The following is a 57,008-nucleotide window of genomic DNA, read 5'->3' on the forward strand; positions in this document are numbered from 1 at the left end:
GCGCTACCCGCTGCCAAAGCTCGACAACATCGCCGCTCCGGGCCGCAGCCAGTTCTTCGGCGCCATGGAAAACTGGGGCGCCGTCTTCACCTTCGAATACGGCCTGCTGCTCGACCCGACCATCTCGACGCAGACCGACAAGGAAAACATCTACACCACGCTGTCGCATGAAATTGCGCACCAGTGGTTCGGCGACCTGGTCACCATGCGCTGGTGGGACGACCTGTGGCTCAACGAAGGTTTCGCCTCGTGGATGGAAAGCCGCACCACGGAGCGTTTGCACCCGGAGTGGAACACGGCCCTGTCCAGTGTCGGCGGACGCGAGTCGGCCATGAGCCAGGATGCGCTGCGCACCACGCACCCCGTGGTGCAGCGCATCGCCACCGTGGAGCAGGCCAGCCAGGCGTTCGACGGCATCACCTATCAAAAAGGCGAAGCCGTGATCCGCATGCTCGAAGCGTATGTCGGCGCCGATACGTGGCGCACGGCCGTGCGCAGCTACATGCGCAAGCATGCCTATGGCAATACGGTGTCCGACGACCTGTGGCGCGAAGTCGATGCGGCCGCAGGCAAGCCTGTCAGCGCCATCGCCCATGATTTCACCCTGCAGCCGGGCGTGCCGATGATCACGGTGGGCGAAGCAGTATGCAGAAAAGGCAATACGCGCGTGACCTTGACGCAGACGGAATTTTCCAAGGACCAGCCGCATAAAAAACCGCTGTCGTGGAAAGTGCCGGTCATCGCGTCGACGGTCGGCAATGGCAAGCTGGCCAAGGTGGTTCTCAAGGATGGCAAGGCCACCCTGAACGTGCCCGGTTGCGGCGCCCTGCTCGTGAACGCGGGCCAGAGCGGCTATTACCGCACCGTGTACGCGCCAGCCAACACGCGCGCTCTGGCGGACAGCTTCGCGCGCCTGGCGCCGATCGACCAATTGGGCTTGCTGGCGGACAGCCAGTCGCTGGGCCTGGCCGGTACGCAAAACCTGGCCGACTTCCTGGAACTGGTGAAGGCGACGCCGCTGTCGGCCGATCCGCAGGTGCTGGGCAAGGTGGCCAGCTCACTGGGCAGCCTGTACGAACAGTATGCCGGCGATGCCGTTCGCCAGCAGGCTTTCGGCCGCTTCGCCATGGCGCGCCTGGCGCCGATGATGGCGCAGACGGGCTGGGAAGCGCGCGCGGGCGAGGCGTCCAGCGTGGCAACCCTGCGCGGCCGCCTGATCGCCATCCTCGGCGACATGGGCGAACCGGGCGTGATCGCGGAGGCGCGCCGCCGCTATGCGGCCAGCGAACAGGACCCCACCGCCGTGCCCGCGCCGCTGCGCCGCACCATCCTGGGCGTGGTGGCCCAGCATGCGGACGCCGCCACCTGGGAGCAGCTGCACGCCAAGGCGCGGCAGGAAAAGACGCCGCTGGTCAAGAATCAGCTGTACGACTTGCTGGCCTCGACCGACGATCCCGCACTGGCGCAGCGCGCATTGGCGCTGGCACTGACGGATGAACCGGGCGTGACGAACAGCCCGGCCATGATCTCGCGCGTGTCGCGCTCGCATCCGGAACTGGCCTTCGACTTCGCGCTGGCGCACCTGGAGCAAGTCAATGCGCGCATCGACGCCAGCTCGCGCAGCCGCTACTTCCCGCGTCTGGCCGCCGGCTCGGCGCAGCCTGACATGATCGCCAAGCTGGAAGCGTACGCGCAAGCGAACCTGCCGGCCAGCGCGCGCGGCGACGCCGACAGCTCGGTGGCAGGCATCAAGTACCGCATCAAGCTGCGCGCCGAACGGCTGCCAGCCGTCGATGCGTGGCTGGCGAAACAGGCGGGCTAAGTAATTGGCATCCCGGCGCTGCGGCGCCGGGAACTGATGAAAACGCAGGCAAAAAAAACCGGCTTCGCAAAGTGCGGTAGCCGGTTGAAACGCTGTTTCAGAGCGCAGGGATAAAACGGGAAAACACATGAAAAAGTGGAAATCGTGCCGGTCATTGAGGTGTCCGGCAACCTTGCGCTCGGGGTTTCCGTGCGCCATGTATCCACTATGCCAGCCCTTCTTTGAAACAGGCTTAGGACTTCATTAAATCCCCGCCCGTTTCCCGTATTTCCCCTGCCCCGCCCTGCAATTATTGCTATAAAACAAGTTTTACGTGTCTGGTGCCGATGGTTGAGCTCACCGGCTAAGCTGTTGAGTCATGCCTGCATCCTATCGCTCCCGGAGCGTAGTGATCTGCGCATCGCATGCTGTGTGCCAACAAAAGCATCATAACAGCGTCATATGACCGCCATATGACCTAGCTCTAACATTGCACGCGCGCCGCCGCGCGGATCGCGTACTATGCCCCCATCGCCCTTGCCCCTTCCGCCCCATGTTCATCCAGAACCTTCGCACCGTTTTCCTGCTTGCCTGCGCGGCGCTGGCGTCCTGCACGCCCTTGCCGCCCGCGCCTGCCCCTGCCTCCGCACCGGCTCCCCCTGCCGCCATGCCCGCGCCCGCGTGGCAGCGGCAAGGCGTGCGGCTGCTGCACATCGCGCCCGACGAATCCCTGCTGACCATCACCGTGCGCCGTGGCGGCGCGCTGGCGCGGCTCGGGCATGACCACGTGGTGGCCAGCCGCAGCCTGCAGGGCGTGGTGGCGCCCGCGCCGGGGCGCGCGCAGTTGCGTTTCCGGCTCGACGAGATGAGCGTGGATGAAGCAAGCTTGCGTCAGGCGGCCGGATTGACGACGACGCCGTCGGCCGACGCCATCGCCGGCACGCGCCACAACATGCTGGTGCGCGTGCTCGAGGCGGAACGCTATCCGTGGGTCAGCATCGACGCGCGCCGCACGGGCAACAAGGAGGTGTTCGATGCCGACATCACCCTGCATGGCGTGACGCGCACGGTGCAGCTGCCGGTGCGGGTCGAGCAAGCGGCCGACGGACGCCGCCTGCAGGCCAGCGGCAGCCTGCTGTTGAAACAAAGCGACTTCGGCATCGTGCCGTTCGCCGTCCTGGGCGGCGCCATGGCCGTGCAGGATCAGATGGAACTGGCGTTTCGCATTACCGCCCGGCAAGACGTCAGCGGGCCAGGATCAATCGCAAGCCCAGGCCGATGAAAATGGTACCGGCCACCCGGTCCAGCCACAGGCCGGCGCGCGGGCGGCGGTTGAGCCACAGGCCGACGGCGCCGGAAAAATAGCCGAGCAGGCCGAACAGCACGCACGCCTGCGCCGTGAAGACCAGGCCCAGCTGCGCCGTCTGCCAGCTGGGATTGCCCTGGCCCGCGACGATGAACTGCGGCAGAAACGACAGGAAAAACAGCACGACTTTCGGATTGATACTGTTGGCAAACAGTCCCTTGCCGAACAGGCGCAGCAAGGATTCGCCGGGCAAGGCCGCCGCGCCATCGGCTCTGGCGCCGCCGCGGCTGCGCAAGGCGCCGATGCCCAGCCATACAAGATATAGCCCGCCGGCCGCTTTCAGCGCCGTAAATGCCGTGGGCGAGGCGGCCAGCAGGGCCGACACGCCGATGGTCGCCAGCACCGTGTGCGTGAGGCAGCCAAGGGCGCAGCCCAGGCCGAACGCCATGCCCTGGCGGCGTCCGCGCGACATGCCCACGCCCAGCACCATCAGGTTGTCGGGGCCGGGGCTGGCGGTAATCAAAACGGCGGCGGCCAGGAAGGCCAGGAACTGGTCGGGACTGAGCATGAATATCTCGCGGGCAAAGGCGCCATGATACCGGAGCGGGCGCCAGGCGGGCAGGACATGAAATTGCCCGTGTGTCACCGAGAGTCGATTAAAATGGGCACTCCACAGCAAACGGCGTTGCCGCCATTTTCGCGCGACCATCACCAAGCCCATCGATGCCAGCCCACCCGCTCCCTCCCTGCCACCGCGCTTCCAGCTACCGCGTCAGCGCCTGGCTATGCGGCTGGCTGCTTCTGTTCAGTCTGCTGTTCGGCTTGCTGGGCTTGGCGGGCGCGGCGCAGGCAGATCCATTACCCCTGGGCAAGCAAGGCATCCATCACCTGGGCATGGGTGGTCAACTATTTCTCGCCGACAATGAAGCCGCGCCTGCCGATGCCGCCGCCCTGCCCGCCTGGCTGGCGCGCCAGCGTCCGGCCGACCAGGTCGACCTGTTCGGCGGCGCCTACTGGCTGCATGCGCAGGTGCGCAACGACAGCGCTGAAACCGCCTGGGTCATCGACCCGAACGACACCCTGATCGACCTGGTGGACGTGCACGTGTATGGCCCCGGGCAGCACACGGCACCGCAGACCTTGCTGACGGGCTACCAGCGCCCGCACGAGTATTTGTTGCACTACGGCGGGAACGTGCGGCTGGCGCCGGGTGCCACGTATGACATCCTGATCCGCTTTTCCAGCCCGTATTACGCGCGCGCGCCCATGTTCGGCGTGAAGACGCAGCGCGATTACCGCAAGCTGGTGGGCAAGGAAAACTTCCTGATGGTGGCGTCCATCGGCGCCCTGCTGGCGCTGGGACTGTTCAATTTTTTCATTTTTTCCATCACCCTGGAAAAAGCCTCGGCCTATTACACGCTGTACGTGCTGACGTATGGCCTGGCCTGGGCCATGACTTTCCACGTCTTTGCCGACCTGTTCGACTGGCATATGCTGCAGCTCCACTACGTGCCGTTTTTCCTGCTGCCCGTCTTCAGCACCCTGTTCTACATGCATTTCCTGCGCCTGCGCGACTACTCGCCCCGTCTGCATAGCATCAGCAAGATCAACCTGGTACTGCCCTTGCTACTGCTGCCGAGCTGCTTTTTCGCCCTGTCGTATGCGCACACCCTGGCCACCATCGCCATCAGCATCTGGATGCTGCTGGCGCTCATCTGCGGCATCGTCGTCTGGCGCCGCGGCTACCAGCCGGCGCGCTTCTTCGTGCTGGCCTTTGTCGCCCTGATGCTGCCCGGCTTTCTGATCTTGCCGGCCAACCTGGGCCTGATGCCGGCCATGGTGGCCAACGCCCAGCTGGTGACCCTGCTCGGCGGCACGCTCGACGGCTTGCTGCTGGCCTTTGCCCTGGCCGACCAGATCCGATTGCTGCGCAACAACCTGGAACAGCGCGTGCAGGAACGCACGCTGGCGCTCACCCTCAGCAACGACGCCCTGCTGAAGGCCAAGGAGCATGCGGAAGTGGTCAGCCGCCACCGCATCGATTTTCTGTCGGCCATGAGCCACGACATCCGCACGCCGCTGGCCGGCGTGATCGGCATGCTGAAATTCGCGCTGCGCGACCAATCCGTGCGCGGGCGCACGCAGGAATACCTGCGCATCGGCTTGCACAATGGCGTGTCGCTCTTGACCATCCTCAACGACATCCTCGATTTCTCGAAGATCGACGCGGGCAAGCTGACCCTGGAAACCGTGGACTTCGACCTGCTGGCGCTGATCGGCGACGCGGCCGGGATCGTGCAGGGCCAGGCCGACGCCAAGAGCCTGCTGCTGCGCCGCGAACTGGCGCTGGACCTGCCGCGCTACGTGCGCGCCGACCCCACGCGCCTGCGGCAAATCCTCATCAACCTGCTGGGGAACGCGCTGAAATTCACGGCCAATGGCGAAGTGCTGCTGGAAGTGCGGCGCGCCCGCAGGCCGCCGCGCCACGATGGCCGCAGCGAGATCGAATTCATCATCAGCGATACGGGTCCCGGCATCGACGCGGACACCTTGCCGCGTTTGTTCCAGAAATTCGAGCAGGCCGACCATTCCACCACGCGCCGCTATGGCGGCACGGGCCTGGGCCTGGCCATCTGCAAGGAGCTGGTCGAACTGATGAAAGGCACGATCGGCGTGGAAAGCCGTGTCGGCATCGGCTCGCGCTTCCATTTCACCTTGCCGCTGGAAGACGGCAGCGCGCCGGCGGCCGACGCGCGCCGGCCGGCACGCCACGCGCGCCATGCCTGCCGTCTGCGCATCCTGTGCGCCGAAGACGTGCGCACCAACCAGATCATCATCGGCACCCTGCTGGAAGGCATGGGGCATGAGGTGACCATCGTGGAAAACGGCGAGCAGGCGCTGCGCGCGCTGGGCTCTGGCGCCTACGATTGCGTGCTGATGGATGGCCGCATGCCGGAGATGGATGGCGAACAGGCCGCGCGCCTGATACGCGACGGCGGCAGCGCGCAATTCCCCATTGCCGACGCGCAGATTCCCATCCTGGCACTGACGGCCAACGCCAGCGAACATGACCGGCAGCGCTACCTGGCTTGCGGCATGGACGACTTCCTCAGCAAACCCGTCGACGAAGCGCTGCTGTTTGAAAAAATCGACGCCATCATCGACTTGCTGCTGGCGCGCGGCCACGCGCTGCCGCCTGCCGTACCCACCGAAGACGATACCCTGGCGCGCCAGTTCGGCCTGGACGCCGCCGACGACGAGCCGCCCGCGCCGGCCGATCCCATGACGGCACCCGTGCACATCCTGCCGCTGGCAGGCCTGTCGCAGCAGCACTTGCAGCGCATCGCGCAAGCGTTCCTGACGGAAGCGCCGCGGCGCCTGGACCTGGCCTGCCACGCCGTGCGCGACGGCAACGCCAGCGCGGCCGCGGCCGCCTTCCACGCCCTGAAAGGCAGCGCCGGCTACCTGAGCCGTCCCACCCTGCACGGCCTGTGCCACCAGATGGAAACCCTGGCCTCGAACGGCCAGCTCGATAACGTGGAACAGTTCCTGCCGCAGCTGCGGACGGCGCTGGACGTGGCGCGGCGGGATCTGGAAAATCAGCCGGGCGCTTGAGGCGTCCAGCTCTGCGCTTGCAGCCACGCCAGCAACAGCTGCGGCCACGCGGCCGGTTCGCTGCCCCGCTTGCCCAGGCCCCAGCCATGCCCTCCGCTCTGGAACTGGTGCAGCTCGACGGGCACGCCCGCGCGGCGCTGGGCGGCAGCCATCACTGTACTGTTTTCGGGCGGTGAAATCGGGTCATCGAGCGCCTGCCGATGAAGGTGGGCGGCGTGCGCGCATCGACGTGCAACTCCACCGATAGCGCGTCGCGCGCCGCCTGCGCGGGATGGGCGCCCAGCAGCTCTTTTTTCGCATGCGTCGTGTCGCGGTGCGCGATCAGATACGGTTGCTCGACCTGCGTGATGGAGCCCTGGACGCTGTCGCGCTGCGGCCCCGGCGCCGCGCCACCGGGCGGCGCGCCGGGCCACAGCACAATCGCGCCGGACGGCGCCGCGCCCGCGTGCAGGTGGAGCAGGACTAGACAGAACAGCGCCAGGCGCCGCATGCCTAGAAATCCGTCTCGCCCTGGATCACGGCCGGATAGCCCGTCATGGCGCGCGACGTCTGCATGCCCGCCATCACGGCCGCCTCGACGCAGCCCGCGTTGAGGCCCGTCCTGATCCAGTCGCCCGTGAGGAACAGGTTGCTGAACCCTGACTGGTCGGTGGCCAGCCGGTACTGCGTGCTGCCCACCACCGACATCACGTAGCGCTCGGACGGGTCGACGTTGGCGCGCCAATACTGGCTGTCGAAGCGCGCCGGTCCCGCACTCTCCTTCGCATCGACCAGCCATTGCCACGGAAACGCGCCCGGCGCGCCCGCCTCGGACCACAGCGCGCCGATCTCGCGCTCGAGCTGGTGCAGCGCGCCCTGCTTCGCCTTGGCCGCGCAGCGGGCGGGAAAATCCGTGTCGGTGACGGGCGGGTAGCTGTCGACGGGGAAGGCGCTGCAAAAGTACGAGACGTTTTTCGGCTCCAGCCCGAGCGGCCAATCCTCATGCGCCAGGAGCTGGTCCATCGGCGCCCACGTGTCGTACGGCTCCGTAAAGGCCGACAGCACCGGCTGCTGGCCTTTCGGCTGCGTGGTCCAGCCCATCTGCGCCAGATTCTTGTTGAGCCACACCTGGTAAGCCTGCGTGGCGACGGTTTTCACCTTGTCGGCCGCCAGCTGCAGGGCCGGGCTTTGCGCCAGCAGCTGCGGACACAGGGCCTGCAGCGAACCGATGGAAATGCCGAACACCACCTTGTCGAAATCGACGCCCTTCTTCAATACCGTGGCGGGCAGCGCGCGGCCGAACGCCTGCTGGTACTGCTGCGGCCAGGCGCTCCAGTACGATTCCAGGTTGACTTCCTGCGCCTGCAGCAGCGCCGCCTGGGCCGGTTCGATTTGCGCGTAATCGGGCGCGCTAGGCCAGCAGGCCAGGCCCTTGACGTCCACCAGCGGCGCGTAGCCGGCGGCGGGGTCCTTCAATTGCACCTGCTGCGTGATGCGGATGCTGTCGATGTCGCCCGCGCCCGGCACCAGTTCTTCCACGCGCTGGAAGAACCTGAATTCCACACCGCGCTTGCGCAGCACTTCGTACATCGGCGTAAAGATGGTGTCGCCCATGCCGGCCTGCATCTTGAACATGATGCCCCCCTTGTAGGCCAGGCCGATGCGCGCCATCGAGCGCAAGAGCGTCCCCGCCTCGATGTTCGGCTTGGAAAAATCGCCCCCCTCGTAGGCGAACACCAGATCGTAAAAACCGCGCACGGGCGCCGAATTGACGCTGAACCGCTCGTCGCCGCCATGCTTGCGCAGCCAGGCGCGGAAATCGATGTCGTTGATGACGTCAAAGCCGTTCTTGAACACGCCATCCTCGAACATGCCTTTCATGACCGTGATGCCCAGGTCCAGGCAGGTGAACAGGCGGCGCAATTCGTCGTCGCCGTCGATCAGGGCGCGGTAGCGCAGGCGCAGCCACGCGCGGATGCCGTTCAGGGTGCTGGCCAGCAGCTGGTGGCGGGCCGGGTCGTGGCGCGTGGAATCGGGCGCCAGGTCGGCCACCAATGCCACCAGCGCGCCGACGGACAAGCCCACGTCGAGGCCCAGTTCATCGGCCTGCCCCACCACTTCATCGGCCAGGCGGCGCAGCCAGCCCGGCCACACGCCCTCGCCTTGCGACGCGCTGGCGCGCACGATGCGCGCGTCGGCGTCCGCCACTTGCCGGATCTGGCGTATCCACTGCTCGATCCAGCCCACCATGGCGATGGCCATCTGCCACAGCGTGATGTCTTCGCCGCCCTCGCCCGGCTCGCCCGGCAAGGTGGGAAAGACGATGGACCAGTTGCGCCACTGTCCCCTGACGTCTTCCGACAGGGCCACGTAATCGTGCTGTTTGAAAGCGTCGCGCCAGGTGGCCAGCGGCGCGCCGGGCGGACGCTCCAGGCTCGCATATGCTTCCTTGATCATCTTGAAGGCGTTCGCGTAGAAGCCGAACCAGATGTGCAGGCCGTGCTCCTCGATGCGCTGGCCCGCTTGCGCATTGCGCCCGCTGGCGCCCTTGCCGCCCAGGCGCCAGCCCAGCTGGTAGACGGTGATCGTGTGCCGGTTCTGCCAGCCCGGCTGGTTCGTCAAGTAATACGCGGTGGTCATGGCCGCCACGCCGCCGCCGAGGATGGCGATCTTTTCCGGCGCGATGCGGGAATTGTCGACCAGCTCCTCGCCCGGCATGGCCGTGAAATCGAAATTCACATTGAACGGTAAAATCGCCGTTTGCGGTCCCAGCTGCAAGCCCAGGGTCTGGTTCAGCGGGAAGCTGTCAAACGCGTGCAGGGTGCATTCGTATTCATAACCGAGCAGGCGCGCGCTGTGCAGGCGGTTGATCTCGGCCGGCGCGGCGACCAGGGCCTGGTACACGGCTTTCACGCCCGCGCTGTCGGGGAATTGCTTGAGGAAAATCTGGTCGATGCGCGGGCTGCGCAGCAAGGACAGAATATCGGCCCAGCCGGCCTGGTCCATGTCGAAGAAATCAGGAATGGAGAGGAAAATCTGGAACGCCTGCTCGATGAGTTCCAGGAAACTGTTGACTGGCTTGTGCGGCCCCGTCTGCACGGTGGCGTTGACTTCCAGCAGCGGGTGCAGCGCCAGTTTCGTTTCCGGCGAAAAATGCTGGAAACCTTTGGCGGCCACGGAACAGCGCAGGGGCTCGCTGCCGGCGGCGGGAATTTCGTAGTCGCACAGATATTTCGGATAGCCGAACAGCTCGCGCCCGTTGATCAGGGCCATCGCGTCATCGACGAAAATATGGCATGGGTACCAATAGATATGCGCAAGCTTGCCCGCGTCATCCATCTGTCCCACCATGATCCAGGTGACGATATCGACTTCCGTGATCCAGCCCTTGGCCTGGTCGACGGGGTTGGCGGAGTCCGCATGATTGACGCGTGTAAACGTCAGCATCACATACGGCGACAGGGCTTTCAGCGTCATCTTGCTGCCCGCCACCTGGTTCAGGGTGGTGTTCACGGTGGCCTGCAGCTTGGCCAGGTCGCCCTTGACGAAATAGCCGTACATTTCCGACTGTTTCAGTTGCAGCGGCGAGTGCATCATCACCGAACCGCCCTGATAGATATACGAAGGTCTTGCCAAAGGTATCGCCGTCATTGCCCTGCCCCCAATTAAAGTTTCAGACAAACAAGATTGCTACAGTGTATTTCAGAAAGAGCATTGCATGATATGAAATAAATTAAAGGATTTGCCAAGATGCATAGCTTGGGCTTGCGCACGGCAGCCGGGGCAAGCGCATGCCATCGGGTGTACGATGAAGCCTCTTGAGCGTTCCGAGCACCATGCCATGGCAATGATTACCACCGACTACGTTTCCACTTATTCCGGCAACCGTTTTTATCCCTTGCGCCCGCATATCGACAAGGTCGCCATCGAGGACATCGCCCACGGCCTCGCTTACCAGTGCCGCTTCAATGGACAGACGCAGGTGTTTTACTCGGTCGCCCAGCACAGCCTGATCGTCGCCGAACTGGTGCCGCCCCATTTGCGCCTGGCAGCCCTGCTGCACGACGCGGCCGAAGCCTATCTGGGCGACATGGTGAAACCCTTGAAAGTGTTGCTGCCGGAATTTGCCGTGCTGGAAGACAAGGTCAGCGCCATCATCGCCGCCACGTATGGGCTGGATTTTTCCGATTACGCACCCATCAAGCGGGCCGACCTGATCGCGTTGGCCACGGAAAAGCGCGACCTGATGCCGCACTCGGCCGAACGCTGGGCTTACCTTGACGGCATCGCCCCCTTGCCCGGTATAATCGAAGCCATGGGTCCGGCCGAAGCCAAGCAGCGCTTCCTTCATGCCTTTGCCCAGCTGAGCGGGCTTGGACTTGCCGCATGAATGCTGCGGCCCTGCCTCACGAACGGGCCCCAAGCCCCGGTTTTTGCACGGCTTTTTTAGATATCCACAGCAACTGTGGATAAAGTTGTTGATAAGCCCCTCTTGACAAGCCGCAACACCAGTATTGATGCGGGTTTCAACAATTTGCTGATTTCACAGGCATTTTTTTACCCCAATGAAATCAATGACTTGCAATCACGAATTTGCGCTGGAGCAAAGTTACTTCATCACCATGAAAATATATTTTGCTGTGCATAAGCAATCCTGGCGCCAGGCCGTCTTGCTTGAACAGCATTGTTTTGACAAACCCCGTAGACTGGCATAGTGTGGAGTAGCGAGCACGATCAACGGTGGATAAACGCATGAACATGGATAGCGATAGCGCCGCCAAGGGGGCGGACGAACCGGACTGGCTGGTTGACGAACCGCTGGAACGGGCAAACGCGGCGGCAGAGCCTGCCACCGCGGCGCCATGGCGCGTGCTGATCGTCGATGACGATGTCGACGTGCACGTGGTGACCAAGTTCGCCCTCAGCCAGGCCAGCTTCCAGGGACGCAGGCTGAGCTTTTTGCACGCCTATTCGGGCGCCGAGGCGCTGGCCTTGCTGCGCAGCACATCCGATATCGCCGTGGTGCTGCTCGATGTGATCATGGAAACCCAGGATGCCGGGCTGCAAGTGGCACGCCAGATCCGCGAAGATCTGCACAACAGCGCCGTGCGCATCATCCTGCGCACGGGCCAGCCCGGCCAGGCGCTCGAGCACCGCATCATCATCGACTACGACATCAACGATTTCTGGTGCAAGACCGACCTGACCACGCGCAAGTTGTTTACCACCGTGATCGCCTCGCTGCGCACCTACGCCACCTTGCGCGAAGCGGAGCAGCAAGTCGCCGAACTGGCCGCAGCCCTGGCCCAATGCGGCAACACGCCAGCGGCGCCGGCCGGCGGCACGCCCTGAACACGGCCGCTACTTTCAGTCATAAAACAAGAGCACTGGATAGGCATACAGGCTTGTGGCATGCCCCATTTTGGCCCATCTTGCCGGCCCATCGCATGTGCCGGGCGGCCCCAATTTCCTAAGTGGCGGATTGTTAAGCGCTTTTTCAGATATCCACACGGACTGTGGATATCTTTGTGGATAAGGGCCTATTGACAGCCCTCAAAGCCACAGCCCGTGCGGCTTTCAATAAACTGCTCAATCAAACAGCAAAAATAAAATCCATTAAAATCAAGCACTTGGAAACTCACACATAATCACAGGAAAATTATTTCGCCAATTTCGTTAACCCATCATTTGTGCATAACTGAGCCGTAATGATCAATCCGACAACACCGGGCTAACGCTGCCGGCAACACAGTTGCCATGCGGATACTCAATGCACAGTCTGGCGGCGCTGCTCCGGATGCAGCAGCACGCGCTCGATCAGCTCGGGGGCGACATTGTATGACTTCAGGTATTCCAGCGCGCACAAGGTGCTGAAGGCTGCCTGCACGGCGATGCCCAGATTGACGATATCGCACATCTTCTGATCGACGCGGGCATGCGGCGCCACGGGTTTGACGGGCATGTGCAATGTTTCTTGGGAACTCAGCATGATGAATGACTCCTGCGGAAGGTAGACATGGCGGGACATGGCGGCGGAGAACGGCGCCGGGATGGCAGCGTGGAAGAGTGACAGCGAAAGTATTGCCGAAAAACGCGCGATGTCAATGCCAGGCAGTTATTCCCATGCAGTTTTTTTCTGATACACAAGGCCGCACGCCTAATGCAGATCAAACGCAGCGCCTGTCGCCGGCCTAGTATGGATTGGCTGCCATCACGCGGCGTTGACACTGCATGGACGAGGAGACACGACATGAATACAACACCCGAACCGGCCAAAAATCCCGGCGACATCGCCCCTCCCGGCACCCCCGGCACCGGTGAAAACGTCTGCACGCATTGCCAGGGACGGGGCGCCAGGGCCGATGGCCAGCCCTGCCCCATGTGCGGCGGCACGGGCGTAGTCATCGCCGGCATCGGCGGGGGCTGAGAACACCTCTCAAAACCTACTGCGCGTCGTAATTTGCGGTCTGCGATGCTCACTGCCTCGGCGGCCCCGTACTTCGTACAGTTGCGCTTCTCAAGCCAACGGGGGCGCCGAGCCTTCCTTCCGCTCGCTACGGTTTTGTTAGGTGTTGTAAGCCGCGCCAGCAATTATGTATGGACATAAGCATGGACAAGGCTAAGCAGGCACGGCGATAATCAGCCATGCCCGCACCTTCCACGCTTCCGCCCGACCTGCCCCGTCCGCAACCAGCTTCGCTTGCCGACCTGTTCTTCTCGTTCACCTGGCTGGCCCTGCAAGGCTTTGGCGGCGTGCTGGCCGTGATCCAGCGCGAGATGGTCGAACGCAAGCGCTGGCTGACGCAGGAGGAATTCCTCGAAGACTGGGCCGTCGCGCAAATCATGCCCGGGCCGAATGTCGTCAACTTGTCCCTGATGGTGGGCGGGCGCTATTTCGGCTTGAAGGGCGCGCTGACGGCGCTGGCCGGCATGCTTGCCGCGCCCCTCGTCATCGTGCTCGTGCTGGGCGTGCTGTACACGCGCTTTGGCGATAATCCGCAAATGGCGGGCGCCTTGCGCGGCATGGCGGCCGTCTCGGCCGGCATGATCGCCGCCACAGGCGTGAAACTGGCGACCGCGCTGGCCAAGCATCCGCTGCCCCTGTGGCTGACCTTGTCCATCACCGTGCTCGGTGTGCTGATGGTGGCGATCTTCCGCTGGCCCCTGCTGTACGTCCTGCTGGGCCTGGGCGGCATCGGCTGCCTGCTCACCTATCGAAAGCTGTCACCATGAATCCGCCCTTGCAACTGGTGTTGAGCGCGGGCGACTGGCTGAACCTGTTCGGCCACTACCTGATGCTGTCGCTGATGTCGATCGGCGGCGCCATTTCCACCACCTCCGAAATGCACCGTTTCCTTGTCGAACAGCATGGCTGGCTGACGCAGGCGCAATTCAACGAGTCGATCGCCATCGCCCAGGCCGCGCCCGGTCCGAACGTGCTGTTCGTCGCCCTGATGGGCTGGAACGTGGGCATGAATGCGGGCAGCTACACTGCCGCCTACCTGGGCGTGTTCATCACCATGGTGGGCATCATGCTGCCCAGCACCACCCTCACCTACGTGGCGGCCCAATGGGGCTACCGCAACCGCGACCTGCGCCCCGTGCGCGCCTTCAAGCAAGGCATGGCGCCCATCGTCGTCGCCCTCCTGATTTCCACGGGCATGATACTGGGCGGCGCCAACCATGACATCCGCACGGACTGGCCCCTGTGGAGCCTGTCCATCGTCACCGGCCTCATCATCTGGCGCACGAAGATCCATTTGCTGTGGCTGCTGGCGGCCGGTGCCGTGCTGGGCTGGTTCCAGCTCGTCTGACCTTACACGGCCAGATGCCGCTTCACGTCCTCGCCATCCATCTGTTCCGCCTTGCCGCTGGCGACGACACTGCCGCGCGACAGGACGATGAATTCGTCGGCCAGTTCGCGGGCAAAATCGAAATACTGTTCGCACAGCACGATGGCCATGTCGCCGCGCTGTTTCAACAGGCTGATCACGCGGCCGATATCCTTGATGACGGAGGGCTGGATGCCTTCCGTCGGCTCGTCGAAGATAATCAGCTGCGGCTCGGCCAGCAGGGCGCGGGCGATGGCCAGCTGCTGCTGTTGCCCGCCAGATAAATCTCCGCCGCGCCGCTGCAGCATCTCTTTGAGCACTGGAAACAGTTCATACACGTGGGGATCGATGCGCGACGCTTGTTTGCCCCGCTTCACCGCCATGCCCATCAGCAAGTTTTCCTCGACCGTCAGGCGCGCAAAGATGTCGCGCCCCTGCGGCACGTAAGCGATGCCCAGCTTGGCCCGCGCATGCGGCGTCAGCTTCGTGATGTCGCGTCCCTGGAACACCACTTTGCCCTGCGCCACGGGCAGCACGCCCATCAGACATTTGAGCAAGGTCGTCTTGCCCACGCCGTTCCTGCCCAGCAAGGCCAGGCACTCGCCCTTGCGTGCCGACAGGTTGATGCCGCGCAAGGTGTGCGAGGAGCCATAGTATTGATTCAATTGCTCGACTTCCAGCATATGTGTTCACCTTCCCAGATAGACTTCGATGACGCGCTCGTCGGCTTGCACTTCGTCCATGCGGCCCTGCGCCAGCACGGAACCCTCATGCAGCACGGTAACGATGCCTTGCTGGGCAATTTCCGTCACAAAACCCATGTCGTGTTCGACCACCATGATCGAATGCTTGCCGCGCAATTCATTGAGCAATTCGGCCGTACGCGCCGTTTCCGCATCCGACATGCCGGCCACCGGTTCGTCGAGCAAAATCAGCTGCGGTTCCTGCATCAGCAGCATGCCGATTTCCAGCCACTGCTTTTGCCCGTGCGACAGCAAGCCGGCCGGCCGCGCTTCCTGGCCGTTGAGGCGTATCAAGCGCAAAATCGCTTCGATCTTGCCTGCCTGCTCGGACGTCAGGCGCGCAAACAGGGTGGGCGCCACGCGCTTGTCCATCTTCATCGCCAGTTCCAGGTTATCGAACACCGTGTGCTGCTCGAACACGGTGGGGCGCTGGAACTTGCGGCCGATACCCGCATGGGCGATTTGCGCTTCCGTCATCGTGGCCAGATTCATGGTCTGGCCAAACCAGGCCGTGCCGGACGTAGGCCGGGTCTTGCCCGTGATCACATCCATCATCGTCGTCTTGCCCGCGCCATTCGGACCGATGATGCAGCGCAATTCACCCACAGAAATATCGAGACTGAGCTTGTTGATGGCCTTGAAACCGTCGAACGACACCCTGATGTCTTCCAGATACAAAATCGCGCCATGCGTCGTATCGACGCCCTCGCCTTTCACGCGCGAATAGCTGGCGCCCGTTTCCGCGCTGGCCATGCCGGGCACCATGCGGATGCTCATGCGGCCTCCTCGACCACGACGGCCGTTTTCCTGCGTTTGAGCTTGTTCAACACACCGAGCATGCCTTGCTGCATGAACAGGGTGACGACGATGAACAGCAAGCCCAGCGCGAACAGCCACAGTTCCGGCAAGGCGGCCGTGAACCAGCTTTTCAAGCCGTTGACGGTGAAAGCACCCAGAATCGGACCGATCAGTGTGCCGCGCCCACCGACGGCCACCCACACGACCATCTCGATGGAGTTCGCCGGCGACATTTCGGACGGGTTGATGATGCCCACTTGCGGCACGTACAGGGCGCCGGCGATGCCGCACAGCACGGCCGACAAGGTCCAGACGAACAGCTTGAACCACAGCGGGTTGTAGCCGAGGAACATCAAGCGCGCCTCGCTGTCGCGCACGCCCTGCAGCACCCTGCCCAGTTTCGAGCGGACGATGGCACGCGCGCCGATCAAGGCCGCCAGCAGGAAGGCCAGGGTCAGCAGGAACAGCACGGCACGGGTGGCGGGCGCCGTGATGCTATGGCCGAGGATGGTCTTGAAATCCGTGAAACCGTTGTTGCCGCCAAAGCCGGTGTCATTGCGGAAAAACAAGAGCATGAAGGCATACGTCATCGCCTGCGTGATGATGGAAAAATACACGCCCTTGATGCGCGAGCGGAATGCAAAGTAACCAAAGACAAACGCCAGCACGCCCGGCACCAGCACGACGAGGGCCATGCAGTACCAGAAATGTTCCGTGAAGGCCCAGTACCACGGGTAGGTTTTCCAGTCGAGAAAGACCATGAAATCGGGCAGGCTGCTGCGGTACTGGCCCTGGTCGCCGATGGCGCGCATCAGATACATGCCGTGCGCATACGCGCCCAAGGCAAAGAACACGCCGTGGCCCAGCGACAAAATGCCCGTGTAGCCCCAGACGAGGTCCAGCGCCAGCGCGGCCAGCGCGTAGCACATGAACTTGCCCACCAGCGCCACCGTGTAGGCGGACACATGCAAGGCATGGCCTTCGGCAAACGCCAGATTAAAGATCGGCAACATTGCCGCCAGCAGCGCGCAGGCGACAATCGCCAGCCAGGCGGGCCGCGTGAACAGGCCCTGCTTTATCGGATAAGAGGTAATCATTCGACGCTGCGTCCCTTCATGGCAAACAGGCCCTGCGGCCGGCGCTGGATGAAAATGATGATGAATACCAAAATGGCGATCTTCGCCAGCACGGCGCCCGCCACCGGTTCGAGGAATTTGTTCACTTCGCCCAGGCCCAGCGCGGCGATCACGGTACCGGCCAGCTGGCCCACGCCGCCGAGCACCACCACCATGAAGGAATCGACGATGTAGCTTTGGCCCAGGTCCGGCCCCACGTTGCCCAGCTGCGACAGGGCCACGCCACCGAGCCCGGCAATGCCGGAGCCGAGGCCGAAAGTCAGCATGTCGACCTTGCCCGTGGCCACGCCCACGCAATCGGCCATGCGGCGGTTTTGCGTGACGGCCCGCACGAACAGGCCCAGCCGTGTCTTGTTGAGGATCAGCCACACGGCCACCACGACAAGGACGGCGAAGACGATGATGGCCAGCCGGTTGTACGGCAGCACGAGGCCGCCCAGCACCGTCACGCCGCCCGACATCCAGGCGGGATTGGCCACTTCCACGTTTTGCGCGCCGAAGATCGTACGCACCGTCTGCATGAGGATCAGGCTGATGCCCCAGGTGGCCAGCAGGGTTTCCAGCGGCCGCCCGTACAGCCAGCGGATGACCGTGCGCTCGAGCGCCACGCCCACCAGTCCCGCGACGAGAAAAGCGGCCGGCAGCGCCGCCAGCAGATACGCATCCTGCAGGCCAGGCAGATAGGTGCGGAAGAACAGCTGGCATAAATAGGTCGTGTATGCGCCTATCATCAGCAATTCGCCGTGCGCCATGTTGATGATGCCCATCAAGCCGAAGGTGATGGCCAGCCCCAGCGCGGCCAGCAGCAGCACGCTGCCCAGCGAGATGCCGTAGAACACATTGCCGGCGAATTCCATGCGTGCCACCCGCCCCTTGATCTGGCGCATGGTCTCGATGGCGGCCAGCTGCACGGCTTCGTCGGGCTCGCCTCCCTTCTCGAGCATGGCTTGCAGCACGGGCAGCAAGCGCGCATCGCTGCTGCCCGCCAGGGCCTGCACGGCCTGCTTGCGCGTGGCGGCGTCTGGCGCATGCAGGTTGGCGCTGGCGATCAGCACCTGCAATATCTGCTGGATCTCGCCATCGCTTTCCCGCGCCAGCGCCTTGTGGATCAGGGGAAGCTGCGCCGGATCCACGGATTGCAGCAGCGCCTGCGCGGCGGCCAGGCGGGCGCTGCGCTCCGGCGCCAGCAACTGCAAGCCCGACAAGGCACCCGCCACGGCCGAGCGCAAGCGGTTGTTGACCATGACGCCTTCGCTGCCTTCCGGCAGCGGCACGCTCCGGCCGCTTGCCGGGTCAACCGCCTGCTCGCCGTCGACGAGGTACACCTTGCCATCGGGCGCGGCGTATAAAGTGTCGTCCTGCAACGCCTGCAGCACTTTGGCGGCCTCGGGGGTGGCCAGCGCGGCGATCTGCGCCACGGCGGCAACCCTGGCGTCGGGGTCGTCGCCGGCCAGCGGCTTGAGCAATTCTGGAGCGATGGCGGCCTGCGCCAGCGAGGATAGCAACAGGCAGGCGAGAACCAGCAGTTTGGGGAGAAGCTGCATGTGCGTGGATTCCATGTAGTAAAGCCGATGTCTTGACAGGTATCCTTTCCCCAAAGACAAGGACAGGGGTCGGACCCGCCGGGTCTGACCCCAGCTCTTTGCCTGGGGTTGCGGCGACGAATCGACGCGCAAGCTTTTTACAGCTTCTGCTTGCCCTCATTGCCCTTGATATACGGGCTCCACGGCTGGGCGCGTATCGGTTCCTTGGTTTTCCACACGACATTGAATTGCCCATCGGCCTTGATCTCGCCGATCATCACGGGCTTGTGCAGGTGGTGGTTCGTGGCATCCATGGTCAGGGTGAAGCCCGATGGCGCCTTGACGCTCTGGCCCGCCATGGCGGCGATCACCTTGTCGGTATCGGTCGACTTGGCTTTTTCCACGGCTTGCGCCCACATGTGGATGCCGACATAGGTCGCTTCCATCGGGTCGTTCGTCACGACGGAACCCGCGTTCGGCAGCTTTTGCGCCACGGCATACGCCTTCCACTGCTTGATGAAGGCCGTATTCACGGGGTTCTTGACGGACTCGAAATAATTCCATGCAGCCAGGTGGCCGAGCAGCGGCTTGGTATCGATGCCGCGCAGCTCTTCCTCGCCGACGGAAAACGCGACGACGGGCACGTCCGTGGCTTTCAAGCCCGCATTGCCCAGCTCCTTGTAGAACGGCACGTTCGAGTCGCCATTGATAGTGGAAATGACGGCCGTCTTGCCACCCGTGGAAAACTTCTTGATGTTGGCGACGATGGTTTGATAGTCGGCGTGGCCGAACGGCGTGTAGACCTCGCTGATATCGCTATCCTTGACGCCACGGCTTTTCAGGAAGGCGCGCAGGATCTTGTTGGTGGTGCGCGGATACACGTAATCCGTGCCCAGCAGCACGAAGCGCTTGGCGCCGCCGCCATCCTTGCTCATCAGGTATTCCACGGCCGGGATCGCCTGCTGGTTCGGCGCCGCGCCCGTGTAAAACACATTCTTTTCCAGTTCCTCGCCCTCGTATTGCACCGGGTAAAACAGCAGGCTGTTGAGCTCCTTGAACACGGGTAAAACCGACTTGCGCGACACGGACGTCCAGCAGCCGAACACGACAGCCACTTTATCCTGCGCCACCAATTGTCTCGCTTTTTCCGCGAACAAGGGCCAGTTTGACGCCGGGTCGACGACGACGGCTTCCAGTTTCTTGCCCAGCACGCCACCCTTGGCATTGATCTCGGCGATCGTCATCAAGGCTACGTCCTTCAGCGACGTTTCGGAAATGGCCATGGTGCCCGACAGCGAGTGCAAAATGCCTACCTTGATCGTATCGGCGGCCAAGGCTGCCGGCATGTAAGTGGACGTGGCCAGGGCCAGTGCGCCGGCGGCGGCCGCTTTCAGGATGATGCGTCGTGACATGGGGACTCCTGTGATGGGTTCGTGGGGTCGAGCTGAGCATACGATGTTGTTAAAGCAGAATGCATGCCAGCACGAGCAGGTGTCCGCCATGGTGCACGCGGCGCTCGCCGCACGAAAAAAAACCTGGCTGCACAAGGACTGTGCAGCCAGGTTTCAAATTGCCGTAAAACGGTGCGCCGGACGCAACAATCCCGGCATCAATCCTTGCGCGGCACGCCTCTCAAGCGGCGCCAGCCCTTGCGTCCCAGCGGGAACAGCAGCATGAAGGCGATCAGCCACGGCAGGATGTAGGCCATGGCCGTGATGGCGTTGGCCACGCCTTCCGATAGGTTGTCCGTGAAATTGCCCAGCGCGCGCTTGACGGGGCGCCAGAACGATTGCTTGCCTTCGGCGCTGATGGCCACGTTCAGCAAGTCCGTGTCGATGCGCTGCATCAACAGCGCGTCGGCCGCCGTCGCCTGCTCCAGCTCCACTTGCACGGTGGCCAGTTCCTTGGTCACCTTGATCAGGGCGTCGACATTCGCGCCCGAGCGCTTTTCCAGATCTTGCAATTGCGCCTGGTATTGCTTGAGCATCTCCAGGCGCTTCTTGCTGTCCAGCACAGGACGGCCCAGGTCTTCCACCTTGGTGCCCTGGCTCGTGACGTCGCCTTCGGCCGCGACCAGCGCGACGAGCTTTTTGATGCCGGCCGGCTTGGCGCGCATGCTGATGCGCGCATGCACGTAGCGGCCGCTGTCTAGGCTGGAATCGAGCAGCAAGCAGCCGTTTTCCGTATCGGCCTTGCAGGCGGCAACGACTTTTTCATACAGGGGCCGCACTTGCGCCTCGTGCGTATCGACGCTGACATTATGTTCATAGGCTAGAAACTCGCTGCCCTTTTCCTTGCCTTCGAGACGCGCGGCGCTCGATTGCCCGCCGCTTTCGCCCTTGCCGCCGCAACCGGCCAGCAACATCAGGCCGATCAGACCTACATACACTTTTTTCATGATTTCTTTCCTGAATTATTTTTGCAGCGGCAACAATGCGATATCGGGCAAGTGCGCCGCCACGTCCTGCACGGTGGCGTATTGCGTTAGCGACGCCACCACCTGCGGCAGCGGTTCCGCCCAGATTTCCGGCAAGTCGCGTTCCTCGGGCGCCAGCACGGGAAAGGCCAGTTGCTCGCGTGGCGGCGTGAAGGCGGCATCGACGCCGGGCTTGTTGCCGCGCGCATCGATGCGGTACCAGCCAGAATCCTGCAGATACACGGCGTTCAAGCCATGCAGGCAGAACGGCGGACCCACTTCCCCGACGGCCAGGCGCTGGTAGCACAGGCCGGCGGGAATGCCATTGGCGCGCAGCAGCGCGGCCAGCAGATGGCTCTTCGCATAGCAATAGCCGGTGCCATGCTGCAAGACGTCGGAAGCGCGGCAAGTGACGGGATTGCGCTGGTAATCCCAGCTGTGGGCCACCTCGTCGCGCACGAAGGCAAAGCAGCGGGCCGCGATGGCCGCGTCGCCCACGGCACCTGCCGCCAGTGCGGCCGCCTTGGCGCGCACGGCCGGATGGTCGCTGTCGATGTAGGTGCTGCTGGCTAGATATATGGAAAAGTCGGGGGAACAGTCGGTAGGCATGGCATAAAGGCAATGCGAAAAGATAATGCGCGATTTTAGTCGAAGCGGCGCAACATTCACCGTTTCTTTGCGCAGGAACAAAGAAAATCCACGCGCCGGGCCAGCTGCGCGGGGGCCGGCGACTTTGGCGGCGGCCCGGTAGCTGGTATCATGCGGGCAAACGCAGCCGGCCCTATAGGCCCGGCACAAGCACTACCCTGCGAAGCGGCCCCGCCACCGGGCGCGCCGCCGACGCCACCCTACAGATCAGAGAAACGAGTTCCCTATGAGCACTTCATCGTCCCACCCATCGTTCTGGCGCCGTGTCCCGCTGGCTTTCGGCGCCTTCTTCAGCACCCTGTCGGATGCCGCCTATGCGGCCCGCGTGGAAAAGCTGTCCCTGCCCGAGGCTGCTCCCGTATCGCCAGCGGCCCCGGCGCCAGCCCCCGTGCCGACACCGGCCGCCGCCCCCGTTATCTTGAAAGAAGCGACGCCGGATGCGGCCCTGCAGTTGCTGGCCCTGCTGCAACGGGAAGCGCGCCTGATCGACTTCACCCAGGAAAACCTGGGCAGCCATGCCGACGCCGACATCGGCGCGGCCGCCCGCGTCGTGCATGAAGGCTGCGCCAAGGTCATGCGCGAATATTTCACCATCGACGCCGTGCGCCAGGAAGCGGAGGGCAGCCGCATCGTGCTGCAGCAAGGTTTTGACAGCGCCCAGGTACGCCTGACGGGCAACGTGGTCGGCTCGGCGCCATTCACGGGTACCTTGAGCCACCGCGGCTGGCGCGCGTCCAGCGTGCGCCTGCCGAAACTGAGCGAACAGCACGACGCCGCCATCCTGGCACCGGCCGAGGTGGAACTGTGAACGACACAACGAACACTACCCCGCGCTACGCCATCGGCATCGACCTGGGCACCACCCACAGCGCCCTGTCGTATGTGAACCTGGTCGAGAGCGACGGCGAGCAATCCAGCCACGGCGTGCTGAAAGTGCCGCAGTTGTCGGCGCCGGGCACGGTCGAAGAATTATCGCTGCTGCCATCGTTCGTCTACCTGCCGCACGCCGATGAAGTGGCGGCCGGCGACCTGGCCCTGCCCTGGGTCACCGAGGAAGCCGGAGCGCCGTTCGTCGTCGGCGAAATGGCCCGCAGCCGCGGCGCCACCACGCCGATCCGTCTGGTGTCGAGCGCGAAAAGCTGGCTGTGCCACCCTGGCGTGGACCGCCGCGCGGCCATTCTGCCGAACGACGCGCCGGCGGAAGTCGCGCGCATTTCACCTATCACGGCCGCCACGCGCTACCTGACGCACTTGCGCCAGGCCTGGGACAACGCCCACCCGCAAGCGCCGTTCGCCGAGCAGGAAATCACCGTCACGATTCCCGCTTCGTTCGATCCGGCGGCGCGCGAACTGACGATGGAAGCGGCGCAGGCGGCCGGCTACACCTCATTGACCTTGCTGGAAGAACCGCAGGCGGCCCTGTACAGCTGGATCCAGACGAGCGAAGGCCGCTGGCGCAAGGAAGTCAAGCCGGGCGACATCATCCTGGTCGTCGACGTGGGCGGCGGCACCAGCGACTTTTCGCTGATCGCCGTGCTCGAGCGCGACGGCGTGCTGGAACCGCACAGGGTCGCAGTCGGCGAACACATCCTGCTCGGCGGCGACAATATGGACCTGGCCCTGGCCCACCTGGTGGCCCGCAAGCTGGCCGCCAACGGCACCCAGCTGGACGCCTGGCAAATGCGCGCGCTCACGTATGGCTGCCGCAGCGCCAAGGAAAGCCTGCTGGCCGACAGCGGCCTCGATGTGGCACCGATCGTCGTGCCGAGCCGCGGCTCGAAACTGATCGGCGGCTCCATCCGCACGGAACTGACGCGCGCGGAAGTATCCACCTTCATCCTCGACGGCTTCTTCCCGCAGGTGGAAGCATCGAGCCGCCCTGCCGTGCGCACGCGCGCCGGCCTGACGCAACTGGGCTTGCCGTATGCACAGGACGCGGCCATCACGCGCCACCTGGCCGCCTTCCTGGGCCGGCAAGTGGCAGCAACGGCCGAACTGGAAGGCTTCGCGGGCCGCCAGGCGGAAGGCGCCAGCTTCTTGCACCCGACGGCCGTGCTGTTCAACGGCGGCGTCTTCAAGTCCGACTTGCTGGTCCAGCGCATCATGGCGACCGTCAACGACTGGCTGTACATGGAAGGCGCGGAACCGGCGCGCATGCTGGCCGGGGCCGACCTGGACCTGGCCGTCGCGCGCGGCGCCGCCTACTACAGCTACGTGCGGCGCGGCCATGGCGTGCGCATCCGCGGCGGCACGGCCAGTTCCTTCTATGTCGCCATCGAATCGGCCATGCCGGCCATCCCCGGCATGGAACCGCCGATCCAGGCCCTGTGCGTGGCACCGTTCGGCATGGAAGAAGGCAGCGAACTGGAACTGCCAGGCCAGCAATTCGGCCTGGTCGTGGGCGAGCCCGTACACTTCCGCTTCTTCGCCTCGTCCACGCGCCGCAACGACCAGATCGGCGACTTGCTCGATTTCTGGGGTCCCGACGAATTGCAGGAACTGAGCGAAATCCAGGCGACGCTGTCCGCCGAAGGCCGGTCGGCCGGCGACGTGGTGCAGGTCAAACTGCACGCGCGCGTGACGGAAGCGGGCACCCTGGAACTGCTGGCCGTTTCCCCTGACGGCGCCGAGCGCTGGAAAGTGGAATTCGACGTGCGCGGCACGCCGCAGCAATAAGCATGCGCGGCGCGAAGGTGCAGCCGGCCTTCCTGGTCGGCATCGACCTGGGCACCACCAACACGGTGGTCGCGTATGCAGATGCTGCCGATACGCAGGCGGGCATACAGCTGTTTCCCATCGAGCAGCTGGTCGCTCCCGGCGAAGTGGGCGCACGCCCGCTGCTGCCCTCCTTGCGCTACCACCCTGCCGCCGGTGAACTGGCGGCGGGCGACTTGCAGCTGCCGTGGCGACAGCAAGACGTCGATCACGCCGTGCTGGGCGCCCTGGCGCGCCAGCTGGGCGCCCAGGTACCAGGCCGGCTCGTTTCCAGCGCAAAGAGCTGGCTGTCGCACGCGAACGTGGACCGCCAGGCACCCATCCTGCCGTGGGGTGCCGATGCCGACGTGGCCAAGGTCTCGCCCGTGGCGGCCAGCGCCAGCTACCTGGCCTACGTGCGCGCCGCGTGGAATCACCGCTTCCCGCATGCTCCCCTGGAGGAGCAGGAACTGGTGCTGACCATCCCCGCCTCGTTCGACGAGGGTGCGCGCGCACTCACCCTGGAAGCGGCCCGCATGGCGGGTTTGCCAACGCTACGATTGGTGGAAGAACCGCAGGCCGCCTTTTATGACTTCCTGCAGCGCCGGCGCGCCACCCTGCGTGCGGACCTGGCCGACACGCGCCGCATTTTGGTCTGCGACGTGGGCGGCGGCACCACGGATTTCAGCCTGATCGACGTGGCCTTCGATGACGACGGCGAACCGCAGCTCACGCGCAGCAGCGTGGGCAACCATTTGATACTCGGCGGCGACAATATGGACCTGGCGCTGGCGCACCTGGTGGAAACGCGCATGGCGGCAGGCAGCGAAGGCGGCATGAAGCTGTCGGCCGCGCGCTTGTCTCAACTGATGGAGCGCTGCCGCGCCGCCAAGGAATTGCTGCTCTCCAGCGACGCGCCCGACAAGGCCACCGTTACCCTGCTGGGCGCGGGATCGCGTTTGATCGGCGGCAGCCGTTCCGCCGACATCACGCGCGAAGAAGTGGCGGCCATGGTGGTCGATGGTTTCTTCCCGAAGGTGGAACTGGGCGACACAGCGAAAAAAGGCCGCGCCGGCATCGTCGAATTCGGCCTGCCGTATGCGCAGGACGCGGCCATCACGCGCCACCTGGCCAGCTTTCTGCAACAGCATCAGGGTGCATTGCCCGACACCCTGCTGCTGAACGGCGGCGTGTTCCGCGCTGGCGCGCTGGCGCGCCGCCTGGCCGAGACCCTGGAACACTGGCGGGGTCAGCCCCTGACCATCCTGCATAACGATAACCCCGACGTGGCCGTCGCCCGTGGCGCCGTCGCCTACGCGCTGGCGCGACGCGGCCAGGCGCCACGCATCGGCGGCGGCTCGCCGCGCAGCTATTTCCTCGTGCTGGGCGAAGCGGGCAAGGACCACCGCGCCGTCTGCATCCTGCCCCGCGGCAGCGCCAGCGGCGAAGAAATCCGCCTGATGGAGCGCCTGTTCGCGCTGCGCCTGGGCCGTCCCGTGCGCTTCCACCTGGCCACGTCCCTCTTTGAGTCGGGCACGCCGCCGCAACTGGGCGAGATCGTCGATCTGGACGCCGGAGAATACCTGCGCCTGCCGCCGCTGGCCAGCGTGCTGCAAGCGGAAAGCGGCGAGAAGCGCGACATCACCGTGCAGCTGGCAACCGTCATGACGGAAGTCGGGACGTTGGAAGTGCACTGCGTGGCCGCAGCCGATGCCGGCCAGCGCTGGCTGCTGGAATTCCAGTTACGCGCTGGTAAGGAAGAGCAAGGCGATGGCGAGGCTCAAGCCGTTTCGCCACGCATCAAGGAAGCGGTCGAAAAGATCGAGCGCATCTTCGGCGGCAAGGCGCAAAAGGTCGAGACCAAGGAAGTGCGCCAGCTGCGCCAGCACCTGGAACGGGGACTGGGCGGACGCGAAAGCTGGGATACGCCGCTGCTGCGCCAGCTGTTCGATGCCCTGATGCTGCGCGCCCGCGGCCGGCGCCGCTCCGCCGAGCATGAGCGGGTCTGGCTGAACCTGACCGGCTACTGTTTGCGCCCCGGCTATGGCGATACGCTCGATCCATGGCGCATCGAGCAGCTGTGGGCCCTGTTCGACACGGGCGTCCAGCATCACAAGGATAACCAGGTGTGCGCCGAATGGTGGACCCTGTGGCGTCGGGTGGCCGGCGGCTTGAGCACGGAGCAGCAATTGCGCCTGCTCGACGACTTCGCCTTCAACCTGCAAGCCGACGCGGCCCAGCGCGGCAGCCGCCCCGTCACCCTGGTCAACGGCAGCGACGACGACATGCTGCGCCTGGGCGCCTCGCTCGAACGCATCCCCGGCGCTTACAAGGCCGAAGTCGGTGTCTGGCTCATCAAGCGGCTGGAGAAAGCCGGCCGCGAAGCGGCGGACACGAACACCCTGTGGGCGCTGGCCAGGGTCGGCGCGCGCCAGCCCTTCCACGGCAGCGCGCACGAAGTGGTCGACAGCGCCACCGTGGCCGACTGGCTGCACGTGCTGCTGGCGCTGGACTGGAAAAAGACGGAACCGGCGGCGTTTGCCGCTACCCACCTGGCACGCATGACGGGCGACCGCTCGCGCGACATCGGCGACGCGCTGCGCGCCACTGTGCTGACCCGCCTGAAAGCCGTGGGCGCCCCACCGCTGTGGCAGGCCATGGTCAGCGAAGTGACGCAGCTGGACGAAGCGAATACCAAGCGCATGCTGGGCGAGGCGCTGCCGCCGGGGTTGAAGCTGATAGGCTGACATCATTGATCACGTAGGTCGGATTAGCCCGGAGGGCGTAATCCGACAACATCGTCGGCAGCACCTGTCGGATTACGCGCTTGCGGCCTCGGCGGCCCCCACTAATCCGACCTACTTGCCACAAGCCATTTATCCCTCGCTACGCGCCCCGCGATACCGTGGCAAGCCGTCGGCCAGCTTTACCCACTCCAGCTGCGTGTCCGTATAGATATGGCTGTGCGGCGGCAAGCGCCCTGGCTCATCGAGACTGCCAGTGGTCAGGCCGACCTCGTCCGGGTCGCGCTCATCCTCGAACGTCAGCTGCGTGCCGCAGCGGGGGCAAAAACTGCGCGTGCAGTGTTCGCTGGACGCATACGGTGTAGCCTGCCCCTGCAGCCAGCGAAAATTCGCCCTCGGCACGCTGAACCAGGCGACAAACGGCGCGCCCGACGCGCGGCGGCACATCGAACAATGACAGGCCGTTTCATGGAAGGCGCCCGTGCCCGCTTCGTAGCGCACGTCGCCGCATAAACATCCTCCGCTCAGCATGGCATCCTCCTGCAAATGAAAAAGGCGCCCAGTTTAGCGCCGCCGCGGCGCCATGGTTTGCGCTAGATCAGGGCGACGATCAACAGCAGCACCGCCAGCGGCGCCTGCACCAATACGATGCCCGGATGCGTGCGGCGCAGCTGGGCCCACACGGACAGACCCGGCACTTCCTCGTGCGGATGGTGGGCTTCGTCGCGCAGCGACATCGCGTGCAGGAACATGCCGGCGATCAGGGGGCCGGGGTTGACCCACGAGCCCTGCTCGAGCAAGCCGCGCGACAGGTAGATGGCCAGCGCGCCGATGGCAAGCGGCGAGGCCCATACGAGCGCCAGCATCAGCCGGATGCCATAGAATTCCGCCAGGGTGCCCACGCGGTGCAGGCGGCTGAAATCGTGGTCTTCCATGCGCTTGTCGATGGCCAGCTCGGCACGGCCGTACAGGGTCCACAGGCCGCCGAACAGGCAGCCCAGCAGCACGCCGATGACGATGTCGGCCACGAACACCGCATATTTGTTGACGTCGGCCGTGCCGATGCCCAGCGACGTGTGGGCGGCCGCGTGCAGGTGCAGGCCGGCCTGCTCGCCTTCGGCCGTCGTATAACGGTCGCGCACGTCATAGGTGCTGCCGATATACACGACGTCCTTGCGCGGTGATCCGGCAGCCACGCCGGCCTGGCCATCGACCAGTTTGACGCGCGTGCGCGTGGGGTTGAGGAATTGCGGCGCCACGGCGGCCGGGTGAAACGGCGCGGTGACGGCGTTCTGTTCGGCCGCCGCCTTGGCGTCGCCGCGGATGACGGGTTCGAACGCCCGGCGCGCCAATGTCTTCTCGCTGCCCGTGCGCCGCGCCAGCTGGCACACGCGGCCGGCCAGCGCCACCACTTCCTTTTGCTCGGACAGGGCGGCCGGCATGGGCTGCTGCTGCTCCTGCTCGTCGGCGCCATGTGCCAGCTCGAAAGCCACGGCCGCCAGCACGGGGCTTTTCAGCTCGATGCGCGTGACGGCGCCCATGCGTTCGCGGATGCGCGGGCTGGCGAAGTGGATGCCGGCCGCGCAGCGCGCGCGTATCCACGGCAGGTTCGCGTTGCGGTCCGATTGTTCGGGCAGGACCAGCACCAGCTTCCGTCCCTCGGCGGCCAGCCGGTCGAGCAGGCTGTCCAGCGGCCGCTCGCCCGCCTTGTGCTGCTCATATACGGCCGGCGCCAGGTCCAGGTCGATGGCCAGCACCTTGCTGCCGCGCGCGGCGGCGCTGGCGATCAATTGCTCCAGGCGCGAGCGCTCCAGCGGTTCGCGTTCGTCGAAGACCTGTTCGAACGCGGGCTGGTCGATTTCAATGATGCCGGGCCGGTAGGCGGCGCCCGGGTCCTTGCCCCGGTTCAGCAGCTGCCCCTGTTCCGCGCTGGCGCGCAACATGGCCGCATCGAGCCATTCGAGCACGTGAAAACCTTCCAGCACCAGCATCAGGGCGGCGATCAGGCTGGCGCCGATCACGTGGTGCAGCAGGTGCGTGCCCGTCAGTTTGAAGGCAGAGCCCAGCTGGACGGCCGGCCACAGCAGGCGCCGCCAAAGCGGCGGGCGCGGTTGATCCGGCTGGCTGGTTTCCACGGTGCGTTCCCCTTGCGTGCGTTGCATGAATTATCACTCAGGAAACAAATGATGACGAAAGGACAGTATATTGCAGTTGTGCCCGTTCCGCCGCACGGCTGGCACGGTCCAACCTGGCAGCCTACTGCGGCCTGGCCAGCAGCAGCTTGCCCAGCGCTTCGAAGGCTGGCGTGGTGGTCGGGTCGTTGGCCGCATTGGCCGCCGTCGGCGTGGAGGCGAAACGCACGATCACCATTTCCGCCTTCGGATCGATGTAGATGCGCTGGCCGTACACGCCGCGCGCCATGTAGGCGCCATGGTCGTTATGCGTGACCCACCACATGTCGCGGTAGCTCCAGCCCTTGAGCAAATCGTAACCGCCCCTGGCGAACAGCTGCTTGTCGCCGCCACGGCGGATATCGTCGACGGCCGCCTTCGGAATGATTTGCTGGCCGTTGTAGCGGCCATCGTTGCGCAGCATCTCGCCAAAGCGGGCCAGGTCGCGCAAGCCCGCGCTCAAGCCGCCGCCGGCAAACGGCGTACCCGTCGAATCGACCGACATGTAGCCATCCTGCTCGGCACCCAGCTTTTGCCAGACATGCTCGGACAGGTAGTCGTTGACGCTCTGCCCCGTGACCCTGGCGATGATCCAGCCCAGCACGTCGGAATTGACCGTGCGGTAACCGAAGCCCTCGCCATGTTTTCCCTCATGCCGCACCGTTTGCAGGTACTCGAAATAGCTGCGCGGTCCCATGTAATCCTTGGGCTTGGGCAGCGGGTTGCCGGCCGCCGCGTGCTGCCACACTTCCGCGTTCGGGTCGGCGTAATCTTCGCTGAATTTCAGGCCCGTGGTCATATCGAGCACCTGGCGCACGGTGGCGTCGCCAAATGCGGATTTGGCCAGTTCCGGCACGTAATCGGCCACCTTCCTGCCCGGATCGAGCTTGCCTTCGGCCACCAGGGCCGCGCCGATCGTACCCATCACGGACTTCGTTACCGACATGGCGCCATGCTGGCCGCCCTCCTTCAATACGCCGAAATAGCGCTCATACACGATGCGGCCCCGGTGCAGCACCACGATGCCGTCCGTGTAATTGGCGCCCAGCGACCGCTCCCAGGTCATGGTGTCCTTCGCGCCCAGGGGCGTGAAGCGCAGGCTGTCGATGTCGTTGCGCAGCGCGCGCGGCAAGGGCACGGGCGCGTTCAAGCCGCGCGCCACCGCCACCGTCGGCATCAACTGGCGGAAGTGCGATACGCTCCAGCGCAGCTGCGGGAAATTGAAATAGCTGCCATCGTCGAAGCGGATGATTTTATCGGCCGGCGGCGGCGCGCCCACCATCCATTGCAACGTGGCCGGGTCGCTGGCGGCCGCCGACAGCGGCGCCGTCGTCTCTGCCGCCTGGGCACCGGCGGCCAGCGCCAGGCACGCTGCGGCCAAAGCCAGGCGGCGGGTTGGTGGCAGTATCGTCATGCATTTCTCCTGTCATGGCTGGCGCCCGCGGCGGCGCTCGCTTCATGCGATGCATGCTAACAGAGAAACTTTTTATCTTGTCCTGCGGCATCCTATTGTGCGGGCCACGCGCTGAGACGAACGTCTCACGCGCGCGCCATGCTGCAGCGCAGGATGCACGGTCCCGCGCTTCGTGCTAAAAACGAAAACATCATAAAAAACAGACACGAGACACTGGAGAGCGCCATGCCCTACGTCCGCCAGACCAGCCATATCGACCGCGTGCGCGACCTGATCGCCGGCCGCATCGTCAATCCAGGGGCCGATACGGCCAGGCTGGCGTCGTCGTACCGGCGCTCGCTCGACGATTACCGGCTCGACCCCGCTTCCACCACGGGGCCGCGCATCCTGACGGGGGCCGAACTGCGCGCCATCCAGCAGTCCGAGGAAAATTTTCTGCGCTCCACGGGGCAGTGCCTGCCGCGCCTGCACGCCATGGTGCGCGAAGCGGGCTACTGCGTCATCCTCGCCAATGCGCGCGGCGTGACCATCGACTACGTGGTCGACACGGACCAGCGCAAGGACTTCAAGAAGGCGGGCCTGTATCCGGGTTCGTGCTGGTCGGAGGAAGAGGAAGGCACGTGCGGCATCGCCTCCGTGCTGCTCGACCACGAAGCCATCACCGTGCACAAGACCGACCATTTTCGCGCCGCGTTCACGGGTTTGACCTGCAGCGCCGCGCCGATCTTTTCGCCGCACGGCGACTTGATCGGCGTGCTCGATGCGTCGGCCTTGCGTTCGCCCGATGCGCGCGACAGCCAGCGCCTCGTCAAGCAGCTGGTGCGGCAAGGCGCGACCCTGATCGAGGACGGTTTTTTCCTCAAGTCCTACAGCCATTGCCGCATCCTGCTGGCGCACCGCAACCGCCACTTCGTGGAAGTGCAGCCGGAGATGCTGCTTGCCATCGACGAACATGGCGACATCGTCGCCGCCAACCGCTGCGCGCGCGACGTCATCGGGGGCCTGAACACCCTGCCGCGTCCCGTCGCCGAGGTGCTGGAAGTGCGCGCCGAGAGGCTGTTCGATGCGCGCGCGGGACGCAGTCTGCTGTCCCTGCGCCTGGCCGGCGGCGGCACCTGGCTGCACGCCCGCGTGCGCGCGCCGCTGCGACCGGCCAAGGCGCGTCCGCGCGCCATGCGCGAGGCCACCGTCGCGCAAGACGTGGTGGCCTACACGGCGCCGGAACTGGCCGAACGCACGCGCATCGTCCACGCCATGAACGCCGCCAAATGGCGCCCGCTGCAGGCGGCCGCCATGCTGGGCATCTCGCGCGCCACCCTGTACCGGCGCCTCAAGCAGCTGCACATCGTGCCACCGCACCGGCAGTGATGCGAAAAACGGGCTGAGACTTCCGTCTCAGGAGCGGCCATGCTGCGCTGCGCAATGCGGCGCCGGAACGCCAGTGTTACAACATCGTCAGCGGCAACACAGCCGCATCCCATCATAAAGTCAGCAGACTTGGAGGAGACACGATGCAAACCGATATCAACCCGCACGACCTGGCCGTGGCCGGCATCCTGGAGCAGCTCGAAGGCTTTCTTCGCGCCAGCGACGGCACGGGCGCCGCGCAACTGTTCGAACAGGATGGCTACTGGCGCGACCTGGTGCTGTTTACCTGGAACCTGAAAACCCTGGAGGGGCGCGAGCAGATCGCCGCCATGCTGGCCGCCCAATTGGGCGCCGTGCAGCCCGTCTCCATCCGCATCGCCGACGGCGAGCATGCGGTGGAAGCGGGCGGCGTGCTGCAAAGCTGGATCACGGTGGAAACGAACGCGGCGCGCGGCGTGGGCTTCATCCGCATCCGCGACGGCAAGATCTGGACCCTGCTCACCACCATGAGCGAATTGAAGGGTTTTGAGGAAGCCAAGGGCGGGCGGCGGCCCATGGGCGCGGAACACGGGGCGCGCACCAACCGCAGCAGCTGGCTGGAAAACCGCGAGCAGGAAGCGGCGGAACTCGGTTACGCGCGCCAGCCTTACTGCGTCATCATCGGCGGCGGCCAGGGCGGCATCGCGCTCGGTGCGCGGCTGCGCCAGCTGAACGTCCCCACCATCATCATCGAGAAAAATGCGCGCCCAGGCGACAGCTGGCGCAAGCGCTACAAGTCTCTGTGCCTGCACGACCCCGTCTGGTACGACCACATGCCGTACATCCCGTTTCCCGACAACTGGCCCGTCTTCACGCCGAAGGACAAGGTCGGCGACTGGCTGGAGATGTACACCAAGGTGATGGAGCTCAATTACTGGGGCTCGACGTCATGCGAGTCGGCCAGCTTCGACGAGGCCAGCGGCGAGTGGACGGTGCAGGTGCTGCGCGACGGCCAGCCCGTCACCCTGAAGCCGAAGCAGCTGGTGCTGGCCACGGGCATGTCGGGCAAGGCGAACATGCCGAAGTTCAAGGGCATGGACGTGTTCCAGGGCGAGCAGCAGCACTCGTCGCAGCATCCGGGACCGGACGCCTACGTGGGCAAGAAAGTGGTCGTCGTCGGCGCGAACAATTCCGCGCACGATATCTGCGCCGCCCTGTGGGAAGCGGGCGTGGACGTGACCATGGTGCAGCGCTCGTCGACGCACATCGTCAAGTCCGATTCCCTGATGGACCTGGCGCTGGGCGACCTGTATTCGGAACGGGCGCTGGCGGCCGGCATGACGACGGCCAAGGCCGACCTGACGTTCGCCTCGATCCCGTACAAGATCCTGGCCGACTTCCAGAAGCCCGTCTTCAAGGCCATCCGCGAGCGCGATGCGGATTTTTACGCGCGCCTGGAAGAACGGGGCTTCATGCTCGACTTTGGCGACGACGATTCCGGCCTGTTCATGAAATACCTGCGCCGCGGCTCCGGCTACTACATCGACGTGGGCGCCTCGGAACTGGTCGCCGACGGCAAGATCAAGCTGAAAAGCGGCGTCGGCGTGCAGGAACTGAAAGCCCATTCCATCGTGCTGTCCGACGGCACGGAACTGCCGGCCGACCTGGTGGTGTACGCCACCGGCTACGGCTCCATGAACGGCTGGGCGGCGGACCTGATCTCGCCCGAGGTGGCGAACAAGGTGGGCAAGGTGTGGGGCCTCGGTTCCGCCACAACGAAGGACCCGGGCCCCTGGGAGGGCGAGCAGCGCAATATGTGGAAACCCACGCAGCAGCAAGCGCTGTGGTTCCACGGCGGCAACCTGCACCAGTCGCGCCACTATTCCCAATACCTGTCGCTGCAGCTGAAGGCGCGCATGGAAGGGTTGAACACGCCCGTGTATGGGCAACAGGAGGTGCATCACCTGGCATGATCGTCTTGCATGTCGGCTTATGTCGGATTACGCGCGGCTTTGCCGCGCTCATCCGACCGACTGTCGAAAAAGCGGTGGATTTTGGCCCGCCGCTTCTTGCTGCACCTGCAAAACCACGTAGGTCGGATTAGCGCGCAAGCGCGTAATCCGACACAATGTTGGCGCATGCCGGATTACACACGAAAAAAATGGCGGCGGACCGAAGTCCGCCGCCATTTTTGGTTTGCAGTGATATCTGTTCAACACCACACAAACGTCTGACACAAATCGTAGCGAGCGGCGATGATTTGCGGCCAAGAAGCGCAACCGTGCTTGCACGGGGCCGCCGAGGCGGTAAGCATCGCAGGCCGCAAAGCGCGACGCGCAGTCGATTTTGTCACACGTTTTACTGCTTGATCGCTTCGATCGCGAATGTCAGGGTGACGTCATCGCTGACGGCCGGCGCATATTTGCCGGCATTGAATTCCGAGCGCTTGATCTTGGCCGTGGCGTTGGCGCCGCAAGCGTCTTTTTTCAGCATCGGGTGCGGTGCGCAGGCGAACGAGGTGACGGTCAGAGTCACTGGCTTGGTCACGCCTTTCAGGGTCAGGTTGCCTTCAACGGAGGCCAGCTTGTCGCCGTCGAAATTGAACTTGGTCGATTTGTAGGTAGCGACAGGATACTTGGCCGTGTCGAGGAAGTCTTCGCCCTGGATGTGCGAGTTGAACAGGGTCGAACCCGTGTCGACGGACTTGGTATCGATCAGCACTTCGACGGCGCCCGTCTTGGCGGCGCGGTCCAGCGTGACCTTGCCGGTGGTGTTATTGAAACGGCTTTGCTGCGTCGAGAAGCCCATGTGGGTGTACTCGAAACGGGGGAAAGTGTGGCTGCCATCGATGACATAGACTTCTGGAGCGGCAAAAGCGGACAGCGAGAAGCCGGCGGCGGCGATAAAAGCGAGCAGTTTTTTCATAATGGATTCCTGTAGGAGTGGAGGATGTCAAAACCGCAAGCAGCTGCAGGCGGGAAGCGCTGCGGCTGATTGTCTGGCTTCAGTTGCAACAGATTATGCATGGCAAGAAGATCGATGTAAAACGGAAAATATGCCTAGTTAGCATCGAAAAAATCGATAATAAAGGCAATGATGTCCATGACAGCGCCTTCTGCTGCCGATTATTGTCTGCATTGCCCAAAATATCCAGCGTTATCAAAGCCATAGATGAGAATGATTCTTGTTATTATTCTTTGCAATGGTTATCATCACGGCCCTGGCGGGCATGCAGCGGCGCCTTGATTCATCCATAATAGAGCAGAACACAGCACAGAAAAAACATGACGGCCACCCGCCACACCCGCCACGATATGCGCACCTTGAACGCCCATCCCACCGTCTCCCCGCCCCGCAGCCAGGGCCTGACCGCCGGCGCCCTCGCCTGATGCGGGAGCCGCACGCCCAGCCGCCACTGCGCGAAACGCACGGCATACGCCTGCGCCGCTGGGCCTGGACCGCCGCCGGCGCCCTGATGGTGCTGCTGGGGATCATCGGCGCCATGCTGCCCGTCATGCCGACAACGATTTTCCTGATCCTCGCCCTGGCCTGCTTCAGCCGCGCCTCGCCGCGCCTCGAGCACTGGCTGCTGCACCATCCCCGCTTCGGTCCGCCGCTGCGCCAGTGGCGCGAACACCGCGCCGTTTCGCGGCGCGGCAAGGCCATGGCTTGCCTGGGCATGGCCATCGGCTTTGTCGCCATGTGCCTGGGCCACCCGCCGTGGTGGGTCATCGCACTGGTGGGCGCCATGGAAATCGCCGTCCTCGTCTACCTGCTGCGGCGCCCGGAAGGCGGCCCTGCCGCCAGCGGGGCAGAATCTGCCCGGGAAGAGGGCAATGGCGGGCAGTAAACCGCCCTGCCCGCATTCAAAAAACGGCAAGTGAGCTGAACTGCACATAAAAGCACTGCGATGCATCCGCGGAGAGCGGCGAACTTTTCACCAAGATACGGCTCCCCCGCCCCCGTCCACGTGATTAAATTCGGCAAGAACGCCGCTTTCCCGCTTTTTCAACCAGCAAACAGGCACATAGACATTATTTGCATATTCAAAGCAAGATTCTGTCGTAGGAGTAATAACACGATCGGAGGTATACTACGCAACCGACGTAACAGGCTGGGCGATTTGGCCCCTGCAAGCGCGCCTGTCACGGTCCAATAAAAAAGGAAACACTGCATGACCACACCACACCGTACGCCGGTGATTCGCATCGATGGCGCGAACAAGACCTTCGCGCTGCCCAAAGGCGAACAATTCCACGCGGTCAAATCGGTCACGCTGGAAGTCTATCCCGGTGATATTTTCGGCCTGATCGGCAAGAGCGGCGCCGGCAAATCGACCTTGCTGCGCCTGATTAACCTGCTTGAGCGTCCTGACAGCGGCACCATTACCGTGGCCGGGCGCGAACTGACACGCCTGGGCAAGAGCGAATTGCGCGACGCGCGCCAGAATATCGGCATGATTTTCCAGCAGTTCAATCTGCTGCAAAACGCCAGCGTGTTCGACAATGTCGCCTTTCCCCTGAAAATCCATGGCACGACCAAGGGCGAGCAGATCGCCGCCAGAGTCGAGGAATGCCTGGCGCTTGTCGGCCTGTCCGACAAGCTGCACAGCTATCCGGCGCAATTGTCCGGCGGGCAGAAGCAGCGCGTGGCGATTGCCCGCGCCCTGGCCAGCCATCCCGACGTGCTGCTGTGCGACGAGCCGACGTCCGCGCTGGACGCGGAAACGACGCGCGCCCTGCTCGACACCCTGCGCGACATCAATGCGCGCCTGGGTGTGACCATCGTCATCGTCAGCCATGAACTGTCGGTGCTGGGCGCCATCTGCAACCGCGTGGCCGTCGTGGAAAAAGGCGCCATCGCCGAACAATTCGATTTGAGCGACACGGCCACCCCGCGCAAGACGGCGCTGGGACGCGAGCTGGCGTATTACGGCACCGAGGCGTTTGAAGCCACCGCATGGAAGGATGCAACACATGTTTGAAGAATCGATCAATAACGTCATCAACCTGCTGCCGGAAATCTGGGTGGCGCTGGGCCAGACCATGACGATGCTGGGCATCGGTCTCACGGCCGCCATCCTGGTCGGCGGCCCGCTGGGCATCTTGCTGTTCCTCGTCTCGGAAGGCCAGTCGCTGGAAAACCGCCCGCTGTCGACGATTCTCGGCTGGCTGGTGAACACCGTGCGCAGCTTCCCGTTCATCATTTTGCTGGTCGCCCTGACGCCGTTTACGCGCATCATCGCGGGCACCTCGATCGGCCCGCTGGCGGCCAGCGTGCCGCTGTCGTTCGCCGCCATTCCCTACCTGGCACGCCTGGTGGAACAGAACCTGCGCGAAGTGCCGCGCGGCGTGATCGAAGCGGCGCACGCCATGGGCGCGTCGGAAATGCAGATCATCTTCCGCGTGCTGCTGGTCGAAGCGCGCTCCGGCCTCGTGCTGGCGCTGACCGTGCTGTCGATCAGCTTCCTGTCGTATTCAGCCGTGGCCGGCGTGGTGGGCGGCGGCGGCATCGGCGACCTGGCCATCCGTTACGGCTACTACCGCTTCGAGACGGACATCATGGTCGCCACCGTAGCCATCCTGATCGTGCTGGTGCAAACCATCCAGTTCGCCGGCACGCGCATCGCCAAGCGCCTCGACAAACGATAATTCAAATTCAGAAACAAGGACCTGCATGAACCACCTTCGCCGTAATTTGCTCCTGGCCGCCGCCAGCCTGGCCTTCGCCACCGCCGCCCACGCCAAGGACCCGAAAGAACTCGTCATCGGTACCAGCTCCGGCCCCTATTCGGACCAGCTGAAGCTGGGCATCAAGCCTATCCTGGAAAAACAGGGCTACAAGGTCAAGATCGTGGAATTCAACGACTATGTGCAGCCGAACTACGCGCTGGCCGAAGGGTCGCTGGACGCCAACGTGTTCCAGCACATCGTCTACCTGACCAAGTTCGCCACCGATAACAAGCTGCCATTGAGCTCATTGATCACCGTGCCGACCATGCCGATCGGCCTGTACGGCGGCAAGCAAAAAACGCTGGCCGACGTGAAGAACGGCGCCACCATCACCATGCCGAACGACCCGACCAACCAGGCGCGCGCGCTGGTGATGCTGGCCAAGATGGGCTGGATCAAGCTCAAACCGAACGTCGACCCGCTGCGCGCGTCCGAGCGCGACGTGCTGGACAACCCGAAGAAGCTGAAACTGGTGCCGCTGGAAGCGGCGCAGCTGCCACGTTCGCTGGCCGATGCCGACTACGCCTTTGTGAACGGTAACTTCGCCCTGGCCGCCGGCATGAAGCTGACCTCGGCCCTCGCCGTGGAAAAAATCTCGGACAGCTATATCAACCTGGTCGCCATCCGCACGGCCGACAAGGGTAAACCATGGGTGAAGGACCTGGAAGCGGCCTACCGCTCGCGCGCCTTCCTCGACGCGACGAACAAATACCTGGCCGGCTACGAAAAAACGGACTACCAGCTGGCGCTGGAAAAGACGCTGAAAAAATAAACGGCGTGCACCAAACGTAAAAAGGACGGCCAAGGCCGTCCTTTTTTATTGTCCGCGCCTTGCGGGCGCCATCACTATTTAGAAGCGGTAGCCCACGCCTACGCCGATCAGGACAGGATCAACCTTGACTTCGCTGATCTTGGCGCCGCCGGCCAGTACGTCGCTGCGGATCTGCACTTTCTTGATGTCGAAGTTCAGCGACCAGTTTTTGTCCAGTTTGTAATCGACACCGGCTTGCAGCGAGTAGCCCCAGCTGTCATGTTCCAGACGGCCGGCGCCGTTCAGCAATTTCACGTCCGAGATATTCGTGTAGTTGATGCCGGCACCCACGTAAGGGCTGAACTGTTTTTCAGGCATGAAGTGGTATTGCAGCGACAGGGTCGGCGGCAAATGCTTGAAGGTACCGATCTTCGTGCCGGACAAGGTGACGTCATGCTTTTGCGGATACGTCAGGATCAGCTCGGCAGCGATGTTCGGGGTGAAGAAATACGAAATATCAATTTCGGGAATCGTCTTGCTGCTGACATGGATCGTGTCCGATGCGCCAGTGCCAAAGACCGGCGTGGATTTGTTGGCCGGATCGAGGTGCACGGCGCGGGCACGGACCAGCCATGGGCTTTCCTGTGCCATTGCGTTGCCGGCGAATGCGCCGATGGCGGCCAGGACGATTGCTGCTGCAGTTGCGGACTTTTTCATTCTAGTTCCCTCTTTTTGTCGTTAAGTAACGCTGCGAAGTCTAAGAGTGCGCTGCAACAAAAACTTTGATCCACATCAAATAGTGCTAGATGGCATCACTAGAGGCATTTTTTCCTTTGCCCAGGTCAAGAAAATGCGGCAATGCAGCGTGACCGCTTGCATGGCCTCCATTTCGGCGCGCAATGCCGGCATATGTTGCCCGCCACGCAATCACTACTTGCGCCGATGTCACTGGTTGGCAGGTCAGCTAGCCAGCATAATATTTCCAGTTCGCACGATACAAATGAGAATAGTAATGATTATCATTTGCGATATAATGAATGACCTCGCTCAGCGATTACAAAAGGAATGGGAGACATGGATATATTGAGGGAACTGCGTGAATCGGGCTTGAAAGTGACCATCCCCCGCTTGCGGATTCTGCAGCTGTTTCAAGAAGGCACGATCAAGCACCTGAGCGCGGACGATGTCTACAAACTCTTGTTGGCCGAAAAGATCGACGTGGGCCTGGCTACCATCTACCGCGTGCTGATGCAATTTGCCGAAGCGGGCATTCTGTTTCGCCGCCACTTCGAATCGGGCCACGCCGTCTTCGAACTGAACGAAGGCCAGCACCACGACCACCTGGTCTGCACGGGCTGCGGCAAGGTCGACGAATTCGTCGATGAAGGCATCGAACTGCGCCAGAATGAAATCGCCGCCGAACGGGGCTTCGTGCTGCATGAGCATGCGCTGTCGCTGTACGGCACCTGCGCCGAATGCACGGCGAAGAAAGTCCCGCCGCGCAAAGCGTCCTGAGGCAGCACACAAGCTAGCGCCAGGCGGCCCGCCTGCGCTACACTGCGTGCGCCGTGACTCGATAAAAGGACAAGAACAAGCATGTACATCGGAGAAATCGCCCGCCTGGCGGGCACCTCGCCCAAGGCCTTGCGCCACTATGAAGCGCTGGGCTTGCTGGGCGACGTGCGCCGTTCCGGCGCCTATCGCGTCTACACGCAGCAAGACCTGGCGCAGGTCAAGCTGATACGCCAGGCGCAAGTCCTGGGCTTCCGCCTGGCCGAACTGCTGCCCGTCCTGGCCGGCGACGATACCGACTGGGCGGCCCTGTCGCGGCACATCGCCGCCAAGCGCGCGCAGGTACAGCGGGATATCGCCCGCCTGCGCCAGCTCGATGCGCAATTGGCCGACATCGACACGGAAATCGGCGACTGTCTGGCACGCCAGCGCGCACAAGAGGCCGCTTGACTCTGCCCCCAGGGGCAGGCTTTAGCATGCAAGCTCTTCTTTAACGGACAGCCTGCATCATGACCAAGACGACACCCAAGCGCATTTTGATACTCCTCGGCCACCCGTCCAGCGACAGCTTTTGCGCCGCCCTGGCCGATGCTTACGCCGCCACGGCCCGCAGCGAAGGCCACACCGTGCGCGAACTGCGCCTGGGCCAGCTCGATTTCGACCCCATCCTGCACGAAGGCTACCGCCAGGTGCAGCCGCTGGAAGCGGACTTGCTGGCGGCGCAGGAAGCCATCAGCTGGGCCGAACACCTGGTGTTCGCCTACCCGATCTGGTGGGGCGGCGCGCCGGCCCTGCTGAAGGGCTTTGTCGACCGCGTCTTCCTGCCCGGCTTTGCCTTCAAATATCGCCCGGGCAAGGCTTTCCCGGCGCAGCTGCTGTTGGGCCGCACGGCCCAGCTGCTGGTGACGATGGACACGCCGCCCTGGTATTTCCGCTGGGTCTACCACATGCCTGGCATCCACCAGCTGCGCAAGACGACGCTGGAATTTTGCGGCATCAAGCCCGTCAAGGTGGCCAGCTTCGGTCCCATTTTGAACGCCACCGAGCCGCAGCGCGCGCGCTGGCTGGAACAGGCGCAGGCGTTGGCCCGGCGCCTGTAAGTTGCTTGCCATGCAGCCATCTTGCATACGGTTTTGACAAGCTGGTAATCAAGCCGTCATATTCAAAGGCTACCATGATGATATTGCCTGTTTGTCAGTCGCCTTGCTCTCGCGACAACAAGGGTCCGACCGTCATCTAAAGGTAGCCGCTGTGGAGTTCAACGCTTCTCGATTGCATCTTCCCCGTTATCGCACGTCCGTGGCGCTTGATCTGTGCGTTCCCACGGAATCCGTGCAGGCCGACGCCAGCAACTTCGCCGTGCTGGAACTGTTCACGGAGCGGCGTGACATGATGAGCCTGCCCGTCACGGAGCGGCACAAGCCCATCGGATTAATCAGCCGCAACATCTTCATGTCGCAGATGTCCAAGCCCTTCTATCACGAGGTGTACGGCAAGAAGAGCTGCATCGCCTTCATGGACAAGGAACCGCTGATCGTCGACGGCGCCATGAGCATCGAAGACCTCACCTTCCGCGCCGTGGAAGCGGGCGAGAAGGCGCTGGCCGACGGCTTCATCATCACCGAGGATGGCGCGCTGGCCGGCGTCGGCTTCGGCTTGCAGCTGATGAACGTGGTCGCCACCATGCAGGCGGAAAAGAACCGGCAGATCATGCACAGCATCGATTACGCCAGCGTGATCCAGCGCGCCCTGCTGCGCACCTCCGATGCGGAACTGCGCGCCACCCTGCCCGACGCGCACCTGGAATGGCAGCCGCGCGACGTCGTCGGCGGCGATTTCTACTTCTTCGAACGCCATGCGGGCGGCTGGTTCGCCGCCATCGCCGACTGCACGGGCCACGGCGTGCCTGGCGCCTTCATGACCCTGATCGCCTCGTCGGCCCTGAGCCAGGCCTTGCGCGAACTGGGACCGCACGACCCGGCCGCCCTGATCGGCGCCGTCAGCCGCGCCATCAAGACCTTGCTGGGCCAGGACGGCGCCAGCAGCAGCGAGGCCACAGGCCACGCAGGCTCGAACGACGGCATGGATTGCGCCTTTTTGTGCTACGACACGGCCAGCGCCAGCCTGCGTTTCGCGGGGGCGAAACTGGCGCTGCACGTGGTGGCGCCCGGCGAAGAGGCCGTGCGCGCCATCGATGGCGCGCGCATGGGCGTGGGCTATGTCGACACGCCGGCCGGCTACTGCTGGCACAACGAGACGCTCGCCCTTCCCGCCGGCAGCCTGCTGTTTCTCACCACCGACGGCTTGCTCGACCAGATCGGCGGCGCGCGCGACATCGCCTACGGCAAGCGGCGCATGCGCGAGCAGTTGCTGGCGCGGCGCGACGCTTCCGCCGGCGGCGTGGCGGCGGCCCTGCTGCAGGACAGCGCAGCCTGGCAGGGAGCGCAGCCGCGCCGCGACGACCTGACTTTTTTCTGTTTCCGCCTGTAGTTTGGGCGCCATCGCGCCACCTTATCAACAAGAAACCGGGTCACCGGCTAGCCAGGAGCACGCACGTGCTGTACGAAGAATTCAACGAGTTTTGGGATGTGGCCCGCAAGCGCAACATCATCTTTTTTTACGTGGGCTATTTCTCGCAGCACGTGGTGAACGCCATTTCCGAAACCATCAAGGCGCGCCTCGACACGGCCGGCGCGGCCGGACCCACGCGGCGGCGCATCTTTTCCTCGTTCATCGAGATGTCGCAGAACATCATGCATTATTCGGCCGACAGCCTGACGCCCGATGCGCAGCTGGACCAGCAGATGCGGCGCGGCTCGTTTTGCATCGGCACGCGCGGCGACAGCTTTTTTCTGCTGTGCGCCAACCCCGTCTCGACGGACAACGTGGCGCAGATCCGCGCCCGCCTGGAGCCGCTGCACACGATGACGATGGAAGAAATCCGCCTGGCCTACAAGAAGGCGCTGCGCGAGGAAGCGCCGGCCGACAGCAAGGGCGCGGGCCTCGGTTTTCTCACCATGGCGCGCGACGCCAGCGAGCCGCTGGAATTCGAATTCGTCCAGGATCCCCAGGAACCGGGCCACACCATCTTCTGCATCAAAGCCATCATTTGAAAGAGCCGACTCAGGAAAGCATATGCAATTACCGTCACCACTGTTCATCGCCGCGACTCCGAGTTCGCCCGAAATCGACTTCCGTTTCGAGCAGCACACCCTGTCGATCAAGGGCGAGTCGTATCCGGAAAACGCGGCCGCCTTCTATGGCCCGCTGATCGCCGCCGTGCGCGCCTACCTGGAAGGCTGCCGCGAGAGCACCATCACCGTCAACGTCTCGCTGGCCTATTTCAACAGCTCCAGCACGAAGATGCTGTTTACCCTGTTCGACACCCTGAACCAGGCGGCCGTCGATGGCAACCAGGTGCGCTTGAACTGGTATCACGACGAGGACGACGATACCATCCTGGAATTCGGCGAGGAACTGCGGCAGGACTTCACGGCGCTGGACTTCCACGACCATCCCGTGCAGGGCAGCTAGGGCATGCGCGCCGCCCTCTCCGAGTCCGGCCTGGAGCCCGACCTGTTCACCGTGGAAGCGGCAGCGCTGGCCGCCGCGCGCCGCATGCACGCCGACGCCAACGCCTCGGGCGCGGAACAGCGGCGCGTGCTCGGTGAACTGATCATCCACTACGAGCGGCTGATGCGCGAGACGCGGCGCCTGATCGGCCGCAGCGACCGCGCCGAGCGCGACATGCATCTGCTGAACCGCCAATTGCAGACCCTGGCCGGCCAGCTCGAATACCGCGCCACGCACGACCCGCTGACGGGCGCCCTGAACCGCGGCGCCGTGATCGACCACGCGTCGCGCTGCCTGGCGCAGGGCGACATGGCCCTGATCGTGCTCGATATCGACCTGTTCAAGCAAGTCAACGACGACTTCGGCCACCCGGCCGGCGACGGCGTGATCCAGGCCGTGGTCGACTGCCTGAAGGGGCTATTGGGACAGGAAACGGCCATCGGCCGGGTCGGCGGCGAAGAATTTTCCGTCGTCTGGCCCACCTCCTCGCGCGACGACGCGGCGCAAGTGGCGCAGCGCATCTGCGAGACCGTCGGCCGCCAGCGCCATGCGGCACCCATCACGCGCGCCATCACCGTCAGCGTGGGCCTGAGCTGGAACCGTGCCGGCACGCCGTTCGAGACGGCCTACAGCCATGCGGACCAGGCCCTGTACCAGGCCAAGCGCGAAGGACGCAACTGCGTGCGCCAGTGGCTGGAAAGCTGAAGCGGTGCGGCTAGCGTACCTGCTCGCGCGCCATGCTGCCATCGCGGCGCATGGCGGCCGCCGCGCGCTGCATGGCCGCCACCTGCGCCTCGGGCAATTGCTTGTTGCAGGCGAGGTAAGTCTGCACACGGTTAAAAGTCAGCAACGGCACCACCTTGCCCTCCCACTCCTTGCCGACGAAAGGCTTGCTGCCCACCGCCATGCCGACGGCCCACAGGTCGATACGCCCCAGCAGCAGCTTTTGCGGATTGAGCCACTCCTGCGTCACGGGCGCCACATTCATGCCGCGCTGGCGCAGGTAATCGTCGCGCGCGTCGCCGAGCACCGTGCCGATCACCAGGCCGCGCGCATCGGCCAGCGTGCGCAAGGTGAGGTGCCGCTCGGCCAGGCCATACAGTATCCATTCCGCTTCGTTGAGGGGGCCGATCCAGCGAAATTGCGCTTCGCGTTCCTGCGTGCGGCTGGTGGAGAAGATGCAGGTGTCGGCTTCGCGCAGCGCCTGCGCATACGCGCGCTTCCACGGCAGCAATTCGATGCTGTAGGCGATACCGGCACGCGCCATGATGCCGCGCACCTTGAGCGTTTCACGCCCCACGACGACATTGCCTTCCATCATGCTCGATGGTGGCAAATGCTCGCCGACGATGCGCAGGCCGGCCGCCGCGGCCAGCGTCGGCATCAGCAGCGCCGCTGCCAGCAGCCGTGCCATGCTTGCTTGTTTCATGCTTGCTTTCTTCTGCTACAGGGGATTCAAGCCGATGTTACCATCGGCCCGCAGCGGCATCGCCGCATAGGGGCAATTCAATCAACTATTTTCGGCAGCGTGGCAACAAGCCAACGCCAGCAGAACGTCATGCGGGAGGGGATGGGAGGAAAAATAACTGGCGGAAAACAGTAGGAGTCGAACCTACGGGAGAACGTCTGACGCCCTCCACCGGGTTTGAAGCCCGGCCACATCACCGGATGAGTGTGCTTTCCGCGGTGCCTGAGCTAAGTACTTAGCTGTTGGGCGAGGCTGCCGTATAGGACCACAGCGCTTGCGGGCGTAATAGATGCCCATTGCCAACACGGCGAGTATAACCGACGCGGTCGAAGAATTCCAAGACCTGGATCGCCCGCTTGCGGCCCAGGCCGCTGGCGTCGCGGAAGGTGGCCGCGCCCACGGCGCCGGAACCGGGCGCCAGGCGTTCGTCCAGTTCCGCTTTTTCGGTCAGGGTGCGCACCAGTTGCGCCAGCTCGGCCAGCGCCGCCTGGTGATAAAACAGATCGTGCACGACCTGGCTGATCTGGCCTGCCTTGGCAAGTTTGCGCAACAGCCTGCGCGTCTCGTCCTCGGCCAGGCCGAAGCTGCGCGCCAGGTCGCGCGTCCATGGCGGATCGGCTCGCCCCTGCTCCAGCGCGGCCAGCAAGGGTTCGGCCACCGCCTGCTCCTGCGGCGTCAATTCCACGCTGTGCGTCGGCAAGTGCAGGCTGGCACCGCGCGCCAGGAGATCGCCGCGCGCCAGCAAGCCTTCGACCAGATGGCTCCACAAGGCGTCTTCCATCTCCGCGTCAACGATGCGTTTCAGGCGCCACAATTCCGGCCCCGCCTCGTCGGGCGCGCGCGCGTGGAAGATTGCCAGAGCTTCCAGCACCCGCTCCTGCAGCGCCCGCAACGCCGGCGGCGCCACCAGCAGGGCGTCGCCGCCGCGCAGGACGATGCGCCGCGTATCGGGCGGCAGCGCCAGGGCGTCCGCCGGCAACAGGGACAGGCGCACCAACAGCGACTCGCGCAGCCCCAGCGGGCTTTGCGCCAGCAGGGCCGCATAGTCGCCGTGCGCGATGAACGCGGCCAGGGCACCGAGCCAGGCCAGCCTGGCCGGGCTGCGGCGCTTGCGCGCGGGACCGAACGGGTCGAGCACCATGCCGCCGCCCACGGTCTGCGTGGCTTGCGCATTGCGCACGACGAAGCGGTCGCCCGGCACGCCATGCATGGGGGCGTCGAACACCAGCTGTACTCTTCCCGTCTGTCCCGGCGACAGGGTCTCGCCATCGAGCATGACGGCGCGCGCCAGCTGGTGCGCCGCGCCCAGGTGCACGTGCAGCGGCGACCAGGCTTTCAGTTGCACGCCGGCATCGGGCAAGAGCGTCAGTTCCACGTCGAGGCGCTCGGAGCACTGCGCCAGCCCGGGCGCGACGATCCAGTTGCCCCGCTCGATGCGCTCGCGGTCGATGCCGGCCAGATTCAGCGCCAGGCGCTGGCCCGCCATGCCCGTTTCGGCCGCGCGGTTCTGCGCATGAATGCTGCGCACACGGGCCTGCGCGCCACCGGGCGCCAGCTGCAGCATGTCGCCCACCTGCGCGCGTCCCGCCAGCGCCGTACCGGTGACGATGGTGCCCTGCCCCGACAAGGTGAACACGCGGTCCACGCCGAGGCGGAACAAGCGCCGTTCATCGCGCTGCGGCAAGCCGCGCGCCGCTTGCGTCAGATGCGCCAGCAAGGCGGCCACGCCGGCATCGTCGTCGCGATGGGCGGCGGTGGGGAAAATCGGGCTGCCCGCCAGCGGCGTGCCGGCCAGCAGCGCTTCTATATCGGCTTCCACCTGCGCGACGCGGGCGCTGTCGGCGCGGTCGATCTTGGTCAGCGCCACGGCGCCGCGCGTCACACCGAGCAGCTGCAAGATGGCCAGGTGCTCGTGCGTCTGCGGCATGACGCCATCGTCGGCCGCCACCACGAGCAGGGCGAAGTCGATGCCCGTCACGCCGGAAGCCATGGTGCGGATGAATTTTTCGTGGCCCGGCACGTCGATCACGCCCAGCACGGTGCCGTCCGCCAGCGGCAGGTAGGCGTAGCCGAGCTCAATCGAAATGCCGCGCGCCTGCTCTTCCTTCAGGCGGTCCGTGTGCACGCCCGTCAGCGCGCGCGTCAAGGTCGTCTTGCCATGGTCGATATGGCCTGCGGTGCCGACGATCATGCGGACAACTCGGCGAGCTGCGCGATGAAGGCCGTCTCGTGCGCCGCTTCCAGGCAGCGCAAATCGAGCCACAGGGTGTCCTGGCCGATGCGCCCGATCACGGGGCACGGCAAGGCGCGCAAACGCTGTTCCAGCACACCCAGGGGATTGCTCAGGCGCGAGGCGGGCGCGCTGCGAATGGCCAGACCAAAACTGGGCAGCTGGTCGACGGGCAAGGCGCCGCTGCCGATCTGGCTTTTCATGGCTTCGGCGGTGACCACATAGGCGGCACCGAGTACGCTTTGCAGCAGCGGCAGCACGGTTTCCGCCTGCGCGCGCATGGCGCAAGCGGGACGCGTCAGCAAACGCAAGGTGGTCAGCCGTTCGGCCAGCAAGTCCGGCGCGCGGTACAGCTGCAGCACGGGAGCCAGTGCCGCCAGGGTCAGCTTGCCGACCCTCAGTGCACGTTTCAATGGGTTGCGCTTGATCTTCGCGATCAAGTCTGCCCGCCCGACGATGACGCCGCACTGCGGGCCGCCCAGCAATTTGTCGCCGCTGAAGGTCACCAGGTCGGCGCCCGCTTCGATGGTTTCGCGCACCGTCGTTTCATGCGGCAGACCGTACCGCGCCAGGTCGACCAGGGTACCGCTGCCCAGATCCACGGCCGTCGGCACGCCGTATTTTACGGCCAGCGGCACGAGTTCATCGAGCTCCACGCTTTTCGTGAAACCGGTAATCGCGTAATTGCTGCAATGGACCTTCATCAGCAAGGCCGTGTTCTCGTTTACGCCATTTACGTAATCGGCCAGGTGCGTGCGGTTGGTGCTGCCCACTTCGCGCAGCACGGCGCCCGCGCGCGTCATCACGTCGGGGATGCGGAAGGCGCCGCCGATTTCCACCAGCTCGCCGCGCGAGACGACGACTTCTTTATCCTGCGCCAGGGTATTGAGCATCAGCAGCACGGCGGCCGCATTGTTGTTGACGATGGTGGCCGCTTCGGCCCCCGTCAGTTCGCGCAGCAGTTCCTCGACCAGGTCGTCACGGTCGCCGCGCTTGCCCGTTTCCAGGTCAAATTCCAGATTCATCGGCCACTGCAGCGCTTCCACCACGGCTTGCACGGCCGTATCGGGCAACAACGCGCGGCCCAGATTCGTGTGCAGCACGGTGCCCGTCAGGTTGAAGACGGCGCGCAGCTGCGGACGCGCTTGCGCCTGCAACCGCTCATCCATTTGCGCGGCGATGGCGGCAATCGATGCGCCCTCCTCGCACACTGCGCCCGCCAGCATGGCCGTGCGCAGTTCGGCCAGCACGGCGCGCGCACAGGCCAGGGTCTGCACGCGGCCATAGCGCGCAATCAGGTCAAGGCAAGCCGCGTCGCCCAGGATGCGGTCTACCGATGGCAGGCGCACGGTTTGCCCCGTCGTCATGACGGCTGACCCTCGTTGCCGTCGCTTTTGCCCAGCCACAGCAGCGGGTTGCCACTGGCGCGCTGGTAGCCCGCTTCGCCCACCAGCAGATCGAGCATCAGGCTGGCCAGGTCGTCGGCCAGGGGTTCGACGTTGTAATCGTGTTCCTGGTTGAAGACTTTTCGATAGGTATGGCAGTCGTCGCAGGTTTCCGCGCGCGCCACCTTCTTCGGATCGTTCGCCTTGTTGGGCAATTTGTCGTCCTTGGCCGTCACGGGATCGAACGGCTTGGCATCGGCCGCGTCCAGGCCCTGGTAGGCGATCTTGCCATTCTGTTCGCAGGTCGAGCACTTGACGCGCACCATATGCCATTCGCTTTCGCAAATGCCGCAGTGCAGGTAGCGGTAGCCCTGCGACTGGCCGCCGATGCGGATCACGCTGGCGACCGGGTGCGAACCGCAGACGGGACACAAGGTGCCCGTTTCCAGGTCCGGCACGCGCGCGGCGCGCAGTTCGCTGGCCGACACCGACCATAGAATTTGCAGGGCGGCCGCGACGAATGGCGCATGCATGGGATTGAGGTTGTCGCCGTTTTCATCGAGCACGGCATCGGCGCAGGCGTCCAGCGCTTGTGCGTCGAGCGCGCGCAGTTGTGCCAGCACCTGAGTCAGGCCGCCGGACAAGGCCGGCTGGCTTGCCGCCGTGGCGGCCAGTTCATCGAGCAGGCTGGCGAAAATGTCGCGCCAGACGGGTGGGCGGGCGCCGCTGACGGGCAGCACCGGCATGCGGTGCTGGATGGCGCGGCGCAGCGCGTCGGGATCGGCGGCAGGCACGGCGCCGGGCGCCAGTTTTCCCACCACGGCCGCCTGCGCATCGGCCAGCGCGGCCATCAGCACCAGGTAGCCCTGCATGCCCGCGTCGACGGGGATGCCCTTGATCTTACCCTGCGCCAGTTCGCGCAGGCGCAAGGCGCGCGCCGTAAACAGGCCGCCAGGCTGCGGCAGCAGCAGGCGCGGAATCGCGTTGTGGTCCAGGCCTTCGATTTCGCCTGGCTGAAGAATACGTTGTACCAATGGAGTTCCCATCAAAAAAAGGGGATGTAAAAGCATTTTAATCGATACAGTCATAGCAAGCCGCAAAAGAAAACAGGGGTCAGACCCGGCGGGTCTGACCCCAGCATTTAGTGCGGAGGTAAATCGCTTCCGCCTATTTTTCCGTATGACGGATCACGGCCTCAAACCACTTCGGATGGTGCTTGCGCGCCCAGCCGTAGGTGACGGTGCCGCGCACCATGGCGCCGATCGAGCCCTTGACCCACAGGGCCGCGTAGATGTGCACGATGATGGCGCAGATGATGGCGAAGGCGCAACCGGCGTGCAGCAAGGCGGCAAAGCGCACCACGTCGATCGGGAAATAGAACGCGAAATACGCGCGCCAGATCACGATGCCCGACAACAGCAAGCCGATCATGCTGACCAGCAGCACGAAGAACAGGATCTTCTGGCCGGCATTGTATTTGCCGATCTTCGGAAGCTTCTCTTCGCGGTTGTGGAGCACGTCGTCCATCTGTTTCAGCCACTGCTTGTCGCCGTCCTCGAACTTGTTGTGGTGCCAGAAGCGCACTACCAGGATCGCGAACGAGACGAACATCACCAGGCCGGCGAATGGATGCAGGATGCGCGTCCATTGCCCGCCGCCGAACAGATTCGCCAGCCACGCCATCGACGGATGGAACATGGCCAGCCCGGACAGGGCCAGCATGACGAAGGTGATGGCGGTCACCCAGTGATTCGTGCGCTCGTTGGGGTTGTAGCGTTCGATCAAGGGATTACCATCCTTGTCGCGCAGCTTGCCGTCGTGAAGTTCACTATGCTTCATGCTGTTCCTCCCGGATGCGCTTGGCCTCTTCCAGCGCTTCGTGCTCTTCGTCCTTGCTCACTTCGTTCGGACCGACGCGCGTGTAGTGGAACAGGCCTGCCAGGGCTGTGGCGGCCATGCCGGCCACCGCCAGCGGCTTGGACCAGCCCTTCCAGAAGCCCACCATCGGGCTGATGCGAGGGCGTTCCGGCAAGTTCGAATACAGCTTCGGCTTGTCGGCATGGTGCAGCACGTACATCACGTGCGTGCCGCCCACGCCCAGCGGATCGTACAGGCCCGCGTTTTCGAAACCGCGCGACTTCAGGTCGACGATGCGTTCTTCCGCATGCACCTTCATGTCTTCCTTGGTGCCGAACACGATGGCGCCCGTCGGACACGTTTTCACGCAGGCCGGTTCCTGGCCCACGGCGACGCGGTCCGAGCACAAGGTGCACTTGTAGGCGCGGTCGTCCTTTTTCGAAATGCGGGGCACGTCGAAAGGACAGCCGGCCACGCAGTAGCCGCAGCCGATGCAGTTTTCCTGGTGAAAGTCAACGATGCCGTTCGTGTACTGCACGATGGCGCCCGGCGCCGGACAGGCCTTCAGGCAGCCCGGGTCCTCGCAGTGCATGCAGCCATCCTTGCGGATCAGCCACTCGAGGTTGCCGTCATTGTTTTCGTGTTCGGCAAAACGCATCACCGTCCACGATTGCGGCGTCAGGTCCGTCGGATTGTCATAGGTGCCATGGTTTTCGCCGACTTCGTCACGCAAGTCGTTCCATTCCATGCACGCCGTCTGGCAAGCCTTGCAGCCGATGCACTTCGACACATCGATCAGCTTGGCGACGGTGCCCGTCACCGGGGTACGCGCTTGCGGCGGCGTCACCGTGGTGGCGGACAGGCGCCGGATATCTAAGGATTGCAGTGCCATTATCGATCTCCCATCATGCTTTTTCCACCTTCACGAGGAAGGACTTGAATTCCGGTGTCTGCGAATTCGCATCCCCCACGCCCGGTGTCAGGGAATTAATCAGATACCCCGGCTTGGCCACGCCCGTAAAGCCCCAGTGCAGCGGCAGGCCCACGGTATGCACCTGCTTGCCTTCGATCTTCAAGGCCTTGATGCGCTTGGTGACGACGGCCTTGGCGATGATGTGGCCGCGCTTGGACGTGACACGCACCTTGCCGCCGGCAACGACGCCGATGCTGGCCGCCAGTTCCTCGCCGATTTCCACGAACTGTTCCGGCTGGATGATGGCATTCAGGCGTGCATGCTTGGTCCAGTAATGGAAATGCTCGGTCAAACGGTAGCTGGTCGCCACGTGCGGATATTCCTCATGCGTGCCGAACAGCTTGCGGTCGTCGGCAAACACGCGCGCGGCCGGATTGCTGGTCGCTTGCGGGTTTTTCGGATGCATGGGGTTGTAGCCGAGCGGATTTTCAAACGGCTCGTAATGCTCGGGGAACGGACCTTCGGCCATGGCGCCACGCGCAAAGAAACGCGCCACGCCCTCGCCCAGCATGATGAACGGACCCATGCCGTTTTCCGGCGGTTCATCGACCTTGAAATCGGGAATGTCGGCCCCGCTCCAGTTTGTGCCATTCCACTCGATCAGCTTGCGGGTCGGGTCGAAAGGCTTGCCCTTCAAGTCGCACGAAGCGCGGTTGTACAGCACGCGGCGGTTCGCCGGCCACGCCCAGGCCCAGCCCAACGTCTGGCCGATGCCGGTCGGGTCGCTATTGTCGCGCCGTCCCATCTGGTTGCCCGCCTGCGTCCAGCTGCCGGCGAAGATCCAGCAACCGCTGGTGGTCGTGCCATCGTCGCGCAATTGCGCAAACGAGGCCAGCTGCTCACCCTTCTTCACCAGCAGCTTGGCCGGATCCTTCGGATCGTACAAGTCGGCCAGCGCCTTGCCGTTGAATTCGCGGGCAATTTCTTCGGGCTGCGGGTTATGCGGCTGCGCATAATTCCACGTCAGGTTTAGAATCGGATCGGGGAACTTGCCGCCCTCTTTCTGGTACATGCTGCGCATGCGCAGGAACAGGCCCGACATGATCTCGAGGTCGCTGCGCGCCTGGCCCGGCGGTTCGGCCGCCTGCCAGTGCCACTGCAAGACGCGCGAGGAACTCACGAGCGAACCGCGTTCTTCGGCGAAGCAGCTGGTCGGCAGGCGGAACACTTCCGTCATGATCTTGGTCGGATCGACTTCATGGTACTGCCCGTGCGCCTTCCAGAATTCGCCCGTTTCCACGGCCAGCGGATCCATGATGACGAGAAACTTCAGTTTCGACAGCGCTTCCGTGACCTTCTGCTTGTTCGGCGCGGACGCCAGCACATTGAAGCCCTGGCAGATATAGCCCGTCATTTTGCCTTGATGCATGTTCTCGATCGCTTGCATCAAGTCATACGGCTTGTCGAGCTTCGGCAGGTAGTCGAAGGCGTAATTATTGTCCGCCGTGGCAAAGTCGCCCCACCACGTCTTCATGAAGCTGACGTGAAATTTGCGGTAATTGCTCCAGTAGCTGAGCTGGTTCGGCCGCAGCGGCTTGGTGGCGCGCGCGGCGATGTAGCCGTCGAAGTCCTGCTCGCCCTCGTTCGGCAAGGTCATGTAGCCCGGCAACAGGTTCGACATCAGGCCCAGATCGGTCAAGCCCTGGATGTTCGAGTGGCCGCGCAAGGCGTTCATACCGCCGCCGGCGATGCCCATATTGCCCAGCAACAGCTGCACCATGGCGCCCGTGCGGATGGTTTGCGCACCGGTCGAGTGGTGCGTCCAGCCCAGCGCGTACAGGATGGTGCCGGCGCGTCCCGGCACGGCGGTCGAAGCCAGGGCTTCCGCCACCTTGTGGAACTTGTCGGCCGACACGCCGCACGTACGTTCGACCATTTCGGTCGTGTAGCGTGAGTAGTGCTTCTTCATCATCTGGTAGACGCAGCGCGGATGTTCCAGGGTCGGGTCGACCTTGGCATAGCCGTCTTCGCCGATCTCGTAATCCCAGGTGGCCTTGTCGGTGTACTTGCCTTTTTCCTTGTCGAAACCCGAGAACAGGCCGTCCTCGAACGCATAGTCTTCGCGCACGATGAAGGGCATGTCCGTGTAGTTGCGCACGTACTCATGCTGGATCTTGTCGTTCGTCAGCAGATAATTGATGATCGCGCCGAGGAAGACGATGTCCGTGCCGGTACGCGTGGCGCAGTAGTAATCCGCCACGGATGCGGTACGGGTAAAACGCGGATCGACAACGATCAGCTTGGCCTTGTTATGCGCCTTCGCTTCCGTGACCCATTTGAATCCGCAAGGATGTGCTTCTGCTGCATTGCCGCCCATGACCAGGATCACGTCGGCATTCTTGATATCGACCCAATGATTCGTCATCGCGCCACGGCCAAACGTCGGGGCAAGACCTGCCACCGTCGGTCCGTGTCATACACGCGCCTGATTATCAAAGGTCAGCATCCCCATGCTGCGCACTGTCTTGTGGGTCAGATACCCGACCTCGTTGCTGCCGGCGGACGCGGCAAGCATGCCGGTGGAGAGCCAGCGGTTGACGGTCTTGCCGTCGGCATTCTTTTCGATCAGGTTGGCGTCACGGTCATCCTTCATCAGGCGCGCGATCTTGTCGAGCGCCACATCCCAGGAGATCGGTTGCCATTCCGTGCCGCCCGGTGCGCGGTACTCGGGCACTTTCAGGCGGTTCGGGCTGTGGATGAAGTCGACCAGGCTGGCGCCTTTCGGGCACAGGGTGCCGCGGTTCACCGGGTGATCGGCATCGCCTTCCACGTGGATGATGCTGGAGACGGCATTTTTCGCGCCGTCGCCCAGTCCATACAGCAGGACGCCACATCCTACCGAACAGTAGGGACAGGTATTGCGTGTCTCGGTCGTGCGAGACAGCTTGTATTGCCGCACTTCCGCCATCGCCTGGCCCGGTGCGAAACCGAGCAGGGCGAGGCTGGAACCAGCAATGGTCGCGCCAGTTACCCGAAGGAACTGGCGCCTGGACATCTGAACCATATTCAGGCCTCTATGATGTGAGTAAATAAAAAGTCATACAACGTCGTTGTAGTGTCATATCACCAAGATATAAGCACCATGCCTGTGCCGTATGACCGTATTTTACCCCTCAAACCTCTTCAAGGCTCAGTTCGCCGGAGAAGGTTGCAAATAGTCAACATTATTTCATCAATACCGAACAGTTCCTCTAAACAATGCCCGCCTGCCCCGTGCAACTAACCGCCCATGAAAAAACCCGCTCGCGAGCGGGTTTTTGGGGAGCAATCAAAAATTACAGGCTGTAGCGCAAGGTCAGCGCCACGTTGCGCGGCGCGCCCGGCAGACTCAGGTTCGGGCTGGAACCGTGGCCCGAGACGATGTAGCGCGTATCGCCGATATTGTTGACGTTCAGCTGCACTTCATAGCGGCCCGTGCGGTACGCGGCCATGGCGTCGGCCGTCACATAGCCGGGCAGCACCACCGTGTTGCCCGTATTGGCGAAACGGCTGCCAACGGCATTCGCGCCGGCGCCCACCGTGAAGCCGTGGCCCAGGTCTTTCGTCACCCACAAGTTGGCCATGTTGCGCGCCGTCAGGGTGGCGCGCTTGCCTTTGACGGGAACCGCGCTGGCCGTCGTCGTGCCCGGCGCATTCACGCTGCGGTCGACGGCGATGGAGTCGGTGATGGTGGCGTCCAGGTAGGCGTAGCCGGCCATCATTTTCCAGCCGTCATGCAAGTCCGCGTTGAAGGTCAGCTCCAGGCCGTCCGTGCGCTGAGTGCCGACGGGCACGATGCGGTTCGTGATCGGGTCGCTGGTCTTGATATTGTCGCGTTCGAGGCGGAACAGCGACACGGTGGCGTTGGCGCGGCCGCCCCACAGGTCGTACTTGGCGCCCACTTCCGTGTTGCGCGTGGTTTCCGGCGCCAGGTCGGCATTGTTGGCGGCCAGGGCGAAGTTCTCGCCGCTGGGCTGGAATGAACGGCTCCACGACGCGTAGTACGACTGCACGGCGCTGGGTTGCCAGACGAGCCCGGCACGGGGGCTGTAGGCCGAATCCGTGCGCGACAGGTCCGCAAGCGTCAGGCCGGCCGCATTGGCCAGGCGCGACTGCTGCTTGTAGCGGTCGTAGCGCAGGCCGGCCAGCGCCTTCCACTCGTCGTTGATACTGATGGCGTCCTGCACGTAGGCGGCGGCCGTGTCATAGGTACCGAAGGTATCGCCGCGCGCGCCCAGCTTGCTGCGGTTAACCTGCGGCAAGACGGGATGGAAGATCGACACATTCGTCGCCACCACGGTCGAGGCCCAGCTCGACGCATCCTTGTTTTGCTTGCCGAACTCGGCGCCGTACAGCACTTCATGGCGCAAGGTGCCTGTGACCAGCTTTTGCGTCAGTTCCGTCTGGTTGAACCAGCCGCTCTCGTCACGGTTCAGCTTGGCGTGACCGAGGCTCATCGTGCCCTTGACTTCGTTGACGTTGCCGGAAATATTCGTGTTGTTGCGGTCCAGGTGGTAATCGTAGTAACGGAAGGCATTGCGCAGCGACAAGCTATCGCTGAACTTGTGCGTCAGGGTGGCGGCCGTGGACACGACGCGCGACTGGCTGAAGTCCGCATCGCGGGCATTCGCGGCGCCATAATAGGTGCGCGCGTCGACGGCGACGGGGCGGCCCTGGTAGGACGGGATGCCGAAGTCCGTCAGGCGGCGGTCTTCCAGGTAATCGCCCTGCAGCAGCAATTTGGTGGCGCTGGACAGGCGGATGGCGACGGAAGGCGACAGCGCCGTGCGGTTGATGAATTGCTGCTCGCGGTAGCTGTCCGACAATTCGCGCGCGCCCGTGAAGCGCCAGTCCACCGTCTCGCCGACACGGCCCACGTCGACTTCGCCGCGGCGCCCTGCTGTATTGGTCAGGCTCAGGGCCACGTCCGTGATATCGATGCCGGGCTTCTTGGTGATGCGGTTCACCAGGCCACCCGAGGAACCGCGGCCGTACAGCACGGCGGCCGGTCCCTTGATCACTTCCAGGCGCTCCACATTCGACAGGTCGCGGAAATACAAGGCGTCATCGCGGAAGCCGTCGACGAACTGGTCGCCGATGGCCGTGAAGCCGCGGATGAATATCTGGTCGCGCTGGCCGTCGCCCGTGGACAAGCCCACGCCGGGGATGTTCTTCATGATGTCCTGGATCGACATGGCGTTCTGGTCGCGGATGACGGCGGCCGGCACCACGTTGATCGTCTGCGGCACGTCGCGCAGGGCCATTTCCGTCTTGGTGCCGCTGGCCGAGGTGGCGGCGACATAGCCATCCTTGTCCTTCGATGCCGTCACGGTGACGGCGGGCAAACTTTCCTGCGCCCAGGCCGCCAATGGCGTGGCGCC

At 64.0% G+C, this 57,008-nt stretch carries 49 protein-coding genes and 1 tRNA gene (2 of these 50 only partly in view); 24 read left to right on the forward strand and 26 right to left on the reverse strand.

Annotated elements, in window-relative coordinates; genetic code table 11:
* A protein-coding gene (locus tag IGS55_RS15125; protein WP_230516329.1) for a M1 family metallopeptidase crosses the window boundary here: on the forward strand, positions 1–1,822 show its 3' portion. It extends 872 nt beyond the left edge of the window; the window shows 1,822 of its 2,694 coding nt (coding positions 873–2,694); its start codon lies off the left edge, out of view; its stop codon occupies positions 1,820–1,822.
* A 532-nt stretch (positions 1,823–2,354) separates the two neighbouring features.
* Positions 2,355–3,083 carry a YceI family protein gene (locus IGS55_RS15130; protein ID WP_230516330.1) on the forward strand — a complete coding sequence of 243 codons (729 nt, stop codon included), beginning with the start codon at positions 2,355–2,357 and terminating at the stop codon, positions 3,081–3,083.
* Here IGS55_RS15130 and IGS55_RS15135 read toward each other — a convergent pair.
* Entirely contained in the window at positions 3,046–3,675 is a 630-nt protein-coding gene (locus tag IGS55_RS15135; RefSeq protein WP_230516331.1) for a LysE family translocator, read from the reverse strand. The genes IGS55_RS15130 and IGS55_RS15135 overlap by 38 nt on opposite strands.
* Positions 3,676–3,830: 155 nt before the next feature.
* Here IGS55_RS15135 and IGS55_RS15140 point away from each other — a divergent pair, with 155 nt between their 5' ends.
* Positions 3,831–6,722, forward strand: coding sequence for a hybrid sensor histidine kinase/response regulator (locus tag IGS55_RS15140; protein ID WP_230516332.1), 2,892 nt, complete (start codon positions 3,831–3,833; stop codon positions 6,720–6,722).
* Here IGS55_RS15140 and IGS55_RS28040 read toward each other — a convergent pair.
* From IGS55_RS28040 to IGS55_RS15150, 3 genes are read right to left on the reverse strand one after another with little or no spacing between them, the layout of a single operon-like run.
* The gene (locus tag IGS55_RS28040; protein ID WP_442908163.1) at positions 6,707–6,874 is read right to left on the reverse strand and encodes a hypothetical protein; all 168 of its coding nucleotides are present in this window, start codon (positions 6,872–6,874) and stop codon (positions 6,707–6,709) included. The genes IGS55_RS15140 and IGS55_RS28040 overlap by 16 nt on opposite strands.
* On the reverse strand, positions 6,874–7,212 hold the full coding sequence (locus tag IGS55_RS28045) for a hypothetical protein (RefSeq protein ID WP_442908164.1): 339 nt from the start codon (positions 7,210–7,212) through the stop codon (positions 6,874–6,876). Before IGS55_RS28045 ends, IGS55_RS28040 begins: the two co-directional genes overlap by 1 nt.
* 2 nt (positions 7,213–7,214) lie before the next feature.
* Positions 7,215–10,298 (reverse strand): NAD(P)-binding protein, encoded by a 3,084-nt coding sequence (locus IGS55_RS15150; protein ID WP_442908169.1) that lies wholly within the window; start codon positions 10,296–10,298, stop codon positions 7,215–7,217.
* 244 nt (positions 10,299–10,542) lie between these two features.
* Here IGS55_RS15150 and IGS55_RS15155 point away from each other — a divergent pair, with 244 nt between their 5' ends.
* Together IGS55_RS15155 and IGS55_RS15160 are read left to right on the forward strand one after the other, a co-directional pair.
* Positions 10,543–11,091, forward strand: coding sequence for a phosphohydrolase (locus IGS55_RS15155; protein WP_166448106.1), 549 nt, complete (start codon positions 10,543–10,545; stop codon positions 11,089–11,091).
* A gap of 362 nt (positions 11,092–11,453) precedes the next feature.
* Positions 11,454–12,053: a response regulator gene (locus IGS55_RS15160; RefSeq protein ID WP_223278778.1), complete on the forward strand. Its 600-nt coding sequence runs from the start codon at positions 11,454–11,456 to the stop codon at positions 12,051–12,053.
* A gap of 415 nt (positions 12,054–12,468) precedes the next feature.
* On the opposite strand, the gene IGS55_RS15165 is transcribed toward IGS55_RS15160, so the two are convergent.
* On the reverse strand, positions 12,469–12,690 hold the full coding sequence (locus IGS55_RS15165; RefSeq protein WP_230516334.1) for a hypothetical protein: 222 nt from the start codon (positions 12,688–12,690) through the stop codon (positions 12,469–12,471).
* Between the two features lie 261 nt (positions 12,691–12,951).
* Here IGS55_RS15165 and IGS55_RS15170 point away from each other — a divergent pair, with 261 nt between their 5' ends.
* From IGS55_RS15170 to IGS55_RS15180, 3 genes are all read left to right on the forward strand, one after another.
* Positions 12,952–13,128 carry a hypothetical protein gene (locus IGS55_RS15170; protein WP_175444610.1) on the forward strand — a complete coding sequence of 59 codons (177 nt, stop codon included), beginning with the start codon at positions 12,952–12,954 and terminating at the stop codon, positions 13,126–13,128.
* A 218-nt stretch (positions 13,129–13,346) separates the two neighbouring features.
* A complete protein-coding gene (locus IGS55_RS15175) occupies positions 13,347–13,934 on the forward strand; it encodes a chromate transporter (protein ID WP_230516335.1) in 588 nt (195 codons plus the stop codon).
* The gene (locus IGS55_RS15180) at positions 13,931–14,515 is read left to right on the forward strand and encodes a chromate transporter (RefSeq protein ID WP_034756756.1); all 585 of its coding nucleotides are present in this window, start codon (positions 13,931–13,933) and stop codon (positions 14,513–14,515) included. The genes IGS55_RS15175 and IGS55_RS15180 overlap by 4 nt, the downstream gene beginning before the upstream one ends.
* A gap of 2 nt (positions 14,516–14,517) precedes the next feature.
* On the opposite strand, the gene urtE is transcribed toward IGS55_RS15180, so the two are convergent.
* From urtE to IGS55_RS15215, 7 genes are all read right to left on the reverse strand, one after another.
* Positions 14,518–15,216: an urea ABC transporter ATP-binding subunit UrtE gene (gene urtE / locus IGS55_RS15185; protein WP_072452947.1), complete on the reverse strand. Its 699-nt coding sequence runs from the start codon at positions 15,214–15,216 to the stop codon at positions 14,518–14,520.
* A gap of 6 nt (positions 15,217–15,222) precedes the next feature.
* Complete coding sequence (gene urtD / locus IGS55_RS15190; RefSeq protein ID WP_442908170.1) at positions 15,223–16,041, reverse strand: urea ABC transporter ATP-binding protein UrtD; 819 nt, start codon at positions 16,039–16,041, stop codon at positions 15,223–15,225.
* An 8-nt stretch (positions 16,042–16,049) separates the two neighbouring features.
* Positions 16,050–17,171, reverse strand: a complete 1,122-nt coding sequence (urtC, locus tag IGS55_RS15195; protein WP_230516336.1) for an urea ABC transporter permease subunit UrtC — start codon at positions 17,169–17,171, stop codon at positions 16,050–16,052.
* Positions 17,168–18,754, reverse strand: coding sequence for an urea ABC transporter permease subunit UrtB (urtB, locus tag IGS55_RS15200; RefSeq protein WP_230516337.1), 1,587 nt, complete (start codon positions 18,752–18,754; stop codon positions 17,168–17,170). The genes urtC and urtB overlap by 4 nt, the downstream gene beginning before the upstream one ends.
* A gap of 137 nt (positions 18,755–18,891) precedes the next feature.
* Entirely contained in the window at positions 18,892–20,145 is a 1,254-nt protein-coding gene (gene urtA / locus IGS55_RS15205; RefSeq protein ID WP_230516338.1) for an urea ABC transporter substrate-binding protein, read from the reverse strand.
* 197 nt (positions 20,146–20,342) lie between these two features.
* Positions 20,343–21,131 carry a DUF4349 domain-containing protein gene (locus IGS55_RS15210; RefSeq protein ID WP_230516339.1) on the reverse strand — a complete coding sequence of 263 codons (789 nt, stop codon included), beginning with the start codon at positions 21,129–21,131 and terminating at the stop codon, positions 20,343–20,345.
* A 15-nt stretch (positions 21,132–21,146) separates the two neighbouring features.
* Complete coding sequence (locus IGS55_RS15215; protein WP_230516340.1) at positions 21,147–21,758, reverse strand: transglutaminase-like domain-containing protein; 612 nt, start codon at positions 21,756–21,758, stop codon at positions 21,147–21,149.
* Positions 21,759–22,023: 265 nt separating this feature from the next.
* Between IGS55_RS15215 and IGS55_RS15220 the strand changes: the two genes are divergently transcribed.
* The 3 genes from IGS55_RS15220 to IGS55_RS15230 are packed head-to-tail and all read left to right on the forward strand — an operon-like array spanning position 22,024 to position 27,238.
* A complete protein-coding gene (locus IGS55_RS15220; RefSeq protein WP_230516341.1) occupies positions 22,024–22,605 on the forward strand; it encodes a DUF2760 domain-containing protein in 582 nt (193 codons plus the stop codon).
* On the forward strand, positions 22,602–24,473 hold the full coding sequence (locus tag IGS55_RS15225; RefSeq protein ID WP_230516342.1) for an Hsp70 family protein: 1,872 nt from the start codon (positions 22,602–22,604) through the stop codon (positions 24,471–24,473). Before IGS55_RS15220 ends, IGS55_RS15225 begins: the two co-directional genes overlap by 4 nt.
* Before the next feature lie 2 nt (positions 24,474–24,475).
* Entirely contained in the window at positions 24,476–27,238 is a 2,763-nt protein-coding gene (locus tag IGS55_RS15230; RefSeq protein WP_230516343.1) for an Hsp70 family protein, read from the forward strand.
* A gap of 129 nt (positions 27,239–27,367) precedes the next feature.
* Here the strand turns inward: IGS55_RS15230 and IGS55_RS15235 are convergent, their stop codons facing one another.
* The 3 genes from IGS55_RS15235 to IGS55_RS15245 form a co-directional block, all read right to left on the reverse strand.
* Positions 27,368–27,766 carry a GFA family protein gene (locus IGS55_RS15235; protein WP_051991803.1) on the reverse strand — a complete coding sequence of 133 codons (399 nt, stop codon included), beginning with the start codon at positions 27,764–27,766 and terminating at the stop codon, positions 27,368–27,370.
* A gap of 62 nt (positions 27,767–27,828) precedes the next feature.
* On the reverse strand, positions 27,829–29,397 hold the full coding sequence (locus IGS55_RS15240; RefSeq protein WP_230516344.1) for a CHASE2 domain-containing protein: 1,569 nt from the start codon (positions 29,395–29,397) through the stop codon (positions 27,829–27,831).
* 94 nt (positions 29,398–29,491) lie between these two features.
* Positions 29,492–30,820, reverse strand: coding sequence for a serine hydrolase domain-containing protein (locus tag IGS55_RS15245; RefSeq protein ID WP_230516345.1), 1,329 nt, complete (start codon positions 30,818–30,820; stop codon positions 29,492–29,494).
* A gap of 225 nt (positions 30,821–31,045) precedes the next feature.
* Between IGS55_RS15245 and IGS55_RS15250 the strand changes: the two genes are divergently transcribed.
* Together IGS55_RS15250 and IGS55_RS15255 are read left to right on the forward strand one after the other, a co-directional pair.
* Positions 31,046–32,188 carry a sigma-54-dependent Fis family transcriptional regulator gene (locus IGS55_RS15250; RefSeq protein ID WP_230516346.1) on the forward strand — a complete coding sequence of 381 codons (1,143 nt, stop codon included), beginning with the start codon at positions 31,046–31,048 and terminating at the stop codon, positions 32,186–32,188.
* A gap of 143 nt (positions 32,189–32,331) precedes the next feature.
* On the forward strand, positions 32,332–34,140 hold the full coding sequence (locus IGS55_RS15255) for an NAD(P)/FAD-dependent oxidoreductase (protein ID WP_230516347.1): 1,809 nt from the start codon (positions 32,332–32,334) through the stop codon (positions 34,138–34,140).
* Positions 34,141–34,525: 385 nt separating this feature from the next.
* Here IGS55_RS15255 and IGS55_RS15260 read toward each other — a convergent pair whose 3' ends face one another.
* Complete coding sequence (locus IGS55_RS15260) at positions 34,526–35,092, reverse strand: YceI family protein (protein ID WP_034756709.1); 567 nt, start codon at positions 35,090–35,092, stop codon at positions 34,526–34,528.
* A 463-nt stretch (positions 35,093–35,555) separates the two neighbouring features.
* Between IGS55_RS15260 and IGS55_RS15265 the strand changes: the two genes are divergently transcribed.
* The 4 genes from IGS55_RS15265 (at position 35,556) to IGS55_RS15280 (ending at position 38,671) form a co-directional block, all read left to right on the forward strand.
* Positions 35,556–36,017 (forward strand): YbaN family protein, encoded by a 462-nt coding sequence (locus IGS55_RS15265; RefSeq protein WP_268991855.1) that lies wholly within the window; start codon positions 35,556–35,558, stop codon positions 36,015–36,017.
* A gap of 324 nt (positions 36,018–36,341) precedes the next feature.
* On the forward strand, positions 36,342–37,151 hold the full coding sequence (locus IGS55_RS15270) for a methionine ABC transporter ATP-binding protein (protein WP_139089807.1): 810 nt from the start codon (positions 36,342–36,344) through the stop codon (positions 37,149–37,151).
* Positions 37,144–37,818, forward strand: a complete 675-nt coding sequence (locus IGS55_RS15275) for a methionine ABC transporter permease (protein ID WP_230516348.1) — start codon at positions 37,144–37,146, stop codon at positions 37,816–37,818. The genes IGS55_RS15270 and IGS55_RS15275 overlap by 8 nt, the downstream gene beginning before the upstream one ends.
* Positions 37,819–37,843: 25 nt before the next feature.
* Complete coding sequence (locus IGS55_RS15280; protein ID WP_230516349.1) at positions 37,844–38,671, forward strand: MetQ/NlpA family ABC transporter substrate-binding protein; 828 nt, start codon at positions 37,844–37,846, stop codon at positions 38,669–38,671.
* Positions 38,672–38,749: 78 nt separating this feature from the next.
* On the opposite strand, the gene IGS55_RS15285 is transcribed toward IGS55_RS15280, so the two are convergent.
* A complete protein-coding gene (locus IGS55_RS15285) occupies positions 38,750–39,367 on the reverse strand; it encodes an OmpW/AlkL family protein (RefSeq protein WP_128142591.1) in 618 nt (205 codons plus the stop codon).
* A gap of 357 nt (positions 39,368–39,724) precedes the next feature.
* Here IGS55_RS15285 and fur point away from each other — a divergent pair, with 357 nt between their 5' ends.
* From fur to IGS55_RS15320, 7 genes are all read left to right on the forward strand, one after another.
* Complete coding sequence (gene fur, locus IGS55_RS15290; protein ID WP_034756687.1) at positions 39,725–40,165, forward strand: ferric iron uptake transcriptional regulator; 441 nt, start codon at positions 39,725–39,727, stop codon at positions 40,163–40,165.
* Positions 40,166–40,246: 81 nt separating this feature from the next.
* Positions 40,247–40,612, forward strand: a complete 366-nt coding sequence (locus IGS55_RS15295; protein ID WP_230516350.1) for a MerR family transcriptional regulator — start codon at positions 40,247–40,249, stop codon at positions 40,610–40,612.
* A 59-nt stretch (positions 40,613–40,671) separates the two neighbouring features.
* Positions 40,672–41,262, forward strand: a complete 591-nt coding sequence (locus tag IGS55_RS15300) for an NAD(P)H-dependent oxidoreductase (RefSeq protein WP_230516351.1) — start codon at positions 40,672–40,674, stop codon at positions 41,260–41,262.
* A gap of 232 nt (positions 41,263–41,494) precedes the next feature.
* Positions 41,495–42,652 (forward strand): SpoIIE family protein phosphatase, encoded by a 1,158-nt coding sequence (locus IGS55_RS15305; protein WP_230516416.1) that lies wholly within the window; start codon positions 41,495–41,497, stop codon positions 42,650–42,652.
* Between the two features lie 65 nt (positions 42,653–42,717).
* Positions 42,718–43,275: a SiaB family protein kinase gene (locus IGS55_RS15310; RefSeq protein WP_034756676.1), complete on the forward strand. Its 558-nt coding sequence runs from the start codon at positions 42,718–42,720 to the stop codon at positions 43,273–43,275.
* Between the two features lie 22 nt (positions 43,276–43,297).
* Positions 43,298–43,696 carry a DUF1987 domain-containing protein gene (locus IGS55_RS15315; RefSeq protein ID WP_230516352.1) on the forward strand — a complete coding sequence of 133 codons (399 nt, stop codon included), beginning with the start codon at positions 43,298–43,300 and terminating at the stop codon, positions 43,694–43,696.
* A 3-nt stretch (positions 43,697–43,699) separates the two neighbouring features.
* Entirely contained in the window at positions 43,700–44,440 is a 741-nt protein-coding gene (locus tag IGS55_RS15320) for a GGDEF domain-containing protein (protein ID WP_046683987.1), read from the forward strand.
* A 10-nt stretch (positions 44,441–44,450) separates the two neighbouring features.
* On the opposite strand, the gene IGS55_RS15325 is transcribed toward IGS55_RS15320, so the two are convergent.
* The 9 genes from IGS55_RS15325 to IGS55_RS15365 form a co-directional block, all read right to left on the reverse strand.
* The gene (locus tag IGS55_RS15325) at positions 44,451–45,164 is read right to left on the reverse strand and encodes a substrate-binding periplasmic protein (RefSeq protein ID WP_230516353.1); all 714 of its coding nucleotides are present in this window, start codon (positions 45,162–45,164) and stop codon (positions 44,451–44,453) included.
* Positions 45,165–45,322: 158 nt separating this feature from the next.
* Positions 45,323–45,418 (reverse strand) — tRNA-Sec (locus IGS55_RS15330).
* Positions 45,419–45,438: 20 nt separating this feature from the next.
* Positions 45,439–47,394, reverse strand: coding sequence for a selenocysteine-specific translation elongation factor (gene selB / locus IGS55_RS15335; protein ID WP_230516354.1), 1,956 nt, complete (start codon positions 47,392–47,394; stop codon positions 45,439–45,441).
* Positions 47,391–48,800: an L-seryl-tRNA(Sec) selenium transferase gene (gene selA, locus IGS55_RS15340; RefSeq protein WP_230516355.1), complete on the reverse strand. Its 1,410-nt coding sequence runs from the start codon at positions 48,798–48,800 to the stop codon at positions 47,391–47,393. The genes selB and selA overlap by 4 nt, the downstream gene beginning before the upstream one ends.
* Positions 48,797–49,864: a formate dehydrogenase accessory protein FdhE gene (fdhE, locus tag IGS55_RS15345; RefSeq protein WP_442908165.1), complete on the reverse strand. Its 1,068-nt coding sequence runs from the start codon at positions 49,862–49,864 to the stop codon at positions 48,797–48,799. The genes selA and fdhE overlap by 4 nt, the downstream gene beginning before the upstream one ends.
* A gap of 121 nt (positions 49,865–49,985) precedes the next feature.
* The gene (locus tag IGS55_RS15350; RefSeq protein ID WP_230516357.1) at positions 49,986–50,657 is read right to left on the reverse strand and encodes a formate dehydrogenase subunit gamma; all 672 of its coding nucleotides are present in this window, start codon (positions 50,655–50,657) and stop codon (positions 49,986–49,988) included.
* Positions 50,647–51,567 carry a formate dehydrogenase subunit beta gene (gene fdxH / locus IGS55_RS15355; RefSeq protein ID WP_230516358.1) on the reverse strand — a complete coding sequence of 307 codons (921 nt, stop codon included), beginning with the start codon at positions 51,565–51,567 and terminating at the stop codon, positions 50,647–50,649. The genes IGS55_RS15350 and fdxH overlap by 11 nt, the downstream gene beginning before the upstream one ends.
* 13 nt (positions 51,568–51,580) lie before the next feature.
* The gene (fdnG, locus tag IGS55_RS15360; protein ID WP_230516359.1) at positions 51,581–54,652 is read right to left on the reverse strand and encodes a formate dehydrogenase-N subunit alpha; all 3,072 of its coding nucleotides are present in this window, start codon (positions 54,650–54,652) and stop codon (positions 51,581–51,583) included.
* 271 nt (positions 54,653–54,923) lie between these two features.
* Positions 54,924–57,008, reverse strand: the 3' portion of a protein-coding gene (locus IGS55_RS15365) for a TonB-dependent receptor (protein WP_230516360.1). The gene runs 66 nt beyond the window's last position; the window shows 2,085 of its 2,151 coding nt (coding positions 67–2,151); its start codon lies beyond the right edge, outside the window — the gene reads right to left on this strand; the stop codon is at positions 54,924–54,926.

The sequence above is a fragment of the Janthinobacterium sp. EB271-G4-3-2 genome (assembly GCF_020858035.1).
Taxonomy (GTDB): Bacteria; Pseudomonadota; Gammaproteobacteria; order Burkholderiales; family Burkholderiaceae_D; genus Janthinobacterium; species Janthinobacterium aestuarii.

What these genes read in the sequence shown, in the direction of transcription:
- IGS55_RS15130 (WP_230516330.1), top strand. Translation starts at nt 2,355, where the DNA reads ATGTTCATCCAGAACCTTCGCACCGTTTTCCTGCTTGCCTGCGCGGCG.
- IGS55_RS15135 (WP_230516331.1), bottom strand. Translation starts at nt 3,675, where the DNA reads ATGCTCAGTCCCGACCAGTTCCTGGCCTTCCTGGCCGCCGCCGTTTTG.
- IGS55_RS15140 (WP_230516332.1), top strand. Translation starts at nt 3,831, where the DNA reads ATGCCAGCCCACCCGCTCCCTCCCTGCCACCGCGCTTCCAGCTACCGC.
- IGS55_RS28040 (WP_442908163.1), bottom strand. Translation starts at nt 6,874, where the DNA reads ATGGCTGCCGCCCAGCGCCGCGCGGGCGTGCCCGTCGAGCTGCACCAG.
- IGS55_RS28045 (WP_442908164.1), bottom strand. Translation starts at nt 7,212, where the DNA reads ATGCGGCGCCTGGCGCTGTTCTGTCTAGTCCTGCTCCACCTGCACGCG.
- IGS55_RS15150 (WP_442908169.1), bottom strand. Translation starts at nt 10,298, where the DNA reads ATGATGCACTCGCCGCTGCAACTGAAACAGTCGGAAATGTACGGCTAT.
- IGS55_RS15155 (WP_166448106.1), top strand. Translation starts at nt 10,543, where the DNA reads ATGGCAATGATTACCACCGACTACGTTTCCACTTATTCCGGCAACCGT.
- IGS55_RS15160 (WP_223278778.1), top strand. Translation starts at nt 11,454, where the DNA reads ATGAACATGGATAGCGATAGCGCCGCCAAGGGGGCGGACGAACCGGAC.
- IGS55_RS15165 (WP_230516334.1), bottom strand. Translation starts at nt 12,690, where the DNA reads ATGCTGAGTTCCCAAGAAACATTGCACATGCCCGTCAAACCCGTGGCG.
- IGS55_RS15170 (WP_175444610.1), top strand. Translation starts at nt 12,952, where the DNA reads ATGAATACAACACCCGAACCGGCCAAAAATCCCGGCGACATCGCCCCT.
- IGS55_RS15175 (WP_230516335.1), top strand. Translation starts at nt 13,347, where the DNA reads ATGCCCGCACCTTCCACGCTTCCGCCCGACCTGCCCCGTCCGCAACCA.
- IGS55_RS15180 (WP_034756756.1), top strand. Translation starts at nt 13,931, where the DNA reads ATGAATCCGCCCTTGCAACTGGTGTTGAGCGCGGGCGACTGGCTGAAC.
- urtE (WP_072452947.1), bottom strand. Translation starts at nt 15,216, where the DNA reads ATGCTGGAAGTCGAGCAATTGAATCAATACTATGGCTCCTCGCACACC.
- urtD (WP_442908170.1), bottom strand. Translation starts at nt 16,041, where the DNA reads ATGGTGCCCGGCATGGCCAGCGCGGAAACGGGCGCCAGCTATTCGCGC.
- urtC (WP_230516336.1), bottom strand. Translation starts at nt 17,171, where the DNA reads ATGATTACCTCTTATCCGATAAAGCAGGGCCTGTTCACGCGGCCCGCC.
- urtB (WP_230516337.1), bottom strand. Translation starts at nt 18,754, where the DNA reads ATGCAGCTTCTCCCCAAACTGCTGGTTCTCGCCTGCCTGTTGCTATCC.
- urtA (WP_230516338.1), bottom strand. Translation starts at nt 20,145, where the DNA reads ATGTCACGACGCATCATCCTGAAAGCGGCCGCCGCCGGCGCACTGGCC.
- IGS55_RS15210 (WP_230516339.1), bottom strand. Translation starts at nt 21,131, where the DNA reads ATGAAAAAAGTGTATGTAGGTCTGATCGGCCTGATGTTGCTGGCCGGT.
- IGS55_RS15215 (WP_230516340.1), bottom strand. Translation starts at nt 21,758, where the DNA reads ATGCCTACCGACTGTTCCCCCGACTTTTCCATATATCTAGCCAGCAGC.
- IGS55_RS15220 (WP_230516341.1), top strand. Translation starts at nt 22,024, where the DNA reads ATGAGCACTTCATCGTCCCACCCATCGTTCTGGCGCCGTGTCCCGCTG.
- IGS55_RS15230 (WP_230516343.1), top strand. Translation starts at nt 24,476, where the DNA reads ATGCGCGGCGCGAAGGTGCAGCCGGCCTTCCTGGTCGGCATCGACCTG.
- IGS55_RS15235 (WP_051991803.1), bottom strand. Translation starts at nt 27,766, where the DNA reads ATGCTGAGCGGAGGATGTTTATGCGGCGACGTGCGCTACGAAGCGGGC.
- IGS55_RS15240 (WP_230516344.1), bottom strand. Translation starts at nt 29,397, where the DNA reads ATGCAACGCACGCAAGGGGAACGCACCGTGGAAACCAGCCAGCCGGAT.
- IGS55_RS15245 (WP_230516345.1), bottom strand. Translation starts at nt 30,820, where the DNA reads ATGACGATACTGCCACCAACCCGCCGCCTGGCTTTGGCCGCAGCGTGC.
- IGS55_RS15250 (WP_230516346.1), top strand. Translation starts at nt 31,046, where the DNA reads ATGCCCTACGTCCGCCAGACCAGCCATATCGACCGCGTGCGCGACCTG.
- IGS55_RS15255 (WP_230516347.1), top strand. Translation starts at nt 32,332, where the DNA reads ATGCAAACCGATATCAACCCGCACGACCTGGCCGTGGCCGGCATCCTG.
- IGS55_RS15260 (WP_034756709.1), bottom strand. Translation starts at nt 35,092, where the DNA reads ATGAAAAAACTGCTCGCTTTTATCGCCGCCGCCGGCTTCTCGCTGTCC.
- IGS55_RS15265 (WP_268991855.1), top strand. Translation starts at nt 35,556, where the DNA reads ATGCGGGAGCCGCACGCCCAGCCGCCACTGCGCGAAACGCACGGCATA.
- IGS55_RS15270 (WP_139089807.1), top strand. Translation starts at nt 36,342, where the DNA reads ATGACCACACCACACCGTACGCCGGTGATTCGCATCGATGGCGCGAAC.
- IGS55_RS15275 (WP_230516348.1), top strand. Translation starts at nt 37,144, where the DNA reads ATGTTTGAAGAATCGATCAATAACGTCATCAACCTGCTGCCGGAAATC.
- IGS55_RS15280 (WP_230516349.1), top strand. Translation starts at nt 37,844, where the DNA reads ATGAACCACCTTCGCCGTAATTTGCTCCTGGCCGCCGCCAGCCTGGCC.
- IGS55_RS15285 (WP_128142591.1), bottom strand. Translation starts at nt 39,367, where the DNA reads ATGAAAAAGTCCGCAACTGCAGCAGCAATCGTCCTGGCCGCCATCGGC.
- fur (WP_034756687.1), top strand. Translation starts at nt 39,725, where the DNA reads ATGGATATATTGAGGGAACTGCGTGAATCGGGCTTGAAAGTGACCATC.
- IGS55_RS15295 (WP_230516350.1), top strand. Translation starts at nt 40,247, where the DNA reads ATGTACATCGGAGAAATCGCCCGCCTGGCGGGCACCTCGCCCAAGGCC.
- IGS55_RS15300 (WP_230516351.1), top strand. Translation starts at nt 40,672, where the DNA reads ATGACCAAGACGACACCCAAGCGCATTTTGATACTCCTCGGCCACCCG.
- IGS55_RS15315 (WP_230516352.1), top strand. Translation starts at nt 43,298, where the DNA reads ATGCAATTACCGTCACCACTGTTCATCGCCGCGACTCCGAGTTCGCCC.
- IGS55_RS15320 (WP_046683987.1), top strand. Translation starts at nt 43,700, where the DNA reads ATGCGCGCCGCCCTCTCCGAGTCCGGCCTGGAGCCCGACCTGTTCACC.
- IGS55_RS15325 (WP_230516353.1), bottom strand. Translation starts at nt 45,164, where the DNA reads ATGAAACAAGCAAGCATGGCACGGCTGCTGGCAGCGGCGCTGCTGATG.
- selB (WP_230516354.1), bottom strand. Translation starts at nt 47,394, where the DNA reads ATGATCGTCGGCACCGCAGGCCATATCGACCATGGCAAGACGACCTTG.
- selA (WP_230516355.1), bottom strand. Translation starts at nt 48,800, where the DNA reads ATGACGACGGGGCAAACCGTGCGCCTGCCATCGGTAGACCGCATCCTG.
- fdhE (WP_442908165.1), bottom strand. Translation starts at nt 49,864, where the DNA reads ATGGGAACTCCATTGGTACAACGTATTCTTCAGCCAGGCGAAATCGAA.
- IGS55_RS15350 (WP_230516357.1), bottom strand. Translation starts at nt 50,657, where the DNA reads ATGAAGCATAGTGAACTTCACGACGGCAAGCTGCGCGACAAGGATGGT.
- fdxH (WP_230516358.1), bottom strand. Translation starts at nt 51,567, where the DNA reads ATGGCACTGCAATCCTTAGATATCCGGCGCCTGTCCGCCACCACGGTG.